This window comes from Streptomyces sp. XY431 (assembly GCF_001279805.1).
Taxonomy (GTDB): domain Bacteria; phylum Actinomycetota; class Actinomycetes; order Streptomycetales; family Streptomycetaceae; genus Kitasatospora; species Kitasatospora purpeofusca.
Genome location: NZ_LGDO01000486.1, coordinates 1 through 45,589, shown reverse-complemented (window position 1 = coordinate 45,589; position 45,589 = coordinate 1). Strand labels below are relative to the sequence as shown.

At 73.6% G+C, this 45,589-nt stretch carries 46 protein-coding genes; 12 read left to right on the top strand and 34 right to left on the bottom strand.

The window, feature by feature from the left end; translation table 11 throughout:
- On the bottom strand, positions 1-954 hold a 954-nt coding region (locus tag ADK60_RS32995), incomplete at its 3' end, for an ATP-binding protein (RefSeq protein WP_159400687.1).
- 714 nt (positions 955-1,668) lie between these two features.
- Here ADK60_RS32995 and ADK60_RS32990 point away from each other — a divergent pair.
- From ADK60_RS32990 to ADK60_RS32970, 5 genes are all read left to right on the top strand, one after another.
- Positions 1,669-2,286 (top strand): helix-turn-helix transcriptional regulator, encoded by a 618-nt coding sequence (locus tag ADK60_RS32990; RefSeq protein WP_045938139.1) that lies wholly within the window; start codon positions 1,669-1,671, stop codon positions 2,284-2,286.
- A 340-nt stretch (positions 2,287-2,626) separates the two neighbouring features.
- Positions 2,627-4,453: a bifunctional metallophosphatase/5'-nucleotidase gene (locus tag ADK60_RS32985; RefSeq protein WP_045938127.1), complete on the top strand. Its 1,827-nt coding sequence runs from the start codon at positions 2,627-2,629 to the stop codon at positions 4,451-4,453.
- A gap of 160 nt (positions 4,454-4,613) precedes the next feature.
- Positions 4,614-5,051 (top strand): hypothetical protein, encoded by a 438-nt coding sequence (locus ADK60_RS44075; RefSeq protein ID WP_053650627.1) that lies wholly within the window; start codon positions 4,614-4,616, stop codon positions 5,049-5,051.
- 291 nt (positions 5,052-5,342) lie between these two features.
- Positions 5,343-6,269, top strand: coding sequence for an NADP-dependent oxidoreductase (locus tag ADK60_RS32975; RefSeq protein ID WP_053650626.1), 927 nt, complete (start codon positions 5,343-5,345; stop codon positions 6,267-6,269).
- 44 nt (positions 6,270-6,313) lie between these two features.
- Complete coding sequence (locus ADK60_RS32970) at positions 6,314-7,246, top strand: AraC family transcriptional regulator (protein ID WP_053650625.1); 933 nt, start codon at positions 6,314-6,316, stop codon at positions 7,244-7,246.
- Positions 7,247-7,254: 8 nt separating this feature from the next.
- Here the strand turns inward: ADK60_RS32970 and ADK60_RS32965 are convergent, their stop codons facing one another.
- Both ADK60_RS32965 and ADK60_RS32960 read right to left on the bottom strand, forming a co-directional pair.
- Positions 7,255-8,193 carry an LLM class flavin-dependent oxidoreductase gene (locus tag ADK60_RS32965; protein ID WP_053650624.1) on the bottom strand — a complete coding sequence of 313 codons (939 nt, stop codon included), beginning with the start codon at positions 8,191-8,193 and terminating at the stop codon, positions 7,255-7,257.
- A 94-nt stretch (positions 8,194-8,287) separates the two neighbouring features.
- Entirely contained in the window at positions 8,288-8,737 is a 450-nt protein-coding gene (locus tag ADK60_RS32960) for a MarR family winged helix-turn-helix transcriptional regulator (RefSeq protein ID WP_199839809.1), read from the bottom strand.
- A gap of 76 nt (positions 8,738-8,813) precedes the next feature.
- Here ADK60_RS32960 and ADK60_RS32955 point away from each other — a divergent pair, with 76 nt between their 5' ends.
- Positions 8,814-9,386 (top strand): Uma2 family endonuclease, encoded by a 573-nt coding sequence (locus ADK60_RS32955; RefSeq protein ID WP_053650623.1) that lies wholly within the window; start codon positions 8,814-8,816, stop codon positions 9,384-9,386.
- Here ADK60_RS32955 and ADK60_RS32950 read toward each other — a convergent pair.
- The 20 genes from ADK60_RS32950 to hisI all read right to left on the bottom strand — a co-directional run bounded on the left by ADK60_RS32950 (position 9,383) and on the right by hisI (position 31,276).
- Entirely contained in the window at positions 9,383-10,237 is an 855-nt protein-coding gene (locus ADK60_RS32950; RefSeq protein ID WP_053650622.1) for an SAM-dependent methyltransferase, read from the bottom strand. The two genes, ADK60_RS32955 and ADK60_RS32950, sit on opposite strands and share 4 nt — an antisense overlap.
- Positions 10,238-10,324: 87 nt before the next feature.
- Positions 10,325-11,782 (bottom strand): aldehyde dehydrogenase family protein, encoded by a 1,458-nt coding sequence (locus tag ADK60_RS32945; protein WP_045938133.1) that lies wholly within the window; start codon positions 11,780-11,782, stop codon positions 10,325-10,327.
- An 89-nt stretch (positions 11,783-11,871) separates the two neighbouring features.
- The gene (locus ADK60_RS32940; RefSeq protein WP_045938134.1) at positions 11,872-12,738 is read right to left on the bottom strand and encodes a Sco1979 family transcriptional regulator; all 867 of its coding nucleotides are present in this window, start codon (positions 12,736-12,738) and stop codon (positions 11,872-11,874) included.
- Between the two features lie 432 nt (positions 12,739-13,170).
- Positions 13,171-14,631, bottom strand: a complete 1,461-nt coding sequence (locus ADK60_RS32935; RefSeq protein WP_045938135.1) for a glutamate synthase subunit beta — start codon at positions 14,629-14,631, stop codon at positions 13,171-13,173.
- On the bottom strand, positions 14,624-19,225 hold the full coding sequence (gltB, locus tag ADK60_RS32930) for a glutamate synthase large subunit (protein ID WP_199839811.1): 4,602 nt from the start codon (positions 19,223-19,225) through the stop codon (positions 14,624-14,626). The genes ADK60_RS32935 and gltB overlap by 8 nt, the downstream gene beginning before the upstream one ends.
- 560 nt (positions 19,226-19,785) lie before the next feature.
- The gene (locus ADK60_RS32925) at positions 19,786-20,544 is read right to left on the bottom strand and encodes a VIT1/CCC1 transporter family protein (RefSeq protein ID WP_079008886.1); all 759 of its coding nucleotides are present in this window, start codon (positions 20,542-20,544) and stop codon (positions 19,786-19,788) included.
- Between the two features lie 136 nt (positions 20,545-20,680).
- Entirely contained in the window at positions 20,681-21,679 is a 999-nt protein-coding gene (gene lgt / locus ADK60_RS32920; protein ID WP_079008885.1) for a prolipoprotein diacylglyceryl transferase, read from the bottom strand.
- Between the two features lie 165 nt (positions 21,680-21,844).
- Positions 21,845-22,708 carry a DsbA family protein gene (locus ADK60_RS32915; protein WP_053650620.1) on the bottom strand — a complete coding sequence of 288 codons (864 nt, stop codon included), beginning with the start codon at positions 22,706-22,708 and terminating at the stop codon, positions 21,845-21,847.
- A gap of 57 nt (positions 22,709-22,765) precedes the next feature.
- Positions 22,766-23,227, bottom strand: coding sequence for a MauE/DoxX family redox-associated membrane protein (locus ADK60_RS32910; protein WP_045938143.1), 462 nt, complete (start codon positions 23,225-23,227; stop codon positions 22,766-22,768).
- 124 nt (positions 23,228-23,351) lie between these two features.
- Positions 23,352-23,669, bottom strand: a complete 318-nt coding sequence (locus tag ADK60_RS44070) for a hypothetical protein (protein ID WP_053650619.1) — start codon at positions 23,667-23,669, stop codon at positions 23,352-23,354.
- A 201-nt stretch (positions 23,670-23,870) separates the two neighbouring features.
- On the bottom strand, positions 23,871-24,680 hold the full coding sequence (gene trpA, locus ADK60_RS32900) for a tryptophan synthase subunit alpha (RefSeq protein WP_030391397.1): 810 nt from the start codon (positions 24,678-24,680) through the stop codon (positions 23,871-23,873).
- Positions 24,681-24,682: 2 nt separating this feature from the next.
- A complete protein-coding gene (gene trpB / locus ADK60_RS32895) occupies positions 24,683-25,963 on the bottom strand; it encodes a tryptophan synthase subunit beta (protein ID WP_045938145.1) in 1,281 nt (426 codons plus the stop codon).
- A 54-nt stretch (positions 25,964-26,017) separates the two neighbouring features.
- Positions 26,018-26,167, bottom strand: coding sequence for a tryptophan biosynthesis modulator TrpM (gene trpM / locus ADK60_RS48540; RefSeq protein WP_380605817.1), 150 nt, complete (start codon positions 26,165-26,167; stop codon positions 26,018-26,020).
- Between the two features lie 10 nt (positions 26,168-26,177).
- The gene (trpC, locus tag ADK60_RS32890) at positions 26,178-26,984 is read right to left on the bottom strand and encodes an indole-3-glycerol phosphate synthase TrpC (protein WP_030391399.1); all 807 of its coding nucleotides are present in this window, start codon (positions 26,982-26,984) and stop codon (positions 26,178-26,180) included.
- Positions 26,985-27,236: 252 nt separating this feature from the next.
- Positions 27,237-27,689, bottom strand: coding sequence for a DUF2752 domain-containing protein (locus ADK60_RS32885; protein WP_053650618.1), 453 nt, complete (start codon positions 27,687-27,689; stop codon positions 27,237-27,239).
- A gap of 84 nt (positions 27,690-27,773) precedes the next feature.
- Entirely contained in the window at positions 27,774-28,031 is a 258-nt protein-coding gene (locus tag ADK60_RS32880; RefSeq protein ID WP_053650617.1) for an HGxxPAAW family protein, read from the bottom strand.
- Positions 28,032-28,176: 145 nt separating this feature from the next.
- Entirely contained in the window at positions 28,177-28,839 is a 663-nt protein-coding gene (locus ADK60_RS32875; RefSeq protein WP_063783338.1) for a TIGR02234 family membrane protein, read from the bottom strand.
- A gap of 20 nt (positions 28,840-28,859) precedes the next feature.
- The gene (locus ADK60_RS32870) at positions 28,860-29,306 is read right to left on the bottom strand and encodes a hypothetical protein (protein ID WP_052708813.1); all 447 of its coding nucleotides are present in this window, start codon (positions 29,304-29,306) and stop codon (positions 28,860-28,862) included.
- 45 nt (positions 29,307-29,351) lie between these two features.
- A complete protein-coding gene (locus tag ADK60_RS32865; protein ID WP_053650615.1) occupies positions 29,352-30,866 on the bottom strand; it encodes an anthranilate synthase component I in 1,515 nt (504 codons plus the stop codon).
- Between the two features lie 38 nt (positions 30,867-30,904).
- Positions 30,905-31,276, bottom strand: coding sequence for a phosphoribosyl-AMP cyclohydrolase (gene hisI / locus ADK60_RS32860; RefSeq protein ID WP_045938149.1), 372 nt, complete (start codon positions 31,274-31,276; stop codon positions 30,905-30,907).
- A gap of 178 nt (positions 31,277-31,454) precedes the next feature.
- On the opposite strand from hisI, the gene ADK60_RS45990 reads away from it, so the two are divergent.
- The 3 genes from ADK60_RS45990 (at position 31,455) to ADK60_RS32845 (ending at position 33,742) form a co-directional block, all read left to right on the top strand.
- Positions 31,455-32,123 carry a hypothetical protein gene (locus tag ADK60_RS45990; RefSeq protein ID WP_053650614.1) on the top strand — a complete coding sequence of 223 codons (669 nt, stop codon included), beginning with the start codon at positions 31,455-31,457 and terminating at the stop codon, positions 32,121-32,123.
- A gap of 30 nt (positions 32,124-32,153) precedes the next feature.
- Entirely contained in the window at positions 32,154-32,801 is a 648-nt protein-coding gene (locus ADK60_RS32850; RefSeq protein WP_053650613.1) for a TIGR03085 family metal-binding protein, read from the top strand.
- Between the two features lie 155 nt (positions 32,802-32,956).
- Positions 32,957-33,742, top strand: coding sequence for a VOC family protein (locus tag ADK60_RS32845; RefSeq protein WP_053650612.1), 786 nt, complete (start codon positions 32,957-32,959; stop codon positions 33,740-33,742).
- Positions 33,743-33,808: 66 nt separating this feature from the next.
- Here ADK60_RS32845 and hisF read toward each other — a convergent pair whose 3' ends face one another.
- The 8 genes from hisF to hisD are packed head-to-tail and all read right to left on the bottom strand — an operon-like array spanning position 33,809 to position 39,607.
- A complete protein-coding gene (gene hisF, locus ADK60_RS32840; protein ID WP_045938153.1) occupies positions 33,809-34,579 on the bottom strand; it encodes an imidazole glycerol phosphate synthase subunit HisF in 771 nt (256 codons plus the stop codon).
- Positions 34,576-35,016: a Rid family hydrolase gene (locus tag ADK60_RS32835; RefSeq protein WP_045938154.1), complete on the bottom strand. Its 441-nt coding sequence runs from the start codon at positions 35,014-35,016 to the stop codon at positions 34,576-34,578. Before ADK60_RS32835 ends, hisF begins: the two co-directional genes overlap by 4 nt.
- Entirely contained in the window at positions 35,013-35,738 is a 726-nt protein-coding gene (gene priA / locus ADK60_RS32830; RefSeq protein WP_045938181.1) for a bifunctional 1-(5-phosphoribosyl)-5-((5-phosphoribosylamino)methylideneamino)imidazole-4-carboxamide isomerase/phosphoribosylanthranilate isomerase PriA, read from the bottom strand. The genes ADK60_RS32835 and priA overlap by 4 nt, the downstream gene beginning before the upstream one ends.
- A gap of 20 nt (positions 35,739-35,758) precedes the next feature.
- Positions 35,759-36,394 carry an imidazole glycerol phosphate synthase subunit HisH gene (gene hisH / locus ADK60_RS32825; protein WP_045938155.1) on the bottom strand — a complete coding sequence of 212 codons (636 nt, stop codon included), beginning with the start codon at positions 36,392-36,394 and terminating at the stop codon, positions 35,759-35,761.
- 33 nt (positions 36,395-36,427) lie between these two features.
- Positions 36,428-36,565: a CG2302 family histidine operon protein gene (locus tag ADK60_RS45255; protein ID WP_502687471.1), complete on the bottom strand. Its 138-nt coding sequence runs from the start codon at positions 36,563-36,565 to the stop codon at positions 36,428-36,430.
- A gap of 11 nt (positions 36,566-36,576) precedes the next feature.
- Entirely contained in the window at positions 36,577-37,170 is a 594-nt protein-coding gene (gene hisB, locus ADK60_RS32815) for an imidazoleglycerol-phosphate dehydratase HisB (RefSeq protein ID WP_045938157.1), read from the bottom strand.
- Entirely contained in the window at positions 37,167-38,276 is a 1,110-nt protein-coding gene (locus tag ADK60_RS32810) for a histidinol-phosphate transaminase (protein WP_045938182.1), read from the bottom strand. Before ADK60_RS32810 ends, hisB begins: the two co-directional genes overlap by 4 nt.
- Entirely contained in the window at positions 38,273-39,607 is a 1,335-nt protein-coding gene (gene hisD / locus ADK60_RS32805) for a histidinol dehydrogenase (protein ID WP_053650611.1), read from the bottom strand. Before hisD ends, ADK60_RS32810 begins: the two co-directional genes overlap by 4 nt.
- A gap of 92 nt (positions 39,608-39,699) precedes the next feature.
- On the opposite strand from hisD, the gene ADK60_RS32800 reads away from it, so the two are divergent.
- The 3 genes from ADK60_RS32800 (at position 39,700) to ybaK (ending at position 42,683) form a co-directional block, all read left to right on the top strand.
- A complete protein-coding gene (locus tag ADK60_RS32800; RefSeq protein ID WP_053650610.1) occupies positions 39,700-41,280 on the top strand; it encodes a hypothetical protein in 1,581 nt (526 codons plus the stop codon).
- A gap of 120 nt (positions 41,281-41,400) precedes the next feature.
- The gene (locus tag ADK60_RS32795) at positions 41,401-42,129 is read left to right on the top strand and encodes an LON peptidase substrate-binding domain-containing protein (protein ID WP_078896200.1); all 729 of its coding nucleotides are present in this window, start codon (positions 41,401-41,403) and stop codon (positions 42,127-42,129) included.
- A 59-nt stretch (positions 42,130-42,188) separates the two neighbouring features.
- Positions 42,189-42,683, top strand: a complete 495-nt coding sequence (ybaK, locus tag ADK60_RS32790) for a Cys-tRNA(Pro) deacylase (protein ID WP_053650609.1) — start codon at positions 42,189-42,191, stop codon at positions 42,681-42,683.
- A 27-nt stretch (positions 42,684-42,710) separates the two neighbouring features.
- Here the strand turns inward: ybaK and ADK60_RS41270 are convergent, their stop codons facing one another.
- From ADK60_RS41270 to ADK60_RS32775, 3 genes are all read right to left on the bottom strand, one after another.
- The gene (locus ADK60_RS41270) at positions 42,711-43,523 is read right to left on the bottom strand and encodes a hypothetical protein (RefSeq protein ID WP_063783337.1); all 813 of its coding nucleotides are present in this window, start codon (positions 43,521-43,523) and stop codon (positions 42,711-42,713) included.
- Between the two features lie 85 nt (positions 43,524-43,608).
- Positions 43,609-44,418 carry an ABC transporter permease gene (locus ADK60_RS32780; RefSeq protein WP_053650608.1) on the bottom strand — a complete coding sequence of 270 codons (810 nt, stop codon included), beginning with the start codon at positions 44,416-44,418 and terminating at the stop codon, positions 43,609-43,611.
- Positions 44,415-45,413, bottom strand: coding sequence for an ABC transporter ATP-binding protein (locus ADK60_RS32775; protein WP_045938162.1), 999 nt, complete (start codon positions 45,411-45,413; stop codon positions 44,415-44,417). Before ADK60_RS32775 ends, ADK60_RS32780 begins: the two co-directional genes overlap by 4 nt.
- Positions 45,414-45,589 lie beyond the last annotated feature (176 nt).

The window sequence follows — 45,589 nt, the reverse complement described above, 5'->3', positions numbered from 1 at the left end:
GGCCCGTTCGCCGGCGCCGTGCAGCCAGGTCTCGACGGCCTCGGCGAAGGCGCCGCCGGGGAGGGCGCCGCACTGCTCGGGGAGGGTCGGCGGCAGCGTCCCGGCCGGTGCCGCGGGGAGCGCGACGGCTCCGCCGTCCCCGTCGCCCCCGCTGCCCCCGCTGCCGTCTCCGCCGTCCCCACTGCCCCCGCCGCCGTCCCCGCCGTCCGCCGCCGCGAGGTCGGCGAGCAGCGCGGTGAGCAGCAGCGGGTTGCCCCCGGTGGCGCGGGCGCAGTCGGCGGCCAGGCCGGGGGGTGTGCCGGGTCCGAGCCGCTGCCCGGCGAGCAGAACGGCCGCCGGGGCGCCGAGCGGGGCGAGCCGCAGGGTGGTGGCGAGCTCGGGCGGCAGGTCGCGGGCGAAGCGGTCGGTCCGGCCGGTGAGGGTGGCCTGCCGGCGTTCGGTGGCTATCAGCAGGGCGGGCAGGCGGTCGATGCGACGGGCGACCTGGCGCAGCCAGCGGCGGGAGGGCTCGTCGGCGAGGTGGATGTCGTCGATCGCGAGCAGCAGCGGGTGGTGGGTGCCGTGCAGCCGGAGCAGGGACCAGAGGGTGGACTCGGCGGTGTCGGGCTCGATGCCGACGGCGGCGGCCTCCGCGGGGCCCGCGGCCGCCGCCGCGGGGGCCCAGGCGGTGTGGACGTAGGGGCCGGCGGGGGTCGGACCGGTGTCGAAGAGCTGGCGGGCGGCCGCGTAGGGGGTGGTGGCCTCCTCGGCGGAGCAGCGGGCGCGCAGCACGGTGGTGCCGTCGGCGGCGGCCCGGCGGGCGGCCTCGGCGAGGAGCGCGGTGCGGCCGGTGCCGACGGCGCCGGTGAGCAGCAGGACGTGGCCGGTGCCGCGGCGGGCGCCGGCGGCCCGGTCGGCGATCAGCCGCAGCTGCGGTTCGCGGTCCACGAGGCGGGTGGACGTGGCGGTGCTCATCCAGGTGCTCCTCTTTGCCCTTCCCGGGTCTTCGTCGGTGTCCGAACGGGCACCGCCTGTCGTTCTACCGGGAAAACGGCTTGACGTACTAACCACGCGTTACTGGCGAGTCAGGTTTCCGCGCCGCGGACGGAGTTTCCCGCCCGAACTGCCCCGGGCCGCTCCGGCCGCCCGATTGGACGGTTTCGCGGTGTTCCGGCGGCTCGTCGACCCACCTCTCCCGTGTTCCAGACCACCTGGGGGGCCGAAAACGTTGCCTCCCCCCGATCGGCGGGGACCGGTCGGCGGGCCCGATCTCGTGGTGGACCACGATGGCCGGGAGCCTGCCCGGGCGGGAAGCATGGTGGTTGATTCCGGGGCACGGGCAGCGCTCCCGGATCGCCGTCGAAACGGTCGGCCTACCCGGGTGGGGCGCCACGCCCTGACGTTCGGGGTCCGCCGGGTGGCCGGGCCGGCTTCTCCAGGAGGGGGCCAGATTTGACTGTTCTGCACACCGAGTACGACCGCCGGGGCACGGCGGTGGGGTCGTCCGGGTCGGCGTCCGCCACCCGCACGGTCCCGCCGCAGCGCCCGACGGCGTCCCGCTCGGTCACCACGAACACCCATGCCGTCGGTGCCGCCGCGGCAGCCGTCCACCCCCAGGCCGCCGTCGCCGTCCGCGGTGCGGCCGGGGCCGGGCGGGCGGTCGCCGCGGCGACCGCCCGCAGCTCGACGGTGCCGGTCGCCGTCCAGGCCGCCGATCCGCTCTCCCGGGCCGGGGCGGAGGCGCAGCTGCGCCGCTTCCCCGGGGTGGCGGTGGTCGACCCGAGCGGCGCGTCCGGTCCGGGCACGGTCACCGTGCTGGTCGCCGAGTCCGCCGACGCGGCCGCGACGGCTGCCCTGCGCCGGCTGGTCCGCGGGGCCGGGCAGCGGGTGGTGCTGGTGGTCGAGCGGCTGCGCGAGACCGAGCTGATGGAGGCCGTCGAGTGCGGAGTGGCGGCGATCCTGTGGCGGCGGGAGGCGACGCCGGAGCGGCTCGGCCGGGCGGTGCTGGCCGCGGCCCGGGGCGACGGCGACCTGCCGGCCGACCTCCAGGGGCGGCTGATCGCCCAGGTGGGGCGGCTGCAGCGGTCCGTCCAGGGCATGCCGGGCCAGGCGCCGACGGGTCTGTCGGAGCGTGAGTCGGACGTGCTGCGGCTGGTCGCCGAGGGCTGGGACACCGGGGAGATCGCGGCCCGGCTGTCGTACTCCGAGCGGACCGTGAAGAACGTGCTGCACGGCCTGACGACCCGGCTGCAACTGCGCAACCGGGCGCACGCGGTGGCCCACGCGGTGCGCGAGGGCTACATCTAGCCGCACCCCGCGGCAGTACGGCGGTGCTCCGCCGGTAGCACGGCAGTGCACCGCCGGCAGCCCAGCAATCCGCCGGTAGTGCAGCGATGCGCCAGCAGTACAGCAGTGCTCCGCCGTGGTCCGGGCGGGCGGGTGCGGTACCCGCCCGCCCGGGTCACGAACGAGTCGCCAAGATCTCACCTGTTGGAAAGGTCCGGGGACTATCCGCCGGAGGGGAGCGCACGGCAGACTTCTACGCGCGTACTTCTACGCGCGTCAACGCGCCTGCCCGCCATCACCGGCGGCGATCCCGGCCACCGTTGACGGTCCGTTGCCGCCGTCCCCACCGGGAGAGTCGTCCATGCCCCTGAACCGCCGTGACTTCGTCACCCGGTCCGCCGCCACCGCCGCCGGAGCCGCCCTCGCGAGCGGCGGGGCCCTCGCCGCCGCCACTCCCGCGGCGGCCGCCGGACCGGACGAGGCCCGCGCCAAGGGCCGGACCAAGCGCCAGGCCTTCACCGTCATGGGCACCACCGACCTCCACGGCCGGGTGCTCAACTGGGACTACTTCACCGACGCCGTCTACGCCGACAAGGCGCACAACGAGGTCGGCCTCGCCAAGATCTCCACGCTGGCCAAGCAGGTCCGCGAGGAGAAGGGCTGGGACCGCTGTCTGCTCATCGACGCCGGTGACACCATCCAGGGCACCCAGCTGACGTACTACTACGCCCGGGTCGAGCCGATCGCCACCGAGGCCGACACCGCGCCCGAGCACCCGATGGCGCTCGCCATGAACACCATGGAGTACACCGCCGCCGCGCTCGGCAACCACGAGTTCAACTACGGCATCGACACCCTGCGCGCCTACGAGGAGCAGCTGGACTTCCCGCTGCTCGGCGCCAACGCGCTGAACGCCCGCAACGACAAGCCGGCCTTCCCGCCCTATGTGATCCGCAAGGTGAAGCTGGGCAACGGCCCGGCCCTCAAGGTCGGCATCGTCGGCCTGACCAACCCGGGCATCGCGATCTGGGACAAGGCGAACGTCGCCGGCAAGATGACCTTCCCGGGCATCGTCGAGACGGCGAAGATCTGGGTGCCGAAGGTCAAGGCCGCCGGCGCGGACGTCATCGTGGTCGCCTGCCACTCCGGCATGGACGAGGCCACCTCCTACGGCGACCAGCTGCCCTGGGCGGAGAACGCCTCGGTCGCGCTGGCCGAGCAGGTGCCCGGCATCGACGCCGTCCTGGTGGGCCACGCCCACAAGGAGATCCCGCAGCGCCTGGTCGTCAACAAGGAGACCGGGAAGACGGTCGTGCTGTCCGAGCCGCTGTGCTGGGGCCAGCGGCTGACCTGCTTCGACTTCGAGGTCGAGCTCGTCGGCGGCGCGTGGAAGGTCGTCTCGCTCTCCTCCCGGGTGCTGAACTCCAACACCGTCCCGGAGGACCCGGAGATCGTCGGCCTGATGACCGAGCAGCACAAGAAGGTCGTCGAGTACGTCAACCAGGTCATCGGCACCGCCAAGGTCGCGCTGTCCATCGCCGACGCGCCGTTCAAGGACACCCCGATCATCGACCTCATCGGCCGGGTCCAGGCCGACGTGGTGCGCGACGCGCTGGCCGGCGGCCAGTACGCCAAGCTGCCGGTGCTCGCCCAGGCCGCGCCGTTCAACCGCAGCGCCGTCATCCCGGCCGGCCAGGTCAAGCTGCGCGACGCGGCCGGCCTGTACATCTACGAGAACACCCTGGAGGCCCGCATCCTGACGGGCGCCCAGATCAAGGACTACCTGGAGTTCTCGGCCAAGTACTACAACCAGCTCGCCCCGGGCGCGCCGGTCGACAAGGCCACCCTGACCAACGCCCAGAACACCCCGGACTACAACTACGACTCGGTGTACGGCGTTTCGTACGACATCGACATCGCCCAGCCGGCCGGCTCGCGGATCGTCAACCTCAGCTTCGAGGGCCGTCCGATCGACCCGACCGCGCAGTTCGTCCTCGCGGTGAACAACTACCGCGCCAACGGCGGCGGCAACTTCCCGCACGTCGCGGCCGCCCAGAAGGTGTGGGCCAACTCGGACGAGATCCGCAACGCGATGATCGCCTGGGTGAAGGCGAAGGGCGTCATCGACCCGGCCGACTTCGCCGCCGAGTCCTGGCGCCTGGTCCGGGCCGGCCAGCCGGTCTTCTGACCGACCCGGCCCCACCGCCGGCAACCGGTCCCACAACCGGAAACCCGGTCCCACGGCCGGCGCACCCCACCGGCCCGCACGGCCGGAACAGCCCCCGGGGCCCGTACCCCGGGGGCTGTTCCTCTCCCCCGCCCGCTCCCCCGCCGGTAGCGTGGCCCGTATGCGGACCATCGCCGCCTGGCCCCTGGACGCCCCGCCCCCGGCCGACGTGCCGACCGAGTTCCACACCCCCTGCACCCGCGTCGGACGGGACCTGCGGCACCTGCCCGCCGGTGCCCGACTGCCGGACGGTGCCCGCTGGGAGCTCTCCGAGGAGCCGTACTCCGGCTTCCTGCTCGGCCTCGGCAGCGCCCGGGGCCTGCGGTACACCCTCGAAACGGACCCCTACCTGCCGCCCGGGCCGCTCACCGCGCTCATCGCCGAGCAGGCACAGGACCACCTCACCGGCTACGAGTTCCTCCAGTGGCCGACCTGCCCCGGCCACGTCCACCTGCTGGTGCCGGCCGCGGACCCGGACGACGAGGCACGGGCCTGGTGGCACTGCCGGCGAACCCGCCGCCCCCTCTTCCGCATCGGCGACCTCGGCACCGGCTCCTGAGCCAGGGCGTGACCAGCTCCGCCATCGCCTCCCGCTCGATCCGGGCCGGCTCCGCCGGCCGCGCGCCGGCCCGGGCCGGCTGCGCCGCGTCCCCGCTCTCCCCCGCCGCGGCGACCAGGGCGGCCACCTCGCGACCGGGGTGCGGTCCGACCGGCGGGGCAACGGGACCACCGGCCGGCGAGACGCTGGGACATCTTCCCGAGACCGCAGGATATTCAGCCGCGCGCCCGGCCTGCCTACCGTTGATCACGTCACCGAGAGCAGTGCACCGTCCCGACAAGGAGCAGTCCCATGCGCGCAGTTGTCCAGAAGTCCGTCGGCGGCCCCGAGGTCCTGGAGGTCGTCGAGACCGACCGGCCCGCGCCGCGCGGCGGCGAGGTGCTCGTCCGCGTCCACGCCAGCGGCGTCAACCCGGTGGACGTGGCGGTCCGTTCGGGCGCCTACCCGCTGCTCGGCGAGCCGCCCTTCGGCGTCGGCTGGGACATCTCGGGCGTCGTCGAGGTGGCCGGGCCGGGTGCCCGGTTCAAGGCCGGCGACGAGGTGTTCGGCCTGCCGTTCTTCCCCCGGGCCGCCACCGGCTACGCCGAGTACGTCGCGGTGCCGTCCCGCCAGGTGGCCCGCAAGCCCACCGCGCTGAACCACGTCGAGGCCGCCGCGCTGCCGCTGGCCGCGCTCACCGCCTGGCAGGGCCTGGTCGACGCGGCGGGCCTGTCCGAGGGGCAGCGGGTGCTGATCCACCGCGCGGCCGGCGGCGTCGGCCACCTCGCCGTCCAGATCGCCAAGGCCCGCGGCGCGTACGTGATCGCCCTGGCCAGCGAGCCGAAGCACGACTTCGTGCGCGGTCTGGGCGCGGACGAGGTGATCGACTACCGCACCGAGGGCTTCCTGGCGGCGGTCGGCCAGGTGGACGTGGTGCTCGACTCCTCCTCGCAGGGCACCGCCTCGCTGGAGGTGCTGCGCGAGGGCGGCGTGCTGGTCTCGATCATGGAGCACTGGAACACCGCGCTGGCCGCCGAGGTCGAGGCCGCCGGGCGGCGGTTCGCCGGCATCTCGGTGGAGCCGGACTACGCCTCGCTGGAGGCGATCGCCCGGCTGGTGGAGGAGGGCCGGATCCGGCCGCACATCGCCGAGACCTTCCCGCTGGAGGAGGCCGGCAAGGCGCACGAGCTGATCGCCACCGGCCGCACCCAGGGCAAGATCGTCCTCACCGTCGCCTGAGCCGTAGGGTTCCGGTGGAGCACGTACCGACCGGGGGAGGCGGCATGGACATCCTGACCGAGGCGCTGGGTTCGATGCGGACGGGGCAGCCCGCCTCCGTCCGTACCGAGGGCCGGGCCCCGTGGGGACTGCGGCTGCCCCCGGTCGCCGGTGCCGGGTTCCATGTCGTCCTCTACGGGACCTGCTGGCTGGTGCCGCTGGAGGACGACACGGCCGGGCCGATCGCACTCAGCCCGGGGGACGTGGTCTTCCTGCGGGACGGCCGGGGCCACGTCCTCGCCGACCGGCCGGACACCCCGGCCGTCCCCGAGCAGCCCTCGCAGTTCCGGCCGAGCCTGCCGATCGGCACCGTCACCGTCGGCGGGGACGGGCCGCGCACCAGCCTGCTGTGCGGCAACTACCACCTCGACCAGGCACGCCCGCACCCGCTGGTGCGGCAACTGCCGGAGATCGTCCACCTGCAGACCCGGCACGGCCGCCACCCCGAGCTGAGCGCGGCCGTCCAACTCCTCGGCGCCGAACTGGAGAACCCGCGGATCGGCTCGGCCGGCATCGTCCCGGCACTGATCGACTCGCTGCTGCTGTACATCCTGCGGGCCTGGTTCGAGGAGCAGCCGCCCGCCACCGCGGCCGGCTGGGCGGCGGCGCTCGGGGACGCGGCGGTGGCGCCGGCGCTCACCGCGATCCACGAGGCGCCGTCCACGCCGTGGACGGTGGAGTCGCTGGCCACCCGGGCCGGCCTCTCCCGGGCGGCGTTCGCCCGCCGGTTCACCGCCCTGGTCGGCGAGCCGCCGATGGCGTACCTGACCCGCTGGCGGATGACCACGGCGGCGCGTCTGCTGCGCGAGTCCGAGGCCCCGCTCACCACCGTCGCGGCGAAGACCGGCTACGGCTCGGAGTACGCCTTCGCCAAGGCCTTCAAACGCGAGTACGGCCTGGCCCCGGGCGGCTACCGCCGCGAGGCCCGCACGGCCTGAGGCGGGGCTCAGCCCTTCCCTGCCGCGTCCCCGACCACGTCCCCGACCGCCTCCCGGACCGCCGGGGCGACCTCCCGCGCCCACCGGCCGAGGGTGACCGGGTCCGGCGAGCCGTGGTCGGCGGCGAAGAAGGTGAAGCCGGACGCGCCGTGCTCCAGCACCGCGCCGGTCAGCTCCTCCACCCACTGGCCCACCGAGCCGCCGAGCCACCTGCCCTCGGCGTCGCGGGTCGCGGCGAGCGGCCGGTCGGTGATCCGGCCGGGCAGGTTGTAGACGGTGCGGACCTCGCGCGGGTCGCGTCCGACGGCGGCGGCCGCCTCGTCGACGACCGGCCGCGAGGTGCGGTAGCGCTCGCTGAGCCAGTCCGCCGCGTGGCCGGGGATCCAGCCGTCGGCGACCCGGCCGGTGGCGGCCAGCGACTTGGGGCCGTTGGAGCCCGTCCACACCGGCGGCGCGGCGACGGGCGCCGGCTCGATCTCCCGGACGCGGTAGTGCCGCCCCTCGTGGGTGACCGGCGGGCCGCCGCCCGACAGCCGCTTGACCAGCACGATCGCCTCCTCGAAGGCTTCCACCGCCTCGCCCGGGGTGAGCCGCTCGACGCCCAGGTCGGTGATCCGGTCCCAGACTCCGCCGGCGCCGATCCCCAGCACCACGCGCCCGCCGGACAGCGCGGACAGCGAGGTGACGGTCCGCGCCAGCATCGGTGCGGGCCGGGTCGGCAGGTTGGTGACGTTGACGAAGCCGCTGATCCGCCCGGTCCGCCCGAGCAGGAAGCCGAGCGCGGCGTACGCGTCCACCCGCCCGCCGACGTACGGGTGGTCGGACAGCGAGAAGTGGTCCAGCCCGTCCCGGTCGGCCTGCCGGACGAGGTCCAGCAGGCTCGCCGCATCGGCGAGGTCTCCCGGTGCGCCGAATCCGAAGACGACGCCCGCGTTCCCGATGCCCATCGTTCCCCCACATGCAAAAAGGAGCTGAAGTTCGCAGCACGAACATATTAGTTCGTGACGCGAACTTCAACCCCTGCAAGCCCCCGGCCGCCCGCTACTCCCCGAACACCGGAGGCACCTTGTTGTCCAGCACCACCCGACCGAGCAGCCCGCCCAGCAGCTCCCGCTCCGCACCGGAGAGCCCGGCCGGCAGCTCGTCGATCCGGCGACAGGTCTCCGCGTAGAAGCGCTCCGCCAGCACCGCCCCCTCCGCCGTCAGCAGCACCCACACGGCACGCGCGTCCCCTTTGCAACTCTCCCGCCGCACCAGCCCGTTGCGCTCACTCCGGTCGACCAGACCGGTCAGGCTCGACTTGGCCAGCCGCAGCACACCGCCCAACTCCCCCATCACGTACGACCGCCCCAGCAACACACAGAGCAACTGCCCCTGCTGCGGCGTCAACCCGAACTCCCGCGCCGAATCGGCATACACCGCGTCCACCAGGAACGCCGCCCGCACCAACGCCCCCACGACCCCGATACCGCCACCCTCGCTCTTCGCCATCCGACCAGCCTAACAGTCGTAATTCGCAGCACGAACTACTATCTGGAGAAGCACCACGCGATGAGAGGATGGCCCCATGAGCGAGCTCCGGATCCCCGAACGGCATGCCCAGTTGATGGCCTACGCCCAGACCCTGACCCCACCGTCGGGCTGGAAGATCGAGGTGTCGGGCGACGAGATCATCATGATGGCCGGGCCGTCGGTGATCCACCAACGCAATCTGCTGCTCGTCCGCGAGCAGTTCGATGCCCATCGCCCGAAAGACCTGATGCCCAGTGAGAACACCGATCTGAGCTCTCCGAACACCGGCAAGCTCCGCAATCCCGACCTGACCTACATCCCGCTCGCGACCGTCGAGCTCGGCGGCAACCAGGTCCCCGCCGAGCTGGCCGTGATCGCCGTCGAGATCGCCTCCCCCTCCAATCCGGAGAACGACCTGGTCGGCAAGGTCCGCGACTACCCGCAGATGGGGATCCCGCTCTACCTGGTGATCGACCCGCGCGAGGGCACGCTCACCCTGCACTCCGAGCCCGGCCACGGTGCCTACCACCGCCGGTGGACCGGGAAGTTCGGCGACGCCGTGCCGGTCCCGGAGCCGTTCGCCTTCGAGCTCGCGACCTCCGAGCTGCTCCGCTACCCGGCCGCCTAGGGCTTCTCCGCCACGCCGGCCCAGATGCCCACCTGGGAGTCGGTGGGCTGCTCGGGGGTGTCGGGGCGCCAGAGGGGGGCGGTGACCAGGCCCGGGTCGGTGAGCTTCAGGCCGTCGAAGAAGCGCAGCACCTGCTCCCGGCGGCGCATGGTGAGCTGGGCGGAGGCGCTGCGGTAGACGGCCGGGCCGCGGCCGGCGTCGGCGGTGGGGGTGAAGTCCAGGGTGCCGTGGGAGAGGACGAGCCGGCTGCCGGGCGGCAGGGCGTCCACCAGGGTGCGCACGATGCCGTAGGGGTCGTCCTGCTCGTCGACGAAGTGCAGCACCGCGACCAGCAGCAGCCCGACCGGTTCGCCCGAGTCCAGGGCCTGCCGGACCTCCGGGGCGGCCAGGATCCCCGCCGGGTCGCGCAGATCGGCCTGGACCACCGCGGTGCTCTCCGGGGTGGTGCCGCTCAGCAGCGCGCGGCCGTGCACCAGCACGATCGGGTCGTTGTCGAGGTACACCACCCGGGCGTCGGGCCGCACCCGCTGGGCGATCTCATGGGTGTTCCCGGCACTCGGGATACCGGTGCCGATGTCGACGAACCGGCGGATGCCGTCCTCGGCGAGGTGCCGCACCGCGCGGCCGAGGAAGGCCCGGTTGGCGAGGGCACTGATCCGCACCATCGGGCTGATCGCGAGCACCCGCTCGGCGGCCTCCCGGTCGGCCGGGAAGTTGTCCTTGCCACCTATGTAGTAGTCGTACATCCGGGCGGGGTGCGGGACTTCGGGACGCAGATCGGCGGGCGGCCGCGCACCGTCCGCCCCGTCACCGGCGAGCCACTCCCGGCCGATCTCCTGAAACCCGGTCACCCGGCCACCCCTTCGATCCGTCGAACACCAGCAGTCGGGGGGACCCGGCCGCCCCTCCACCGGGGCCGGCCGGGTCCTCGGGCCCGTTCAGAACGGGAAGCGGCTGCGCCCGTGCTGGATCGAGATCCACTTCACCGTGGTGAAGGCGTCCACCGTGGACTCGCCGTTCAGCCGGCCCACGCCCGAGCTCTTCTCGCCGCCGAACGGCACCACGGGCTCGTCCGCGATGGTCCCGTCGTTGACGTGGATCATGCCGGTCTCGATCCGCTGCGCGACCCGCACCCCGCGCTCGACGTCGGCCGTGTGCACCGCGCCGCTGAGCCCGAACGGCGTGTCGTTGGCGATCCGCACCGCCTCGTCCTCGCCGTCGAACTCCACCACCAGCACCACCGGCCCGAACAGCTCGCGCTGCAGGATCGGCGCGTCGGCCGGCAGGCCGCCGAGCACGACCGGGTCCATCAGGCTGCCGACGGTGGTGCCGCGCAGCAGCGCGGTGGCGCCGCCGGCGACGGCCTGGTCCACCTGCGCGGAGATCGCGTCGGCCTGGACCGGGTTGATCAGCGGGCCGATGTGGGTGGCCGGGTCCCTCGGGTCGCCGACCTTCAGGGTGGCGACCTTGGCGACGAACTTGCGGGTGAACTCCTCGGCGACGCTGCGGTCGACGAGCACCCGGTTGGCGGCCATGCAGACCTGGCCCTGGTGCACGAAGCGGCTGAACACGGCCGCGTCCACGGCGTAGTCCAGGTCGGCGTCGTCCAGCACGATCAGCGCGCTGTTGCCGCCGAGCTCCAGCACGGTCCGCTTGAAGTGGGAGGCGGCGACGGTGGCGACGTGCCGGCCGACCTTGTCGGAGCCGGTGAAGGAGATCACCTTGGCGAGCGGGTGCTCGATGAACGCGTCACCGATCTCGGCGATGTCGGTGATCACGACGTTCAGCAGGCCGGCCGGCAGGCCCGCCTCCTCGAAGATCTTGGCGATCAGGGTGCCGCCGACCACCGGGGTCTCCTGGTGCGGCTTGAGCACCACGCCGTTGCCGAGCGCCAGCGCCGGGGCGACGGCCTTCATCGACAGGAACAGCGGGAAGTTGAACGGGCTGATCACCCCGACGACGCCGACCGGCAGCCGGTAGAGCCGGTTCTCCTTGCCGTCCACCGGCGAGGGCAGCAGCCGCCCCTCGGCCCGCAGGGACAGCTGCATCGCCTCGCGCAGCATGTCCTTGGTGAGGGAGAGCTCGAACCAGGCCTTGACGGCGGTGCCGCCGAGTTCGGCCATGATGTCCCGGGTGATCTCCTGCTCGCGGTCCTCCAGGATCCGCAGCGCGCGCTCGAAGACCAGCCGCCGGGTGTAGGGGTTGGTGGCCGCCCACTCCTTCTGCGCCTGCGCCGCGGCCCGGTAGGCCTGGTCGACCTCGTCGACGGTGGCCACGGTGATGCTCGCGAGCTTGTCACCGGTGAAGGGGTCGACGTCGACGATGTCCCAGGAGCCGCTGCCCTCGCGCCACTCGCCGTCGATGTACTGCAGCGCCAACTCGGAAAGGTACGACATCCGATCCCTCTCATACCGTTCGGGAACGCCCGCGATTTTCCGGCGGTCGTTCGCGATCAGAACTGATCGGGCCTCATCGTACTTACCTGCTACAGCTCTTGGCGTACGGAGCGGAGAACTTCTCGTGTCCGCTCGGGAGAAAGGCTGTCCGCCACCAGACCGTCCATCGCGCCCGCGTACTCGGCCACCTCGGCCGGCTTGTCGAGGTAGAGAGCGGTGGTGAACTGCTCCAGGTAGACGATGTCCGGCAGCTCCTGCTCGTCGAAGGCCAGCACCGAGAACGCGCCGCCCTCCGCGCGCAGCCCGCCGAAGCCCAGCGGCATCACCTGGAGCACCACGTTCGGGAGTTCGGTCAGCTCCAGCAGGCGGTCGATCTGCGCCCGCATCAGCTCCGGACCGCCCCAGGGACGGCGCAGCGCGGCCTCGTCCAGCACCGCGACCAGCCGCGGCGCCCGCTCGGCGCCCAGCACCTGCTGCCGCTTGAGCCGCACCTCCACCCGCCGCTCGATCTCGGCCGGTTCGGTCACATGGCCGCCGTGGGTGATCACCGCCCGCGCGTAGTCGGCGGTCTGCAGCAGCCCGTGGACGAACTGGACCTCGTAGCTGCGGATCTCGGTGGCGGCCTCCTCCAGGCCCAGGTAGTTCTGGAACCAGCCCGGCAGGACGTCCCCGTAGCCGTTCCACCAGGAGGTCGCGTTGGCCGCCCGGACCAGTCCGAGCACCGAGGCCCGCTCCGGCTCCGCGTCCACCCCGTACAGGGTCAGCAGGTCGGCGACGTCGCGCTCCTTGAAGCCGACCCGGCCGAGCTCCATCCGGCTGATCTTCGACTCGGAGGCCCGGATCGAGTATCCGGCCTCCTCCCGGCTGACCCCGCGGGCCTCCCGGAGCCGTCGCAGTTGCGACCCCAGCAGCAGACGCCGCACCGTGGCACCGCCACCCGCCTGAGTCGCACTCATCGCCTCAACCTCCGCACGTCAGCAGCCCCCCGGCCGTGGCCGCAGTCTTCCACCAGGGACCGACGAACAACAGTCCTCGGAACGCCCTCATCGGGATCTTCCGCCCCCACCGGGGCCGCCCGGACGAGCGGCGTCCGGATACGCGCGGTAGCCGAACCGTAGCTCCCCGGAACGCACTCTAGTCCCCCGCCGCCGCCGTGCACATCCCCAACCCCCGCCACCACCCGCAGGATGACCACAACTCGGCCGGAACCGACAACAGTTGACGGAACCCGCACGCGCGCCCGAACGTCCCCGGGCATGCGAACGGCGCCTGCCCCCAAACTGGTCGGGGATGTGGGCAGGCGCCAGGGACCGCGGTGGCCCGGCGACGCTGACGGGGTGCGGCTCGGTACGACCCGGCGAATGCGGCGCCGGGCTACCTGGACCGGATCAGACCACCAGAGGGCGGTCCGTCGGCCGGATCGGTGCGGGCAGCGGGGTCTTGCCGCCCAAGTAGGTGTCGACCGCCGCGGCGGCCGAGCGGCCCTCCGCGATGGCCCAGACGATCAGCGACTGGCCACGACCGGCATCGCCGCAGACGTAGACGCCATCGACATTGGTGGCGAACTTCGCGTCCCGGGACACATTACCGCGTGCGTCGAGGTCCACGCCCAGCTGCTCGACCAGACCGTTCCTGACGTCCGTACCGGTGAAGCCCATCGCCAGGGTGACCAGCTGCGCCGGGATCGCCCGCTCGCTGCCCGGCACCTGCTCGAACTTCCCGTCCTTGAACTCCACCTCGACGAGGTGCAGCTCCTGGACGTTGCCCTCCTCGTCACCGCTGAAGTGGGTGGTGGAGACGGAGTAGATCCGCTCGCCGCCCTCCTCGTGCGCGGAGGTGACCTTGTAGGTCATCGGCATGGTCGGCCACGGCTGGCCGGCCGGCCGCTCCTCGCCCGGCTGCGGCATGATCTCCAGCTGGGTGACCGAGGCCGCCCCCTGCCGGTGGGCGGTGCCGACGCAGTCCGCGCCGGTGTCGCCGCCGCCGATGACCACGACGTGCTTGCCCTTGGCGCTGATCGGCGGCTCGACGAAGTCGCCCTCCTGCACCTTGTTGGCCAGCGGCAGGTACTCCATCGCCTGGTGGACGCCCTTGAGCTCGCGCCCGGGCACCGGCAGGTCGCGGGCGGTGGTGGCGCCGGCCGCGACGACGACCGCGTCGAAGCGCTCGCGCAGCTGCTGCCCGGTGATGTCCTCGCCCACGTGCACGCCGGTGCGGAACCGGGTGCCCTCCGCGCGCATCTGCTCGACGCGGCGGTTGATGTGGCGCTTCTCCATCTTGAACTCGGGGATGCCGTACCGCAGCAGGCCACCGATCCGGTCGGCCCGCTCGTACACCACGACGGTGTGCCCGGCCCGGGTGAGCTGCTGGGCGACGGCCAGGCCGGCCGGCCCGGAGCCGACCACGGCGACCGTCTTGCCGGACAGCCGCTCCGGCACCTGCGGGGTGACCCCGCCGCGGTCCCAGGCCTTGTCGATGATGGTGACCTCGACGTTCTTGATGGTCACCGCGTCCTGGTTGATGCCGAGCACGCAGGCCGACTCGCAGGGCGCCGGGCAGAGCCGCCCGGTGAACTCCGGGAAGTTGTTGGTCGCGTGCAGCCGCTCGATCGCGCCGGTCCAGTCGTCCCGGTAGGCGAGGTCGTTCCACTCGGGGATGAGGTTCCCGAGCGGGCAGCCGTTGTGGCAGAACGGGATGCCGCAGTCCATGCAGCGGCCGGCCTGCTTGGTGATGATCGGCAGCAGGCTGCGCTCGACGTAGACCTCGTTCCAGTCCCGGATGCGCACGTCCACCGGACGCCGCTCGGCGAGCTGCTTGGGCGTGGTCAGGAAGCCCTTGGGGTCAGCCACGTGCCGCCTCCATCATCTTGCGAGTGGTCTCGGCCTCGGAGAGGCCATCGCGCTCAGCGGCGTCCTTGGCGGCGAGCACTGCCTTGTAGTCGGTCGGCATGATCGTGGAGAAGCGGGAGACCCCGCTGCCCCAGTCCGCCAGGAGCTCGGCCGCGACGGTGGAGCCGGTCTCCTCGTAGTGCTGCTGCACGGTCTCGCGCAGCCATTCGCGGTCGGCGGCGCCGGGGGCCTCGATGCCCACCATGCCGCTGTTGACGTTCGCCGGGCGCAGGTCCAGCACGTAGGCGACACCGCCGGACATGCCGGCCGCCAGGTTGCGCCCGGTCTCGCCGAGGATGACGACCCGGCCGCCGGTCATGTACTCCAGCGCGTGGTCGCCCACGCCCTCGACGACCAGGGTGGCACCCGAGTTGCGGACGGCGAACCGCTCGCCGGCCTTGCCGCGCAGGTGGATCCGGCCGCTGGTGGCGCCGTAGCCGATGGTGTTGCCGGCGATCACGTGGTTCTGCGCGTCGTTGCCGATGGCCGCCGCGTCGCGGGCCGGGCGGACCACGAGCACGCCGCCGGACAGGCCCTTGCCGACGTAGTCGTTGGCGTCGCCCTCCAGCCGCAGCGTCACGCCGCGCGGCACGAAGGCGCCGAAGGACTGGCCGGCCGAGCCGGTGAAGGTGACGTCGATGGTGCCCTCGGGCAGGCCCTCGCCGCGGTACCGCTTGGTCACGTGGTGGCCGAGCATGGTGCCGACGGTCCGGTTGACGTTGCGGATCGGCAGCTGGATGCGGACGGCGTCGCCGTTCTCCAGGGCGTCCTGGGCCAGGTCGATCAGCTGGTTGTCCAGGGCCTTGTCCAGCGCGTGGTCCTGCGTGGTGGTGCGGTGCAGGGACGCGCCCTCGGGCAGCTCGGGCACGTGGAACAGCGGGGCCAGGTCGAGCCCGACGGCCTTCCAGTGGTCGACCGCGGCCTCGGCGTCGATGTGCTCGGCGTGGCCGACGGCCTCCTCGATCGAGCGGAAGCCCAGCTCGGCCAGGATCTCCCGGACCTCCTCGGCGATGAACTCGAAGAAGTTGACCACGAACTCCGGCTTGCCGGAGAAGCGCTCGCGCAGCACCGGGTTCTGGGTGGCGACGCCGACCGGGCAGGTGTCCAGGTGGCAGACGCGCATCATGATGCAGCCGGAGACCACCAGCGGGGCGGTCGCGAAGCCGAACTCCTCGGCGCCCAGCAGCGCGGCGATCACCACGTCGCGGCCGGTCTTCAGCTGGCCGTCGGTCTGCACCACGATCCGGTCGCGCAGGCCGTTCAGCAGCAGGGTCTGCTGGGTCTCGGCGAGGCCGAGCTCCCAGGGGCCGCCCGCGTGCTTGAGCGAGGTGAGCGGCGAGGCGCCGGTGCCGCCGTCGTGGCCGGAGACCAGCACGACGTCCGCGTGCGCCTTGGAGACGCCGGCCGCGACCGTGCCGACGCCGACCTCGGAGACCAGCTTCACATGGATGCGGGCCTCGGGGTTGGCGTTCTTGAGGTCGTGGATCAGCTGCGCCAGGTCCTCGATCGAGTAGATGTCGTGGTGCGGCGGCGGCGAGATCAGACCGACACCCGGGGTGGAGTGCCGGGTCTTGGCGACCCACGGGTAGACCTTGTGGCCGGGCAGCTGACCGCCCTCGCCGGGCTTGGCGCCCTGGGCCATCTTGATCTGGATGTCGTCGGCGTTGACCAGGTACTCGGAGGTGACGCCGAAGCGGCCGGAGGCGACCTGCTTGATCGCCGAGCGGCGCTCCGGGTCGTACAGGCGGTCCGGGTCCTCGCCGCCCTCACCGGTGTTGGACTTGGCGCCGAGCCGGTTCATCGCGATCGCCAGCGTCTCGTGCGCCTCGAGGGAGATCGAGCCGTACGACATGGCGCCGGTGGAGAACCGCTTGACGATCTCGGAGACCGGCTCGACCTCCTCGACCGGCACCGGGGTGCGGCCGAGCCCGTCCAGCTTGAACAGGCCGCGCAGCGTCATCAGCCGCTCGGACTGCTCGTTCACCCGGTCCGTGTACTGCTTGAAGATGTCGTACCGGCGGTTGCGGGTGGAGTGCTGCAGCCGGAAGACGGTGTCCGGGTCGAACAGGTGCGGCTCGCCCTCGCGGCGCCACTGGTACTCGCCGCCGATGTCCAGGGCGCGGTGCGCGGCCGGGATGCCGGAGGCCGGGTACGCCTTGGCGTGCCGGGCGGCGGTCTCCTTGGCGACCTCCTCCAGGCCGATGCCGCCGAGCTTGCTGGTGGTGCCGGCGAAGTAGGCGTCGACCAGGTCCTGGGCGAGGCCGATGGCCTCGAAGACCTGCGCGCCGCGGTAGGAGGCGACGGTGGAGATGCCCATCTTGGACATCACCTTGAGCACGCCCTTGCCGAGCGCCTTGATCAGGTTCTTGATCGCCTTCTCGGCCTCGACACCGGTCAGGAAGGTGCCCTGGGCGACGAGGTCCTCGACCGACTCCATGGCCAGGTACGGGTTGACCGCGCCGGCGCCGTAGCCGATCAGCAGCGCGACGTGGTGCACCTCGCGCACGTCGCCGGCCTCGACCAGCAGCGACACCCGGGTGCGCTGCTTGGTGCGGATCAGGTGGTGGTGGATCGCCGAGGTGAGCAGCAGCGAGGGGATCGGGGCGTGCTCGGCGTCGGAGTGCCGGTCGGAGAGCACGACGATCCGGGCGCCGTCGGCGATCGCCGCGTCCGCCTCGGCGGCGATGGCGGCGAGCCGGGCGGCCAGGCCCTCGCCGCCGGTGGCGACCCGGTACAGGCCGGACAGCGTGACGGCCTTGAGGCCGGGCTGGTCGCCGTCCGCGTTGATGTGGACCAGCTTGGCCAGCTCGTCGTTGTCGATCACCGGGAAGGTGATGCCGACCGAGCGGCAGGACGCGGCCTCGGCGGCCAGCAGGTTGCCCTCGGGGCCGAGGTTGGACAGCAGCGAGGTGACGAGCTCCTCGCGGATGGCGTCCAGCGGCGGGTTGGTGACCTGCGCGAAGAGCTGCACGAAGTAGTCGAACAGCAGTCGCGGCTTCTCGCTCAGCGCGGCGATCGGCGAGTCGGTGCCCATCGAGCCGAGCGCCTCGGCACCGGTCTTCGCCATCGGCGCCAGGACGACCCGCAGCTCCTCCTCGGTGTAGCCGAAGGTCTGCTGGCGGCGGGTGACGGAGGCGTGGGTGTGCGCGATGTGCTCGCGCTCGGGGAGCTTGGCGAGCTCGATCTGCCCGCCCTCGACCCACTCCGCGTAGGGGTGCTCGGCGGCCAGCGCCGACTTGATCTCCTCGTCCTCGACGATCCGGTGCTCGGCGGTGTCGACGAGGAACATCCGGCCGGGCTGCAGCCGGCCCTTCTTGACCACCCGGGTCTGCTCGATGTCGAGCACGCCGACCTCGGAGGAGAGGACGACCAGGCCGTCCTCGGTGATCCAGTAGCGGGCGGGGCGCAGGCCGTTGCGGTCCAGCACGGCGCCGATCTGCGTGCCGTCGGTGAAGGTGACGCAGGCCGGGCCGTCCCAGGGCTCCATCAGGTTGGAGTGGTACTGGTAGAAGGCGCGGCGGGCCGGGTCCATCGTGACGTGGTTCTCCCACGCCTCGGGGATCATCATCAGCACCGCGTGCGGCAGCGACCGGCCGCCGAGGTGGAGCAGCTCCAGGACCTCGTCGAAGGAGGCCGAGTCGGAGTGCTCCGGGGTGCAGATCGGGAAGATCCGCTCCAGGCCCTGGCCGTTCCGGTTGGCGGGGATCAGGTCGGTGACGAGCTGGGACTCCCGGGCGGTCATCCAGTTCCGGTTGCCCTTGACCGTGTTGATCTCGCCGTTGTGCGCGACGAAGCGGTACGGGTGGGCGAGCGGCCAGCTCGGGAAGGTGTTGGTGGAGAACCGCGAGTGCACCAGACCGAGCGCGGAGGCGTAGAGCCGGTCCGACAGGTCGGGGAAGAAGGGCTCCAGCTGGCCGGTGGTCAGCATGCCCTTGTAGACGATGGTGCGCGCGGACAGCGACGGGAAGTAGACCCCGGCCTCGCGCTCGGAGCGCTTGCGGACCACGAAGGCGACCCGGTCGAGCTCGATGCCGCTCCTGTCCGCGCCGCCGAGGAACAGCTGGCGGAACCGGGGCATGACGCCGCGGGCGGTGGCGCCCAGCAGGTCCGGGGTGACCGGGACGTCGCGCCAGCCGAGGACGGTCAGGTCCTCCTCGGCCGCGATGGCCTCGATCCGCGCGACGGCGGCGGCGTCCTGGTCGTCGGCGTCGGGCAGGAAGGCGATGCCGACCGCGTAGGAGCCGGCGGCCGGGAGGTCGAAGTCGACCTTGGCGCGCAGGAAGGCGTCCGGGACCTGGGTGAGGATGCCGGCGCCGTCACCGGAGTCCGGCTCGGCGCCGGTGGCGCCGCGGTGCTCCAGGTTGCGCAGGACGGTCAGCGCCTGCTCGACGACGGTGTGGTCGGCGATGCCGGTCAGCGTGGCGACGAATCCGACGCCACAGGCGTCGTGCTCGTTTCGCGGGTCGTACAGGCCCTGAGCAGCAGGTCGCGCATCCGGAACGAGCGCGTACGGCGGGCGGGCGGCGCCGGCCTGGGGCTCGTTGGCGGAGTGCATGGATGCAGACAGCATCGGCTCTCCCGTCGTCGTCTTTGGAGGCTGGTGCAGTAGGGACGACGTTGGCCCTGATGCGATTTCGTGCAAGTTACATGATGCCGAACATCCCGGGAAGCGGGATACCTCGTCCACATCGCGGGACGGATCCGCAGGTCACGGGTGCCGCGGGAGGGCGTGCCGCGCCGCACGCCACGACGATTGTGCCCGGCTGTCGACCGCCTGAAACAGGGGCGACACCCGCCCGCCACGGGCGTCGGCCAAGGATGCCTGGGAATCCATTCCCACACTCGATCGGCAGATGCGATTCCTTGGCCCGATCGGCTCGAATGCTGAGACAAGCCAGGCGGGGTCGGAGCGCCATGTGCGCAATATCACCCATGGCTCTGCATAACCATGCAACAGCACACCGCACCCCCACAGTGACCCTCCGCCGCCCCCGACCACCCTGCGCCCGGCCCCACGACCGCCCGACGCGCCCCTCCGCACGCCCCGGCCGCGACTTTGCAAAGTCCCAGAACACTTTGCAAAGTGCACTTTGCAAAGTGTTCCGCCACGCCCCCTTAGCCGATCTGCCCGCCGATCAGCCACCCCAGCAGATACGTCACCCCCGCCGCCGCCCCGCCCAGCACCAGCTGCCGCAGCCCGCTGAACCACCAGCTGCGCGCCGTCACCCGCGCCACCACCGCACCGCAGGCGAACAGCCCGGCCGCGGAGAGCAGCAGCGCCGGCACCAGCGAGGTCGCGCCCAGCAGGTACGGCAGCAGCGGGAGCAGCGCGCCCACCGCGAAGCAGACGAAGGAGGACCCGGCCGCCACCCACGGCGAGGGCAGGTCGTTGGGGTCGACGCCCAGCTCCTCCCTGGCGTGGACCTCCAGCGTCCGGTCCGGGTCGGCGGACAGCTGCCGCGCCACCTCGTGGGCGAGTTCCGGGTCCACCCCGCGGTCGACGTACACCTGGGCAAGCTCGGCCAGCTCGCCGTGCGGGTTGCGGCTCAGCTCCAGCCGCTCCGCCTCGATCTCGGCCTGCACCAGCTCCCGCTGGGAGGCCACCGAGGTGTACTCCCCCGCCGCCATCGAGCAGGCGCCGGCGGCCAGCCCGGCCAGGCCGGTGAGCACCACCGTGCTGCTGGGGACGGCGCCGCCGACGACGCCGGTCATCAGCGCGAAGTTGGAGACCAGTCCGTCCATCGCGCCGAACACCGCCGGCCGCAGCCAGCCGCCGTTGACGTCCCGGTGGTGCCCCGCGGCGGGTATCCGCGGGTGCTGGCCGGCCTCGTTCTCCAGGATGGTCGCGGTCACGACTCTTCCCCCTCCGTCCATTGGTCCGATCGCCTTACTTACTGACCGTAGCCCTGTTGACCTGGGCATTTCCAGCAAAGTAAGGCTGTCCGAACATGACGGCGGCCGCCCTCCGCACCGGGTGCGGAGGGCGGCCGGGGGCCTGGATCGGCGCAGCTCAGGCCGGGTTCCTGGCGTCCTTCTCCAACTTGTCGAGCTTCTCGGCGAGGGCGTCCTGGGCCTTCCCGCCCGGCTTCCCGTCCGGCTCCTCGCCCGACTTCTCCCCCGGCTTGTCACCGGGCTCGTCGGCGGTCCGCTCGGCCGACACCGCCGCCCGCTCGTCCGCGTCGGCCATCGGGTCGATGCTCGCCGGGTCCTCGCGGCCGGGGTGCTTCTTCCCGACGATCACGAGGTACGCGACGGCGCCGAGGAAGACGAAGATCGCCACCCAGTCGTTCAGCCGCAGGCCGAAGATGTGGTGCGCGTCGTCGATCCGCAGCCACTCGGTCCAGAACCGGCCCACCGTGTACGCGGCCACGTACAGCGCGAAGGCCCGGCCGTGGCCCAGGGTGAACCGCTTGTCCGCCCAGATCACCAGCGCCGCGACGCCCACGCACCAGAGCGACTCGTAGAGGAAGGTCGGGTGGTAGATCCCGGTGACCACCTCACCGCTCGGCAGCGTCTTCTTGATCTCCAGGCCCCACGGCAGCGTGGTCTCGCGGCCGTAGAGCTCCTGGTTGAACCAGTTGCCCCAGCGGCCCAGCGCCTGGGCGAGCGCGATGCCGGGGGCGATCGCGTCGGCGTAGGCGGGCAGCGGCACGCCCCGGCGGCGGGCGCCGATCCAGGCGCCGACCGCGCCCAGCGCGATCGCGCCCCAGATGCCGAGGCCGCCCTCCCAGATCTTGAAGGCGTTCCAGGGGTTCTTGCCCTCGGCGAAGTACAGCTGGTGGTCGGTGATCACGTGGTAGAGCCGGCCGCCGACCAGGCCGAACGGCACAGCCCAGACGGCGATGTCGCCGACCGTGTGCTTGCCACCACCGCGGGCGACCCAGCGCTTGCTGCCGAGCCAGACGGCGACGACGACACCGAGGATGATGCAGAAGGCGTAGGCGCGCAGCGGGACGGGTCCGATTTCCAGGACGCCCCGCGACGGGCTGGGAATGTAGGCGATATCCATGGCAGCTCCGACGCTACAGGGTCGACGGCCCGTCCAGGACACCCCGGCGGGTCACAGTCGGTGCACAGATCGGTGCACCGATCGGCGTGCGGCCCGGAGCACGGCCGACCGCCGCCCCCTCCGGCCGGGGAGGGGACGGCGGCGGCCGCGGCGCGGGCGCCCGGCTCAGCCGGCCTTCGGCGAGGGGTTGTTGCTCTCCGAGGCGGTGCTGGTGGGGGCCGGCGACTGTCCGTGGGTGCCCGGGGTGCCCAGCGTCTTGCCCTGGTTGGCGGCGTCGACCCACTTCACCAGGTTGGCCGGGGTGATCTCCTCGTTGTTGAACTTCGGGTAGATCGGCTGGCCGTTGAGCAGCACGGTGGGCGTGGACTTGTAGCTCGACTTGTCGAAGTCCTGCTGGACCGCCGACACCCATCCGCTGTACGTGGAGTCGTTGACGCAGGCCTCGAAGGCGGGGGTGTCGAGGCCGTTGACCTGCTTGCCGAGGTTGATCAGGGTCGCCTTGTCGCCGAAGGCGTCGCTGGTCTCGTCCGGCTGGTTGCGGTAGAGCACGTCGTGGTAGTCGCGGAAGTGCCCGGCGTCCTGGGCGCAGGCCAGCGCGTTGGCGCCGTAGCGGGAGCCCTTGCCCGGCACCGCCCGGTCGATGAACGAGACGATGTGGTAGTTGGTGTAGATCTTGCCCGCGTCCTCCAACTGGCTGATGGTGGACGAGAACTCCCGCTCGAAGGTGCCACAGGCGGGGCAGCGCGCGTCCTCGTAGACGGTGAGGACGGCCGGCGAGTTGTCCGAGCCGACCGGGATCACCAGGTTCTTGTCACCGATCGCGCCGGCCGGGGCCGCGGTGGGGGTCTCCGGCTTGGAGCGCTGGTCCTGCACCACCACACCGGTGACCACGGCGGCGGCGATCACCGCGAGCGCCACCCCGCCGATGATCAGCTTCTTCTTCTTCCGGCCGCGGGCCTCGTCCGCGGCCCGGTCCGCCAGCATCCGCTCGCGGGCGGTGCGCTTGCCTTCTCGGTTCTTCTCGCTCATCAGCCTTGGGCATTCCAGATTCGGGGGCGGGGGTGGTGCGGTGGGAGGACGGGGCGCTCAGCGCGCCAGCCAGCCGTCCACCGAGAACTTGGTGCGGGGCCACCGGAGCAGCCAGCCAGCCAGCAGCAGGAACCCGGTGTCGCGCAGGATCTCCTGGAGGTACTCGGTCTGCGAGGAGTCGACCGCCCCGCCGCCGCCGAAGCATCCGCAGTCGATCGAGATGCCGCGCGCCCAGGCGGAGGCGATCCCGGCGATGAAGGCGAGCAGCAGCCCCGCCGAGAGTGCCGCGACCAGGCGCGTGCCCAGGCCGACCACCAGCAGCAGCGCGAGCGCCAGCTCCAGGAAGGGCAGCCCGTGGCCGACCGGTTTGACCAGGGCCTCGGGCAGGATCTCGTACGCGCGCACCGCCTGGGCGGCCTCCGCCGGGTCGGCGATCTTCGCCAGCCCCGCCCAGCCCCAGACCACGGCCAGGCCCAATCGGGCCGCCGTGCCGATCCACTCCGTCACCGGCCCGGCCATCCGGACAACCCCCTCGGGAAACACCGTCACGCCCTATGAACCGCCGACGGTGACGCCGGGTTCCTCCGGTTTCGCGAGTTAAGCCGAAAGAGTGAACATTGATATCGGTTGACCCGGTTTCACCCTAACGAGTGGCCGGGTCGCAGCCGGGCGGCCACCCGAGCTCGTACCGGTCGATGTCGTACCTCCCGGACTCGTACCTCCCCGGCTCGTACCGGCTGTCGCCGAGGAGCGCCGGGCGCCCCTGCGGATCCGAGCGGCCGGCCCGCGCCACCGCCTCCATCCGGACCGCCTCGGCGCACACGTACGCGTCCCGCTCGGCCCGCTCCACCCCCCGTTTGGCCAGGGCCGGGACGACCGCCGCCTGCGCCCCGAGCGCGGCGCCGAAGGCCAGCGCGGCCGCGGCCGCCCGTAGCAGCACGGCTCGCTGAAGACCGGGCATCGGCCGACCCCTTCCGCTCGCTCCCGCGCCCCCGGGGGCGCGTGGTTCGTGCACTCGTCCCTCCACTCAACGCCGGTCAACCCCCGCTGATGCGCGCGCCCCGCACTGTTCACCCGTTCGGGTCCGACCGGCCGCCCGCGCCGGGGGGAACGCCGACGGCCCGCCACCTCCGGAGAGGTGGCGGGCCGTCAACAGGAACCCCTAGCTGCGGCGGACGCCCTGCGCCAGCTCGCCGGCCAGCTCGCGGACCGCCGCCAGCGCGGCCCCCTCGTCCCCGTCCGCGTCCAGGATCCGCTGGACGAAGGCCGATCCGACGATGACGCCGTCCGCGAACCCGGCGACCTGCGCCGCCTGCTCACGGGTCGACACCCCGAGGCCGACGCAGACCGGCAGCTCGGTGGTGGCCCTGGTCCGGGCGACCAGGTCCTCGGCCAGGTCGCCGACCTGCGCCCGGCTGCCGGTCACGCCCATCACCGCGGCCGCGTACACGAAACCGCTGCCGGCCGCGGTGACCTCCGCGAGCCGGCGGTCCTTGCTGCTCGGCGCGACCACGAACACGGTGTCGAGACCGTGCTCCTCGGCCGCCTTGCGCCACTCCACGGACTCCTCCACCGGCAGGTCCGGCAGGATGCAGCCCGCCCCGCCGGCCGCGGCCAGGTCGGCGGCGAACCGCGCGACGCCGTACCGGTCCACCGGGTTCCAGTAGGTCATGACCAGCACCGCCGCGGCGGGATGCGCCGCGGCCACCTCCTGGACGGTGCGCAGCACGTCCTTGATCCGCACCCCGCCCCGCAGCGCGATGTCGTCCGCGGTCTGGATGGTCGGGCCGTCCAGCACCGGGTCCGAGTGCGGCAGGCCGATCTCGACGATGTCGCAGCCGCCCTCGATCAGCGCGCCGACGGCGCGGATGCCGCCGTCCACGGACGGGAAGCCGGCCGGCAGGTAGCCGATCAGCGCGGCGCGGCCCTCCGCCTTGGCGGCGGCCAGGATGCCACTGAGCTTGGAAGCCATGGTCACTTACCCCCGTGGGCGGAGCCGGCGCCCGGCTCGTCGTAGAGGCCGAAGTACTCGGCGGCGGTGTGCATGTCCTTGTCGCCGCGGCCGGACAGCGAGACCAGCACGGTGGCCTCGGGTCCGAGCTCGCGGCCCAGCTCCAGGGCGCCGGCCAGCGCGTGCGCGCTCTCGATGGCCGGGATGATGCCCTCGGTGCGGGACAGCAGCCGCAGCGCCTGCATGGCGGCGTCGTCGGTGACCGGGCGGTACTCGGCCCGGCCGGTGTCCTTCAGCCAGGCGTGCTCCGGGCCGACGCCCGGGTAGTCGAGGCCGGCCGAGATCGAGTGCGACTCGATGGTCTGGCCGTCCTCGTCCTGCAGCACGTACGTCCGGGAGCCGTGCAGCACCCCCGGGTCGCCCTTGGTGAGGGTGGCGGCGTGCCTGGGCGTCTCGGCGCCCTCGCCGGCCGCCTCGCAGCCGATCAGCCGCACCCCGGCGTCCGGGATGAACTCGTGGAAGATGCCCATCGCGTTGGAGCCGCCGCCGACGCAGGCCACGACCGCGTCGGGCAGCCGGCCGGTGCGGTCCAGCACCTGCTGGCGCGCCTCGATCCCGATGACCCGGTGGAAGTCCCGGACCATCATCGGGAACGGGTGCGGGCCGGCCACGGTGCCGAACAGGTAGTGGGTGGAGTCGACGTTGGCGACCCAGTCGCGGAACGCCTCGTTGATGGCGTCCTTGAGGGTCCGGCTGCCGGAGGTCACGGAGACCACCTCGGCGCCGAGCATCCGCATCCGGGCGACGTTGAGCGCCTGCCGCTGGGTGTCGACCTCGCCCATGTAGATGGTGCAGTCGAAGCCGAACAGGGCGCAGGCGGTGGCGGTGGCCACCCCGTGCTGGCCGGCGCCGGTCTCGGCGATGATCCGGGTCTTGCCCATCCGCCTGGTGAGCAGGGCCTGCCCCAGGACGTTGTTGATCTTGTGCGAGCCGGTGTGGTTGAGGTCCTCGCGCTTGAGCAGGATCCGCGCACCGCCGGCCTCGGCGGAGAACCGCCGCACATCGGTCAGCGGGCTGGGGCGGCCGGTGTAGTCCTTGAGCAGCGCGTCGAGCTCGGCCGCGAAGGCCGGGTCGGCCTTGGCCTTCTCGTACTCCTCGGCGACCTGCTCCACGGCGGCGACCAGCGCCTCCGGGATGAAGCGGCCGCCGTACGCGCCGAAGTAGCCGCGCGCGTCCGGCACCTCGGTGCCGGGCAGGTGGTCCCGCTCGGACCCCTCGGCGGGGTTTTCGGACTTTTCGGACATGGTGAAGTCCTTCGGGATGTTGTCGACGGATGACGTGACGTCTGATGGCTGCGGTCAGCCGGACGTCGGACGCCATCGCCTCCCGGGTACCTGTCCGGGCTCGCAGCCGATGACGTACCGCACCCGCCGCCCCAGCACCCGGCGCGCGGGCGCGCGGCAGCCGCGCGGGCGGCAGCCGGGGGCGAGACGAGTGGCGATCTTCATGGCGGCGGGATCAGTCCTTGTGCCGGATCGCCGGGTGGGCACCGGCCGCGACCAGGTCGGCCACGGCGGCCCGCGGGTCCTTGCCGGTCACCAGGGACTCGCCGACCAGGACCGCGTCCGCGCCCAGGTTGGCGTAGGAGATCACGTCCAGCGGACCGCGCACCCCGGACTCGGCGATCTTGACGATGCCGTCCGGAATCGCGTGCACGACATTGCCGAAGGTGTTGCGGTCCACCTCGAGGGTCTTGAGGTTGCGGGCGTTGACGCCGATGATCCGCGCCCCGGCGTCCACTGCGCGCTTGATCTCCTCCTCGTCGTGCACCTCCACCAGCGGGGTGAGGCCGATCGACTCGGCACGCTCGATCAGCGACACCAGGGCCGGCTGCTCGAGGGCCGCGACGATCAGCAGCGCGAGGTCGGCACCGTGCGCGCGGGCCTCCCACAGCTGGTAGGCGGTGACGATGAAGTCCTTGCGGAGCAGCGGGGTGTCCACGGCGGCGCGGACGGCGTCCAGGTCCGCCAGCGAGCCGCCGAAGCGGCGCTGCTCGGTCAGCACGCTGATCGCGGCGGCACCGCCGGCCGCGTAGTCGGTCGCCAGGGAGGCCGGGTCCGCGATCGTGGCCAGCGCGCCCTTGGACGGGCTGGAGCGCTTGACCTCGCAGATCACCCGGATGCCGTCACCGCGCAGCGCGGCCACACCGTCCTTGGCGTCCGGGGCCTTGGCGGCGAGCTCCTTGAGCTCGTCCAGCGAGACCCGGGCCTGTCGCTCGGCGAGGTCCTCGCGGACCCCTTCGACGATCGAGTCGAGCACACTCACTCGGGCGCCCCCATCATGATTTGCCGGTACTGACTGGCGAGGAGCCGGCGGCCAATGGGCCTCCGGCCCTTCGATGGTATCGGCACGGGGGGGCGCACAGCGCATCCGCCCGGCGCGCGTCTCGTGGTACGGACACCGGGCGGGGGCTCCGGCCTGCGTCTTCACCGCTCCGCCACCCCGTCCGGCCGCTCCACCGGGACCGGGGCCCGGCCGCCCACCGGCCACCCACCGGCCCGAACCGGCTCCCCCGGCTCAGACCGACGGCGGGGCCAGACCGGCGCCGACCGGCAGATTGCGGACCACCGTGAAGACCAGTACGAACAGCGCCACCAGCACCCAGCGCCGGGACCCGAGCGCGAGCCGGGGCCCGGGCAGTCCGCGCAGCGCCGCCCAGAGCCAGCGCGCCCAGAGCACCGCCAGCACCACGAACAGCAGCACCGCCACCGCGTTGTCGTGCAGGGCCCCGTTGAAGTCCCCGTGGGTCAGCGCGTGCACACAGCGCAGCCCACCGCAGCCCGGGCACCACCAGCCGGTGGCCGCGAGGAAGGGGCAGTCCGGGTAGTGCCCGGGGTTGTTCGGGTCCACCGCGGCGATGTACCCGGCGGGGAGGGCCACGGCGACCGCGGCGGCCAGCGGCGGAACCAGCCGGCGGGGGCCGGACGGCCGGGCGGCGGCGGTGGGAGCGGGGGCGGCGTTCACGCCCATGATTGTGCCTCCCCCGGCGGCGCGGTGGGAGAAACGAAACGGCGGGCCTGCCGCCCGCCGTTCACGTGAGAAGGTCCGGCCGGGTCAGGCCGCGCTGCCGGCCAGCGCCGCCTGCTCCTCCGGGGTGTAGACGTGGGCGCTGGGCTGCGCGCCCATGCCCGCCATCGCCATGGCCTTGCCGACCACGCCGCCCAGCACCACGACCGCCAGGCCGCCCCAGACCAGCAGCACCGACGGCAGGATCATCGCGACACCCGCGATGGCGAAGCCGATGAAGGAGATCGTCACGCCGGTCCAGGCGGCGACGGTGTGGCCGCTGGCAGCCTTCGTTCCTGCAGACATCAGATGGTGCTCCTACGCTCTCGGGGCCCCGGCCGGGCCTGCGGGCCCCTGGCGGGTTGACGTCTCCATTGTGCCGGGCCGTACACCGGCGGCCCAAAGCGGGTGGCGGGTCTATCGCGTCACAGTGCGACCGGCTCCGCCCGGCTCACCGCGCGGTCGGGTCCTCGCCCCGGTCCAGCGCCTTCCACAGGTCCGCCGGGGTCTGAGCCACCGAGTTCTGGGCCGCCGAGTTCCGGTCCGCCGCCCGCCGGACCGGCGCCCGGCCGGTCGGCGCCTCGTAGCGGCTGCCCATGGCCGGCCAGCCGCGCCCGTAGCGGACGGTCAGGAACCCGGCCAGCGCCAGCAGCAGCCCGCCCAGCAGCGCCACCCACGGCCAGGCGGTGTGCCCGACCCCGGTCGCGGCGGAACCGGTCAGCGCCAGCTTGCGGGCCGCCTCGGCGTCCAGCGCGGCGGTGTCCCCGGCACCCGCCGCGGCGGCCGCGGCGGCGCCCAGCCCGGCCAGCACCGTCAGCGCCCCGACCGCGATCCGGCCGGCGCCGCGCGCCGCGAACACCGCGACCGCCGCCGCCAGGGCCACCAGGGCCAGCCCGGCGGGCAGTTCGGAGATCTTCCCGCCGGTGACGGACACCTCCAGGGTGCCGGCCAGACCCTCGGCCCAGACCCGCCCGGCCGCGGTCAGCACCAGCACCGCGCCCAGCACGGTGAGCAGCAGCATGACCCCGAGCGTGCGCCGCCCGGCCCGCGCGGCGGGCGCGGGGGCGGCGGCGGGGTCGGCGGACACGGCGTCGGTACGGGCTTCAGCGGTCACCGGACCAGTGTCCCCCGCCCTCACCCCGCCGCCGCACCCGGGGTCGGCGGCCCGACCGGGAAGTCGCCCGTCTCCAGCACCAGCGTCCCCTCCTCCAGCGGCAGGAAGAGATCGTTCCCGAACGGGACCCGCTCCGCCTCCCGGTACCCCACGCCGGGCAGCGGCCGGCTGTGCACCGTGCAGACCGCCTCCCCCGGATCCACCAGGACGTACAGCGGGACCCGCGCGTCCGCGTGGGCGCGGTGGCCCCCGGTCGGCTCCGGCACCGGCGCGACCTCCAGCACCACCAGGGCGTCCCCGGTCCGGTACCGTCCGGCGGCGTCCGAGGACGCCCCCGGTGCCAGCACCAGCAGCCGGGTCTCCCGCCCGTCCTCGCTCACCACCGAGCGCACACCGCCGTGGGCGCCCGACTGCCGCAGCAGCTGCTCCCTGGCGGCGGCCACGATCCGCCGCTGCACGTCAGGCATGCTGTCGTCCCTTCCGCTGCGGCGGCCCCGCAACGCGCGCGGGGCCTACGGCCTACGCAGCGTATTCGCGGTGGCGACCGCCCGCAGGACGGCGGCGGCCTTGTTGCGGCATTCGGTGTCCTCGCCGTGCGGGTCGGAGTCGGCGACCACGCCGGCGCCGGCCTGGACGTAGGCCGTGCCGTCGCGCAGCACCGCGGTGCGGATCGCGATCGCGGTGTCCGAGTCCCCCGCGAAGTCCAGGTAGCCGACGCAGCCGCCGTACAGGCCGCGGCGGGTGGGCTCCAGTTCCTCGATGATCCGCATCGCCCGCGGCTTGGGTGCGCCGGAGAGCGTGCCGGCCGGGAAGCAGGCGGTCAGCACGTCGAAGGCGGTCCGGCCCTCGGCGACCTTCCCGGTCACCGTGGAGACGATGTGCATGACGTGGCTGTAGCGCTCGATCTGCATGAAGTCGACCACCTCGACGCTGCCCGGCTCGCAGACCCGCCCGAGGTCGTTGCGGCCGAGGTCCACCAGCATCAGGTGCTCGGCCCGCTCCTTGGGGTCGGCGAGGAGTTCGGCCGCCAGCCCGGCGTCCTCGTGCGGGGTGGCGCCGCGGTGCCGGGTGCCGGCGATCGGGTGCAGCATCGCCTCGCCGTCGGTGACCTTGACCAGCGCCTCCGGGCTGGAGCCGACCACGTCGAAGCCACCCTCGGCGCCCCCGTCCGGGCCCGGGAAGCGGAACAGGTACATGTACGGGCTGGGGTTGGTGGTGCGCAGCACCCGGTAGACGTCCAGCGCGGAGGCCGGGCAGGGCGCCTCGAAGCGCTGCGAGGGCACCACCTGGAACGCCTCGCCGGCCCGGATCCGCTCCTTGATGTCCTCCACCGCGGCCCGGTAGGGCGCCCCGCCGAACGGCGAGCGGACCTCGCCGGGGCCGGTCGGGGTGAAGGTGGCCAGGCCCGGGTCGACCGGCTTCAGCAGGTCGGCCTCCATCCGGTCGAGCCGGGCGACGGCGTCCGCGTAGGCCTCGTCCACCCCGCTCTCCAGGTCGTTGTGGTTGACCGCGTTGGCGATCAGCAGCACGGTGCCGTCGACGTGGTCGAGCACGGCGAGGTCGGTGGCGAGCAGCATGGTCAGCTCGGGCAGCCGCAGGTCGTCCGGGTTGAGGTCGGGCAGCTTCTCCAGGCGCCGCACCACGTCGTAGCCGAGGTAGCCGACCAGGCCGCCGGTGAGCGGCGGCAGGCCGTCGTCGGGGTGCCGCGGGGTGTGCAGGGTGCGCAGCGCGGCGCGCAGCACCTCCAGCGGGTCGCCGGTGGTGGGGATGCCGACCGGCGGGGCGCCGAGCCAGCGGGCGTCGCCGTCCGGGCCGACGGTCAGGGTGGCGGCGCTGCGGACCCCGACGAAGGAGTAGCGCGACCAGCTGCGGCCCTGTTCGGCGGACTCCAGCAGGAAGGTGCCGGGGCGCTCGGCGGCGAGGCCGCGGTAGAGGCCGATCGGGGTGAGGCCGTCCGCGAGGAGCCTGCGGGTGACCGGGATGACCCGGGTGTCGACGGCGAGCTTGCGGAAGGCTTCGAGGTCCATGCGGGCGGCACCTTACGGGGAGGGGCGGAGCGGGCGGTTCAGCCGAGCGGGAGCACGTCGGCGTCGAAGCAGGTGCGGTCGCCGGTGTGGCAGGCCGCGCCGGTCTGGTCGACCTTGACCAGCAGGGTGTCGCCGTCGCAGTCCAGCGCGACCGACTTGACCAGCTGGACGTGGCCGGAGGTGTCGCCCTTCACCCAGTACTCGTGGCGGCTGCGGCTCCAGTAGGTGCAGCGGCCGGTGGTGAGGGTGCGGTGCAGCGCCTCGTCGTCCATCCAGCCCAGCATCAGCACCTCACCGGTGTCGTACTGCTGCGCGACGGCCGGGAGGAGTCCGTCCGCGGTCCGCTTGAGCCGGGCGGCGATCTCGGGGGCCAGGGCGGTGGAGCCGGGAGCGGCGGGTGTGGTGGACATGGGGCCATTGTGTCAGCCCGGTCCGGCCGCCAGGGCCGCCGTCCGGATCGCGGCCGCGCCCATGGGCGCAGGTGGGAGCGGGGCGCGGGGCGCGGCGCGCGACCGGGAGGACCATCCGATCGAACGAGTTGTGCCAACCGCCTGCCGGGTACCCCCGCTCTGCGCCATTCTCGTGCTCATGACCTCCGAGCAGCACTCCGCCGAGTCCGCCGAGCCGCCCGGCCGCGACCGGTCCGCGGGCGACCGGTCCGCGGCCGTCCGCCCCGGCGAGCGCCCCGGCGGCGACGACGCCCGGCCGTCCCGGGGCCTGCGGGTCGGCGTCGCGGCGGTGCTGGTGCTGCTGCTCGCGGTGGTCGCCACGGTCCTGCTGTGGCCGGGGGACGACCCGGCCCCGGCGCCGCCCCCGCCCGCCCCCACCACCGCGACGCCGACGCCCACCCCGACGCCCACCCCCACTCCCACGCCGACCCCGACGCCGACGCCGACCAAGGTCGTCCCGTACAGCTTCTTCACGGTCGGCACCTGCCTGGACCACCCGCAGCTGAGCCGGACGGTCACCAAGCCGGAGGCCCGCCCCTGCGAGGGCAGGCACGACGGCGAGGCGATCGCCGACCAGCTGCTGCCCGACGGGCTGACCGGCGACTTCCAGGTCGCCAACGCGATGCGGGACGGCTGCAAGGAGGCCCAGGCCGCCGCCGAGGCCCGGCAGGGCGGCGGCGGGCCGTACTACAGCTACCCGGTGGGCCCGAGCTACGCCTTCTACCAGCAGGGCTGGCGCGACTACACCTGCATCCTGACGGCGGGCAACCGGCCGGACACCGGCAAGCTCACCGGTCACCTTCGCTGACCCCCCGTCGGCACTCGTAGGGTGGGCCGCATGTCTAACCACGCTCTCGCCGAGCGCCACCGTCTGGCCGAACTGCTGGCCGCCGCCGGGCCGGACGCGCCCACCCTCTGCGAAGGATGGTCCACCCGGGACCTCGCCGCCCACCTGGTGATCCGCGAGCGGCGGCCGGACGCCGCCGCCGGCATCCGGATCGGCCCGCTGGCCGGCTGGACCCACCGGGTGCAGGAGTCCTACGCCGGGCGGCCGTACGAGGAGCTGGTCCGGATGTTCCGCGCCGGTCCGCCCCCGTTCTCCCTGTTCTCGCTGCCCGGCGCGGACGAGGCGGGCAACACCGTCGAGTACTACGTGCACGCCGAGGACGTCGCCCGGGCCGGCGACGGCCCGGCACCGACGGCGGTGCCGGCCGGCCGGGCCGAGGCGCTCTGGCGCCGGCTGTCGCTGCCCGCCCGGATGGAGGCGGGCCGCCGCTCCCCGGTGCGGCTGGAGCTGTGCCACCCCGACGGCCGGAGCCTGGCCGTCGGGCCGGCCGGACCGGCGACGGTGCGGATCACCGGCGAGCCGGGCGAGCTGGTGCTGCTCGCCTTCGGCCGGGGCGCCCGCGCCCGGGTCGAGGTCGACGGCCCGCACGACGCCGTCGAGGCCCTGCGGCACGCCCTCCCGCTCCCCGAGCGGGAGTAGCGCCGGTAGCGCAGCCGGTTCCCGCCCCGGCTGCGGATGTCGGTGGCGGGGTGCAGACTCGCAGGTGGCCGGGAGGGGCGCCGCCGGGCCCGCGGTGGCGGCCGTCCGGCCCCCCCTGCCCGTCGTTACCGTCTCCGTCGAAGGGACGCGACACCATGCTCACCACCGACTTCCCGGTCGGCTCCCCCTGCTGGGTCGACCTCGGCAGCCCCGACCCGGCCGCCGCCGCCGCGTTCTACGGGGCGGTGTTCGGCTGGACCTTCCGCTCGGCCGGCCCGGAGGCCGGCGGCTACGGCTTCCTCCAGCTGGACGGCCGGACGGTCGCCGCCGTCGGCCCGCTCACCGAGGAGGGCGCGCGCTCCGCCTGGACGACGTACTTCCGCACACCGGACGCCGAGGCCGCCGCCGGGGCCGTCGAGCGGGCCGGCGGCACCGTCCGGGTCCCGGCCTTCGACGTGATGGACGCCGGGCGGATGGCCCAGCTGACCGATCCCCAGGGCGCGCAGTTCGCGGTCTGGCAGCCGGGCGCCGTCACCGGCCTGGACGCCGTGTCCGAGGACGGCGCACTGATCTGGATCGAGCTGCACACCGGCTCCGTGGACGCCGGCTCCGGCTTCTACCGGACGGTGTTCGGCTGGCGCGAGGAGGACTTCCCGGCGCCCGGCATGACGTACAAGGTGCTCTCCCCGGCCGAGGGGGACCTGCGGGCCACCACCTTCGGCGGCATCGCCCCGGTGATGGCTGACTCCGGGCCGCCGTCCTGGACGCCGTACTTCGGCTCCTCCGACGTGGACGCGGTGGTCGCCCGGGCCACCGCCGCCGGGGCGAGCGTGCTGATGGGCCCGGAGAGCGTGCCGGACGTCGGCCGGATCGCCTGGCTGGCCGACCCGTTCGGCGCCCCGTTCGCGCTGATCAAGGGCGAGCCGCCGAAGGACGCCTGACGGGCGGCGCACCCGGTCCGGCGCGCGGCCGAGCGGTCGCGCGCCGGGCCGGGCCGGGCCGAACGGTCAGCGGACCGGGTGCCCGGCCTCCCGCAGCGCGTTCTTGACCTCGCCGATCCGCAGGTCCCCGAAGTGGAAGACGCTGGCGGCCAGGACCGCGTCCGCGCCGGCCTCCACCGCGGGGGCGAAGTCGGCGAGCTTCCCGGCGCCGCCGGAGGCGATCACCGGGACGGACACGGCCGCGCGGACGGACCGGATCAGCTCCAGGTCGTAGCCGTCCTTGGTGCCGTCGGCGTCCATCGAGTTGAGCAGGATCTCGCCGGCGCCCAGCTCGGCGGCGCGGCCGGCCCACTCCACGGCGTCCAGGCCGGTGCCCTTGCGGCCGCCGTGGGTGGTGACCTCGAAGCCGGAGGCGGTCTCGGTGCCCTCGGCGCAGCGGCGGGCGTCCACCGACAGCACCAGCACCTGGCGGCCGAACCGCCGGGCGATCTCGCGGACCAGCTCGGGGCGGGCGATGGCGGCGGTGTTGACGCCGACCTTGTCGGCGCCGGCCCGCAGCAGCTTGTCGACGTCCTCGACGGCGCGGATGCCGCCGCCGACGGTGAGCGGGATGAACACCTGCTCGGCGGTGCGGCGGACCACGTCGTAGGTGGTCTCGCGGTCGCCGGAGGACGCGGTGATGTCGAGGAAGGTCAGCTCGTCGGCGCCCTCGGCGTCGTAGAGCCTGGCCATCTCGACCGGGTCCCCGGCGTCCCGCAGGTTCTGGAAGTTGACGCCCTTGACCACACGGCCGGCGTCGACGTCCAGACAGGGGATGACACGTACTGCGAGGGTCACGGCTGCTTGCCTTCCAGAGCTTCCAGGGTGGCGGCGAGTCCGGCGCGGTGGGCGTCGAGTTCGACCTCGACGAGCAACCGCGAGTCGACCAGGCTCTGCACCACCACGACGGCGGCCACCGGGCGCACGGCCCCGAAGAGTTCCTGGTGGGCGCGGCCCGCCGCGTCGATGTCACGGGAGTGGGTGAGGTACACCCGGGTGCGGACCACGTCGTCCGCCGTCAGACCGTACGCGGCCAGGGCCTCCAGCGCGTTGCCGAAGGCGGCCCGCACCTGCTCGTAGGGGTCGCCCTCGCCCTGCAGCACGCCGTCCACCAGCGGCCTGGCACCGGCCACGTGGACGTGGTCCCCGGCGGCGACCGCCTGCGACGTGCCGAGGATCTCCTCCCAGGGGGAGAACCCGTCGACCCGGCCGCGCACGATCCGACGTTCCGTCATCCCGAAACCGCCTCCAACGCCTCTCCGAGGGTGAACTTCTGCTCGTAGAGTGCCTTGCCGACGATCGCGCCCTCGACTCCCTCGCCGACCAGGCCGGCGATCGCGACCAGGTCGTCCAGCGAGGAGACGCCGCCGGAGGCGACCACCGGACGGTCGGTGGCGGCGCACACGTCGCGCAGCAGCTGGAGGTTGGGGCCGGTCAGGGTGCCGTCCCGGTTGACGTCCGTGACCACGTAGCGGGCGCAGCCCTCGGCGTCCAGACGGGCCAGCACCTCGAAGAGCTGGCCGCCCTCGCTGGTCCAGCCCCGGCCGCGCAGGGTGGTGCCGACCACGTCCAGGCCGACGGCGATCCGGTCGCCGTGCTCGGCGATGACCTTGGCGACCCAGTCCGGGCTCTCCAGGGCGGCGGTACCGAGGTTGACCCGGGTGCAGCCGGTGGCGAGCGCGGCGGCCAGCGAGGCGTCGTCGCGGATGCCGCCGGACAGCTCGACCTTGATGTCGAGGGTCTCGGTGATCCCGCGGACCAGCTCGCGGTTGGAGCCGGTGCCGAAGGCGGCGTCGAGGTCGACCAGGTGCAGCCACTCGGCGCCGGCGCTCTGCCAGGCGAGGGCGGCGGCGAGCGGCTCGCCGAAGGAGGTCTCGGTGCCGGAGGCGCCCTTGACCAGGCGGACGGCCTGCCCGTCCCGGACGTCGACGGCGGGCAGCAGTTCGAGGCGGCTCATGAGGTACACGTCTTCCGTGGTCAGAGGGTGTTGACCCAGTTGGTCAGCAGGGCGGCGCCGGCGTCGCCGGACTTCTCGGGATGGAACTGGGTGGCCCAGAGCGGGCCGTTCTCGATCGCCGCCACGAACGGCTGCCCGTGCGTGGCCCAGGTGACCAGCGGCGGGTTGATCCGCGCGCTGTGCGTCTCGAGCTCCCAGTGCCGCACCCCGTAGGAGTGGACGAAGTAGAAGCGGGCGTCCGCGTCCAGGCCGGCGAACATCCGGTTGCCCTCGGGGGCGTCCACGGTGTTCCAGCCCATGTGCGGGACGACCGGGGCCTCCAGCGGCTCCACCGTGCCCGGCCACTCGTCGCAGCCGGGGGTCTCCACCCCGTGCTCGACGCCCTTCTCGAAGAGGATCTGCATGCCCACGCAGATGCCCATGACCGGTCGGCCGCCGGCCAGCCGGCGTCCGACGATCCAGTCCCCGCGGACCGACTTCAGCCCGCGCATGCAGGCTTCGAAGGCGCCGACGCCGGGGACGAGCAGGCCGTCGGCGTCCATCGCGGCCTGGTAGTCGGAGGTGACGGTGACGGTGGCGCCGGTCCGCTCCAGGGCGCGCTGCGCCGAGCGGAGGTTGCCGGAGCCGTAGTCGAGCACCACGACGTTCTTGCCCATGTTCAGGTGTCCAGTCTTTCGTTCGCCGGGCGGTTACAGGCGCATCAGGCCGGCGCCCAGGCACATGGCCGAGCCCAGCGCGAGGACGAGGATGACGCCCTTCGCCTGCTTCTGCTTCCAGAACGAGATCACGCCGCCGGCCAGGAAGAGCCCGACGAAGATGAGGACCATCGCAGTGTTGCTCACAGCGCACCCTTGGTCGACGGGAGGATGCCGGCCGCGCGCGGGTCGCGCTCGGAGGCGTAGCGCAGGGCCCGGGCCAGCGCCTTGAACTGGCACTCCACGATGTGGTGGGCGTTGCGCCCGTACGGCACGTGGACGTGCAGGGCGATCCGGGCCTGGGCCACGAAGGACTCCAGGATGTGCCGGGTCATGGTGGTGTCGTAGGCGCCGATCATCGGCGCCATGTTCTCCGGCTCGGTGTGCACCAGGTAGGGGCGGCCGGAGAGGTCGACGGTCACCTGGGCGAGCGACTCGTCCAGCGGGACGGTGCAGTTGCCGAAGCGGTAGATGCCGACCTTGTCGCCGAGCGCCTGCCGGAAGGCGGCGCCGAGCGCGAGGGCGGTGTCCTCGATGGTGTGGTGGCTGTCGATGTGCAGGTCGCCGTCGGTCTTCACGGTCAGGTCGAAGAGGCCGTGGCGCCCGAGCTGGTCGAGCATGTGGTCGTAGAAGCCGACGCCCGTGGAGATGTCGGTCTTGCCGGTGCCGTCGAGGTCTATTTCGACCAGGACGGACGTCTCCTTGGTGGTGCGTTCCACGCGTCCGATGCGGGTCATACGGGGTACAGCTCCTTGATCACTGTGGCGACGGCGGCCAGGAAGGCGTCGTTCTCGGCGGGGGTGCCTGCGGTGACGCGCAGCCACCCGGGGACGCCGTTGTCCCGGACCAGGACGCCGTGGTCGAGGATGGCCCGCCAGACGGCGTGGGTGTCGGCGAAGCGGCCGAACTGGACGAAGTTGGCGTCCGAGTCGGTCACCTCCAGCCCGAGTCCGCGCAGTGCCCCGACCAGCCGGTCGCGCTCGTCCTTGAGCCGGCCGACGTAGCCGAGCAGGGTGTCGGTGTGCTCCAGGCAGGCCAGCGCGGTCGCCTGGGTGACGGCCGACAGGTGGTACGGCAGGCGCACCAGCTGGACCGCGTCCACCACCGCCGGGTCGGCGGCCAGGTAGCCCAGGCGCAGCCCGGCCGCGCCGAAGGCCTTGGACATGGTGCGGGTGACCACCAGGTTGGGGCGGCCCTCGATCAGCGACAGCAGCGAGGGCCGGTGCGAGAACTCGACGTACGCCTCGTCGACCACCACCAGGCTGGGCCGGGCGGCCTGCGCGGCCTCGTACAGCCGCAGCACGGTGTCGGCGGCGACGGCCGTCCCGGTCGGGTTGTTCGGCGAGCAGACGAACAGCACGTGCGGCCGGTGCTCGGCGATCGCCGCCGCGGCGGCGTCCAGGTCGATGGTGAAGTCGTCGTTGCGCGGGCCGGAGATCCAGCCGGTGCCGGTGCCCCGGGAGATCAGCGCGTGCATCGAGTACGAGGGCTCGAAGCCGAGCGCGGTGCGGCCGGGGCCGCCGAAGGTCTGGAGCAGCTGCTGGAGCACCTCGTTGGAGCCGTTGGCGGCCCAGACGTTCGGCCGGGCGACGGCGAAGCCGGTGGTCCGGGTCAGGTAGGCGGCCAGGCCCTCGCGCAGCTCGACCGCGTCCCGGTCGGGGTAGCGGTTGAGGTGGCGGGCGGCCTCGGCGACCCGCTCGGCGATCCGGGCGACCAGCTCCTCGGGGAGCGGGTACGGGTTCTCGTTGGTGTTCAGCTGGACCGGGACGTCGAGCTGCGGGGCGCCGTAGGGCGACTGGCCGCGCAGCTCGTCCCGGACGGGAAGGTCGTCGATGGTGGTCACGTGCCGGGAACCGTCCACTCGCTCTGCCAATTGTGTTCGTCTCCGACGAACCGTGCCTTGATCGCGTCGCCGTGACCGGGCAGGTCCTCGGCGTCCGCCAGGGTGACCACGTGCGCGGCGATGCCGGCCAGCGCCTCGCGGTCGTACTCGACGACCTGCACACCGCGCAGGAAGGTCTGCACGGACAGGCCCGCGGAGTGGCAGGCGCAGCCGCCGGTGGGCAGCACGTGGTTGGAGCCGGCCGCGTAGTCGCCGAGCGAGACCGGGGTGTACCGGCCGATGAAGATCGCGCCCGCGTTGCGGACCTTCGCGGCGACCGCGTGCGGGTCCCGGGTCTGGATCTCCAGGTGCTCGGCCGCGTAGGCGTTGACGACGGCCAGACCCTGCTCCAGGTCGTCGACCAGGATGATGCCGGACTGCCGGCCGCCGAGGGCCTCGGCCACCCGCTCGCCGTGCTTGGTCCGGGCGACCTGGGTCTTCAGCTCGGCCTCGACCGCGTCGGCGAGCTCCACCGAGGCGGTGACCAGCACCGAGCCCGAGGTCGGGCCGTGCTCGGCCTGGCTGATCAGGTCGGCGGCGACCTCCGCCGGGTCGGCGGTGTCGTCGGCGAGGACGGCGATCTCGGTCGGTCCGGCCTCGGAGTCGATGCCGATCCGGCCCGCGAAGTAGCGCTTGGCGGCGGCCACGTAGATGTTGCCGGGGCCGGTGACCATGTTCACCGGCTCGCACTCCTCGGTGCCGAGCGCGAACATCGCGACCGCCTGGGCGCCGCCGACCGAGTACACCTCGGTGACGCCGAGCAGCGCGCACGCGGCCAGGATGGTCGGGTGCACCCGGCCGCCGAAGGCCTTCTGCGGCGGCGAGGTCACCGCGATCCCGGCGACGCCCGCCTCCTGGGCCGGCACCACGTTCATCACTACGGAGGACGGGTAGACGGCCAGACCACCCGGCACGTACAGCCCGACCCGGTCCACCGGCACCCAGCGCTGGGTCACCGTGCCGCCGGGCACCACCTGGGTGGTGTGCCCCTCGCGGCGCTGGTCGGCGTGGACCAGCCGGGCCCGGCGGATCGACTCCTCCAGTGCGGCGCGCACCTTCGGCTCCAGCTCCGCGAGGGCCTCGGCGAGCTGCTCGGCCGGGACCCGGGTGGACTCCAGCCGCACGCCGTCGAAGCGTTCGGTGATCTCGATCAGCGCCGCGACACCGCGATGGTGCACGTCCTCGGCGATCGGGCGCACCTTCTCCAGGGCGGCCGCGACGTCGAAGTCGGCACGGGGCAGCAGGCCGCGCGGGTCGTCGAGCGAGCCGCGCAGATCGATTCGAGAGATCACGCCCCCCAGTGTAAGGAGTGGCCGGAACCCGCGATCCCGCATTTCAGTCCGTGATACGAAGTGCGAGACGACCAGGGGACACGGGGGACAGCATGGCGGAGCGGGCACCGGACGGCTGGACGGCGGCCGAGCAGGCACTGTGGCAGGCGTTCCGGCACGGCCGGACCCTCGACCTGCGCACCGGCGAGGCGGCGGCGGACGACCCCTTCGGGGAGGCCGTCTGGGACGCCCGGCGGACGGTCCGGGCCGAGGTGCTCTCCCGGCTGCTGCTGGACGGGCCCGCCCCCGTGCCCGGCCGGGTCGCCTCGCTGAAGCTGACCGGCGCGCTGGTCACCGGGCCGCTGCGGCTGGCCGGCGGCACGATCGGGCACTACGTCGAGCTCCACGACTGCCGGTTCGACCAGAAGATCCTGATGTCCGAGGCCGAGGCCGGCACCCTGCGCTTCATCAACTGCCTCGTCCCCCGGCTGGAGGCCTCCCGGCTGGTGACCTCCGGCGACCTGCACCTGGCGCGCTGCCGAATACGCCAGGGCGTGCGGCTCACCGATGCCCGGATCGGCACCGACCTGCTGCTCAACCAGGCCGTCCTGGGCGGCGACCGGTTCGGCCGGGCGCTGTCCGCGGACGGCATCGCGGTGAACCAGGACTGCGAGGCCGACCGGCTCGCCACCGACGGCGAGGTCAGCCTGCGCACCGCCCGGATCGGCGGCCGGCTCTCGCTGCGCGGCGCCCAGCTGCACGCCGTCCCGGGCAACCGCAACGCCCTCAACGCCGTCCGGCTCACCGTCGGCCACACGGTGTACCTGAGCGGCTCGGCCGACGGCGGCTGGTACGGGTCGCAGACCTACTACGGCTCCGGGTACGGCGAGGTGCCGCCGCCGGGCTCGCCGAGCACGCCGTTCCGCGCCTTCGGCCAGGTCCGGCTGTCCGACGGCCGGTTCGACAACGCCTGCCTGCTCTCCGACGCCGAGTTCCACCTCGACGAGGGCGACGAGGTCACCCTGCGCCGGATCCAGACCCCGGAGCTGCGCTTCACCTGCCGCTTCCCGTCCGGCGGCACGGTCTCGCTGTCCCGGGCCCGGATCGGCAACCTGGTCGACGCCCCCGGCTCCTGGCCGGGGGGCGGCACGATCGGCCTCACCGGCTTCACCTACGAGTGCCTGCGCCCGGCCGTGCCGTTCCCCGTCCACGAGCGGATCGCCTGGCTGGAGGGCGCCGCGGTGGAGTTCCAGCCCGAGTCCTACGAGCAGCTCGCCGCCGCGCTGCGCCGCGACGGCGCCGACGACGACGCCCGCGAGGTGCTCCACGCCAAGCAGCGCCGCCGCCGGCAGACCCTGCCGCTGCCGGCCCGGATCTGGGGCCGGGTCCAGGACGCGACGGTCGGCTACGGCTACCGGCCCGGCCGGGCCGCGCTCTGGCTGCTGCTCGCCTGGGCGCTCGGCAGCCTCTACTTCGCCACCCACGCGCTCCAGCCGCTCAAGGCCGACGAGCGGCCGCACTGGAACCCGGTGCTGTACGCGCTCGGCCAGCTGCTGCCGGTCGTCGACCTCGGCCAGGGCGGCTGGAACCCCGGCGGAGCGTCCCAGTGGGTCTCGGCGAGCCTGGTCGTCGTCGGCTGGGTGCTCGCCACCACCGTCGCCGCCGGCGCCAGCCGGATGCTCCAGCGCGGATAGCCGCAGGCAGCGGCGGACGGCGGCGGACACTCCCGCGCGGGCGGCCGCCGGCGGCCGCGGACGCGCTCGCGCGGATAACCCCGGAGCGCTCGCACCGCCCGGGGAACTACGCTGTCCGCCGTGACAGAACGGCTGCCGCTCTTCCCGCTGAACAACGTGCTCTACCCGGGCCTGGTCATGCCCCTGAACGTCTTCGAGGAGCGCTACCGCCGTCTCGTCGCCGATCTGGTCGACGGACCCGAGGACCGGCCGCGCCGCTTCGGCGTGCTCGCCATCAAGGACGGCCGCGAGGTCGCCCCGGTCCGCCCCGACGACGGACCGGCCGGTCCGCTGGACGGCCTCGGCACCGCCACCGGCGACCCGCTGGAGGCACTGCACCACATCGGCTGTGTCGCGGACGTCACCTCCGTCCAGCCGCAGCCCGACGGCCGCTACGAGCTGCTGGTCACCGGCACCACCCGGTTCCGGCTGCGCTCGGTCGACGTCGGCGGCCCCTACCTGGTCGGCGAGGCCGAACCGATCGAGGAGCGCGCCGGCGAGGGCTCCGGGGCCCTGGCCGCCGAGGTCGAGCGCGCCTTCCGCACCTACCAGCGGCGGCTCGCCGGCGCCCGGGAGGCCAGCACCGTCGGCCGCCAGGAGCTGCCCGACGACCCGCAGGTGCTGTCCTACCTGGTCGCGGCCGCCGCCGTGCTGGAGGTCCCGCTCAAGCAGCGGCTGCTCGCCAGCCCGGACAACGCCCAGCGGCTGCGGGCCGAACTCGAACTGCTGCGCCGCGAGAGCGCGGTGCTCGGCTGGCTCCCCTCGCTGCCCGCCGTCAATCTGACCCGCCAGTCCTTCAGCCCGAACTGACCGGCCCCCGACCGGCTCAGCCCCACCTGGACCGGCCCCGACCGACCACCGGAGGCCCCGTGGCCACGAAACCGAAGAAGGGCGGCCGCGGCACACCCGCGACGGTCGCCCTGGAGACCGCCGGGGTGCCGTTCACGGTGCACGCCTACGAGCACGACCCGGCGGCCGCCTCGTACGGGGACGAGGCCGCCGAGGCGCTCGGGGTGACCGCCGACCGGGTCTTCAAGACCCTGGTCGCCGACGTCGACGGCGTCCTCACCGTGGGCGTGGTCCCGGTCTCCGGGCAGCTGGACCTCAAGGCGCTGGCTGCGGCGGTCGGCGGCAAGCGCGCCGCGATGGCCGATCCGGCCGCCGCCGAGCGCAGCAGCGGCTACGTCCGGGGCGGCATCTCCCCGCTCGGCCAGCGCCGGGCGCTGCGCACGGTCGTCGACGAGAGCGCGCTCGGCCACCCCACCGTCTTCGTCTCCGCGGGCCGCCGGGGCCTGGAGGTCGAACTCTCCCCCGCGCACCTGGTCACCCTGACCGGGGCCCGCACCGCCCCGATCGCCCGCTGAGCAGCCGCTGAGCGGCCGCGCGGCCGGTCAGCCCTCGTGCCGGTCCTCCCGGCGGTCCTGCGGCGGGGCGGCCGGGTGCACGGCCTGGTGCACGCCCGGCTGCCCGGCCGGAAGGCCCGCGCCCGGGACCGGCGGCCCCGGGACCCAGTACGGCGGCGGGTCCTCCTCGCGCTTGCCGAACGCCGCCGACAGCGCCAGCAGCAGCACCATGGCGGCCATCGGCCAGGCCAGCACCGCGCCGTACGCCCCGAGGTCGATGTCCGCCGAGAAGTGCCCGCCGTTGCCGACCCGCCGCGCCTGGGCGACCAGGTCGCGGCTCGGCCCGAGCCAGCGCCCGAGCCCCCACGCGCCGACCGAGGCCAGCAGTCCGCCGACCGCCAGCCCGACCGCCACCGCGATCCCGCCGCCCCGCTTGCGGGTGAACAGGAACGCGCCCAGCGCGGTCAGCAGGCCCGCCCCCAGGCCGAGCAGTACGAAGACGCTGTCGGCGCCGGCCCGCTGCTCGCCCTCCGGGTCGGCGTAGAGGATCTTGTTGCCGTCCACCACCAGCGGCACCTTGGGCGCCAGCCAGACCCACAGCGCGCCCATCACGACCCCGAGCACCAGGCAGGCCAGCACCGTGGCCGCTCCGACCCTCAGCTCGGGCAGCAGCCGCTGCGCGATCGGCTCGGCCGACCGGCCCTTCCCGGCCGCCAGGTCCACCCCGGACGGCAGCCCGTACGGCTCGGACGCGGGCCCGGGCGCGGCGTACGGATCACGGTCGGCGGCGGACGGGGCGGGCACGGCATCGGTGACACCGTCGGCGCGCGCGGGATCCGGAGGTGTGTTCGGTACGGTCACGCCCCCATCGTTTCACGCTCACCACCGCCACGACCCGGCCACCCACCGAACCGACGGGGGCCCGGCGTGATCCGGAGGACGCGTCCTACCGGCGGGTCGCCCGCCGGTACGCCCAGGTGGCCACGGCCAGCGAGACCACGCCCACCCCCGCGCACACCCCGAGGTCCGCGACCACCGCCGCCCAGTCGGGGCCCGGCCGGAACGTCCGGGCGAACGCCTCGACCGCGTAGGTGGACGGCAGCAGGTCGCGCAGCCACAGCACCGGCTGCGGCAGGTGGTCGACCGGCAGGACGCCGAGCAGCAGCGCCGCCGACATGCCGAGCTGCCCCAGCATGGTGGCGATCTCCTGCCGGGGCGCGAGCAGCCCGCAGGCCGCGCCGAGCCCGGCCAGCGCCGCCCCGGCCAGCGGCACCACGGCGAGCAGCACCCACAGCTGCCCCAGCGGCAGCCCGAACATGACCGCGCCCACGGCCGCCGTGACCAGCGCCCCCGGCAGGGTGAACGAGGCGAACGCGGCGGCCGCCCCGAGCACCACCGAGGCGGCCGGCACCGGCAGCGTCGCGTAGTGGTCCAGGCCGCCGCTGGCCCGCAGCCGCCCGAAGTACTGGGCGAGCAGGTTGAGCGCGACGAAGGCGACCACCAGCACGCTGGAACCGGCCACCACGTACTGGGCGGCCGAGGTCTGCCCGGCGTCGACGACGCCCCGCATCATCACCAGGATGCCGAGCGACTGGAAGGTGGCCACGAACAGCAGCGGGATCCGCGCCACCCTGGCCCGGGCGAGCTGCGCCCGGTAGACGGCCGCGAGGGCGGGCAGCAGCCGGGCGGCGGGGGCGAGCGGGGCGGGTCCGGCCGCGGCCGGGGTGGTCCGCGGCGGTGCCGAGAGCAGCGTCACTTGGCCAGTCCTCCGTGGCGGCCGCCCAGCTTGAGGTACGCGTCCTCAAGACTCGGGGTGGCCAGGGTGAAGTCGTCCAGGGCGGCGAACGCCGGGCCGGTGGTGACGGCCGAGACCAGTTCGCGGGCCTGCTCGGGAGTGGTGCGGACGGTCCAGCGGCGGCCGGTGCGCTCGGCCCGCTCGGCCAGCGCCGCCACGGCGGGGACGCCCAGCGGCGCCTCGTCCCGCCAGACCAGGTCGAGCCGGACGTCGCCGTCGACCAGCGCCTTGAGCCCGCCGGGGGTGTCGCAGGCGATCACCCGGCCCTCGTCGATCACGGCGACCCGGTCCAGCACGGTCTCCGCCTCGATCACGTTGTGGGTGACCAGCAGCACGGTGGTGGAGCGTTCGGCCCGGCGGCGCTCGACCGCCGACCAGACGGCCCGCCGGGCGACCGGGTCCATGCCGGTGGTCGGCTCGTCGAGGACGAGCAGCGGCCGGTCGCCGACCAGGGTGGCGGCGAAGCAGGCGAGCCTGCGCTGACCGCCGGAGAGCTTGGCGAGCGGCCGGTGGGCGAGCGGTTCCAGGCCCAGTTCGGTGATCACCGCGTCCGTCGCCGCCCGGGCCTCGGTCCGGCCGAGGCCGCGCAGCCGTCCGGTGGTCTCGGCCGCGAGGGCGACGGTCAGCTCGTCGAGCGCGGTGGACTCCTGGCCGAGGTAGCCGAGCAGCCGGGCGGCCCGCTCGGGGTGCCGGACCACGTCGTGGCCGAGGATCTCGATGCTGCCGGAGTCGGGCCGCAGCAGGCCGGTGAGCTGACGGACCAGAGTGGACTTGCCCGCGCCGTTGGGTCCGAGCAGGCCGAAGATCTCGCCCTGCCGGACGGTCAGGCTGATGCCGTCGTTGGCCCGGACCGTCTCGGCGGCGCCGCCGCGCCCGGCGCGGTACGTCCGTACCAGGTCCCGTACGGCGCAGCACGGCGCGGTGTTCTGGGGTGCCCGCCCGGCCGACTCGCTCACGACCGAAGACTCTACGCGGTGCAACCGGCGAACCGGACAACGGGGCCCGGTCCGCCCCGGCCCCGGTCGCCCGCCGGGGATGCTCCTATAGACGTCAAGTTGCGGGAGCAAGGTCGGTTTGCGTGATTTGTTCGGTTGGTGTGCTGGTGAGCACGCGGTAGACCTCGCGAGCGACG

Coding starts and splice junctions, on each gene's coding strand:
- ADK60_RS32865 (WP_053650615.1), bottom strand. CDS start 30,866: ATGGACCTCGAAGCCTTCCGCAAGCTCGCCGTCGACACCCGGGTCATC.
- ADK60_RS32975 (WP_053650626.1), top strand. CDS start 5,343: ATGCGCGCAGTTGTCCAGAAGTCCGTCGGCGGCCCCGAGGTCCTGGAG.
- ADK60_RS32970 (WP_053650625.1), top strand. CDS start 6,314: ATGGACATCCTGACCGAGGCGCTGGGTTCGATGCGGACGGGGCAGCCC.
- ADK60_RS32910 (WP_045938143.1), bottom strand. CDS start 23,227: ATGGCCGGGCCGGTGACGGAGTGGATCGGCACGGCGGCCCGATTGGGC.
- ADK60_RS45990 (WP_053650614.1), top strand. CDS start 31,455: ATGACCTCCGAGCAGCACTCCGCCGAGTCCGCCGAGCCGCCCGGCCGC.
- ADK60_RS32985 (WP_045938127.1), top strand. CDS start 2,627: ATGCCCCTGAACCGCCGTGACTTCGTCACCCGGTCCGCCGCCACCGCC.
- ADK60_RS32965 (WP_053650624.1), bottom strand. CDS start 8,193: ATGGGCATCGGGAACGCGGGCGTCGTCTTCGGATTCGGCGCACCGGGA.
- ADK60_RS32850 (WP_053650613.1), top strand. CDS start 32,154: ATGTCTAACCACGCTCTCGCCGAGCGCCACCGTCTGGCCGAACTGCTG.
- trpB (WP_045938145.1), bottom strand. CDS start 25,963: ATGTCCGAAAAGTCCGAAAACCCCGCCGAGGGGTCCGAGCGGGACCAC.
- ADK60_RS32885 (WP_053650618.1), bottom strand. CDS start 27,689: ATGGGCGTGAACGCCGCCCCCGCTCCCACCGCCGCCGCCCGGCCGTCC.
- priA (WP_045938181.1), bottom strand. CDS start 35,738: ATGAGCCGCCTCGAACTGCTGCCCGCCGTCGACGTCCGGGACGGGCAG.
- trpM (WP_380605817.1), bottom strand. CDS start 26,167: ATGAAGATCGCCACTCGTCTCGCCCCCGGCTGCCGCCCGCGCGGCTGC.
- ADK60_RS44075 (WP_053650627.1), top strand. CDS start 4,614: ATGCGGACCATCGCCGCCTGGCCCCTGGACGCCCCGCCCCCGGCCGAC.
- hisI (WP_045938149.1), bottom strand. CDS start 31,276: ATGTCCACCACACCCGCCGCTCCCGGCTCCACCGCCCTGGCCCCCGAG.
- gltB (WP_199839811.1), bottom strand. CDS start 19,225: ATGCACTCCGCCAACGAGCCCCAGGCCGGCGCCGCCCGCCCGCCGTAC.
- lgt (WP_079008885.1), bottom strand. CDS start 21,679: ATGGATATCGCCTACATTCCCAGCCCGTCGCGGGGCGTCCTGGAAATC.
- ADK60_RS32925 (WP_079008886.1), bottom strand. CDS start 20,544: ATGGACGGAGGGGGAAGAGTCGTGACCGCGACCATCCTGGAGAACGAG.
- ADK60_RS32915 (WP_053650620.1), bottom strand. CDS start 22,708: ATGAGCGAGAAGAACCGAGAAGGCAAGCGCACCGCCCGCGAGCGGATG.
- ADK60_RS32940 (WP_045938134.1), bottom strand. CDS start 12,738: ATGAGTGCGACTCAGGCGGGTGGCGGTGCCACGGTGCGGCGTCTGCTG.
- hisB (WP_045938157.1), bottom strand. CDS start 37,170: ATGACCCGCATCGGACGCGTGGAACGCACCACCAAGGAGACGTCCGTC.
- ADK60_RS32960 (WP_199839809.1), bottom strand. CDS start 8,737: ATGGCGAAGAGCGAGGGTGGCGGTATCGGGGTCGTGGGGGCGTTGGTG.
- ADK60_RS32800 (WP_053650610.1), top strand. CDS start 39,700: ATGGCGGAGCGGGCACCGGACGGCTGGACGGCGGCCGAGCAGGCACTG.
- ADK60_RS32955 (WP_053650623.1), top strand. CDS start 8,814: ATGAGCGAGCTCCGGATCCCCGAACGGCATGCCCAGTTGATGGCCTAC.
- ADK60_RS32870 (WP_052708813.1), bottom strand. CDS start 29,306: ATGCCTGACGTGCAGCGGCGGATCGTGGCCGCCGCCAGGGAGCAGCTG.
- hisH (WP_045938155.1), bottom strand. CDS start 36,394: ATGGGCAAGAACGTCGTGGTGCTCGACTACGGCTCCGGCAACCTCCGC.
- trpA (WP_030391397.1), bottom strand. CDS start 24,680: ATGGCTTCCAAGCTCAGTGGCATCCTGGCCGCCGCCAAGGCGGAGGGC.
- ADK60_RS44070 (WP_053650619.1), bottom strand. CDS start 23,669: ATGCCCGGTCTTCAGCGAGCCGTGCTGCTACGGGCGGCCGCGGCCGCG.
- ADK60_RS32945 (WP_045938133.1), bottom strand. CDS start 11,782: ATGTCGTACCTTTCCGAGTTGGCGCTGCAGTACATCGACGGCGAGTGG.
- ADK60_RS32880 (WP_053650617.1), bottom strand. CDS start 28,031: ATGTCTGCAGGAACGAAGGCTGCCAGCGGCCACACCGTCGCCGCCTGG.
- ADK60_RS32845 (WP_053650612.1), top strand. CDS start 32,957: ATGCTCACCACCGACTTCCCGGTCGGCTCCCCCTGCTGGGTCGACCTC.
- ADK60_RS45255 (WP_502687471.1), bottom strand. CDS start 36,565: ATGGTCCTCATCTTCGTCGGGCTCTTCCTGGCCGGCGGCGTGATCTCG.
- ADK60_RS32835 (WP_045938154.1), bottom strand. CDS start 35,016: ATGACGGAACGTCGGATCGTGCGCGGCCGGGTCGACGGGTTCTCCCCC.